Consider the following 55,073-nt stretch of genomic DNA (forward strand, 5'->3'; position numbering starts at 1 on the left):
TGCAACGAACGACACGTCGCCGTGCAGGTAGACGCCACCGCCGGCACCCGGGAAATCGTGGTCAAGAGCCTCGGCCCGCAATTCTCGGCGGTCCAGGGCTTGTCCGGGGCAACGATCCTGGGGGACGGCCGGGTGGTGTTGATTCTCGACCTGCTCGCGCCGATCCGCGCCTTGCCCAACCAGGCGGCGCGCCGTCCGGCCGTGGTGCAAGGCGAGGGCGAGCAGCAGCGGCCTTTGCTGGTGCTGGTGGTGGACGATTCGGTAACAGTGCGCAAGGTCACCAGTCGCCTGCTGGAACGCCACGGCATGCATGTGCTCACCGCCAAGGACGGCGTGGACGCCATGGCATTGCTGGCCGAGCATTCGCCGGACCTGATGCTGCTGGACATCGAGATGCCCCGCATGGATGGTTTCGAAGTGGCGACGCAGGTGCGCAACGACCCGCGCCTGGCGCATCTGCCGATCATCATGATCACCTCCCGCACCGGCCAGAAACACCGCGACCGCGCCATGGCCGTCGGCGTAAACGACTACCTGGGCAAGCCGTACCAGGAGTCGGTGCTGCTCGACAGCATCGCCCACTGGAGCAAGACCCATGCATGAGCACCGCACCAGCCATCTCACAGGTTTGTTGCTGCCGCTTGCCGACCGGCATCTGATCCTGCCGAACGTGGCCGTGGCCGAGTTGATCGACTACCAGAGCAGCGTGTTCGATCTGGACACCCCGCCCTGGTTCCTGGGCTGGGTAAGCTGGCGCGAACGGCAGATCCCGCTGCTGAGCTTCGAGTCAGCCTGCGGCCAGAAGACCGTGATCGGCGAGCGCGCCCGCATCGTCGTGCTCAACGCCCTGGGCGGCCGCCCGGAACTGCGTTTCATCGCGCTGCTGGTCCAGGGCATCCCGCGCTCCTGCAAGCTCGACACCCAGTTGAGCTACGTCGACGTGCCGCTGTGCGGATTGGAGCAGGCGGCCGTGCAAGTGGGCGAGCATGTGGCGAAAGTGCCGGATCTGCTGGCGTTGGAAGAGCTGGTGGTTGCGGCGGGGTTGGTAAGAGTTGAGTCAGCCAACTGACTAATGTAGGAGCGAGCCTGCTCGCGATAGCGGTGGGTCAGGCGACATCAATGTTGGCTTTTACACCGCCATCGCGAGCAAGCTCGCTCCCACAGGGGGACGTGGTGAGCATTGAAGTTCAGGCATGCCGCTAATCCGGCGTCGCCTCTGCCGAAGCGGATCAAATGTCGACCCTAAACCCCTGTGGGAGCGAGCTTGCTCGCGATAGCGATGGGTCAGGCGACATCAATGTTGGCTTTTACACCGCCATCGCGAGCAAGCTCGCTCCCACAAGGGCTCGTAACAATCCGGGCTAACCATTACGCCAACCGTAACGATCCGCCGCCGAGCTTGATTGATGCCCACGCCAAAACACTCCTAAGGTGAGCTCCACGACAGCGAACCCGTGGAGTGGTCATGACAACAACAATATCCCCCGACTCGCGATGGACGCGGCGGCGCAGCGAAAAGCAGCGGCGCCTGGCGTTGGTGAAGGGGCTTGCCGACGGTGTGGTGCTGCCCACCGACAAGATCGTCGCGGCGCTGGAGGCGTTGATCCTGCCCGGCGACCGTGTGGTGCTGGAGGGCAATAACCAGAAGCAGGCGGACTTCCTGTCCCGCTCTCTGGCGAAAGTCGACCCTTCGAAGCTGCATGACCTGCACATGATCATGCCCAGCGTCGGTCGTTCCGAGCACTTGGACCTGTTCGAACGCGGCATCGCCCGCAAGCTCGATTTCTCGTTCGCCGGCACGCAGAGCCTGCGCATCAGCCAGTTGCTGGAAGACGGCCTGCTGGAAATCGGCGCGATCCACACCTACATCGAGCTCTACGCCCGGCTGGTGGTCGACCTGATTCCCAACGTAGTGCTTTCGGCCGGTTTCATGGCCGACCGCGCCGGTAATATCTATACCGGTCCCAGCACCGAAGACACCCCGGCGCTGATCGAACCGGCGGCGTTCAGCGACGGTATCGTCATTGTTCAGGTCAATCAGTTGGTGGACGACGTCAGCGACCTGCCCCGCGTAGACATTCCAGCATCCTGGGTCGACTTCGTGGTGGTGGCCGACAAGCCGTTCTACATCGAGCCGCTGTTTACCCGCGACCCGCGCCACATCAAGCCCGTGCATGTCTTGATGGCAATGATGGCGATTCGCGGGATCTACGAAAAACACAACGTCCAGGCGCTCAACCACGGCATCGGTTTCAACACCGCCGCCATCGAATTGATCCTGCCGACCTACGGCGAAGCACTCGGACTGAAGGGCAAAATCTGCCGCAACTGGACGCTCAATCCGCACCCGACGCTGATCCCCGCCATCGAAAGCGGCTGGGTCGAGAGCGTGCATTGCTTCGGCACCGAACTGGGCATGGAAAACTACATCGCCGCCCGGCCTGACGTGTTTTTTACCGGGCACGACGGTTCGCTGCGTTCCAATCGAATGGTTTGCCAACTGGCCGGGCAGTACGCGGTGGACCTGTTCATTGGCGCCACATTGCAGGTGGACGGCGACGGCCATTCCTCCACCGTGACCCGTGGCCGACTGGCCGGTTTCGGCGGCGCGCCGAACATGGGCCACGACCCGCGCGGTCGCCGTCACGGGACGCCGGCCTGGCTCGACATGCGCCACGGCGACGGCGAGGCGCCGCTGCTCGAACGCGGCAAGAAACTGGTGGTGCAGATGGTCGAAACGTTCCAGGAGGGCGGCAAACCGACCTTCGTCGACACCCTCGACGCGGTGGACGTGGCGAAGAAAGCCGGCATGCCCCTGGCGCCGATCATGATCTACGGCGACGACGTTACCCATCTGCTGACCGAAGAAGGCATCGCCTACCTGTACAAGGCCCGCTCCCTGGAAGAACGCCAGGCAATGATCGCCGCCGTGGCCGGGGTCACCGCCATCGGCCTGCGCCACGACCCGAAAGACACCGCGCGCATGCGTCGCGAAGGGCTGATCGCCTTGCCCGAAGACCTCGGAATCCGCCGCACCGACGCCACCCGCGAGTTGCTCGCGGCCAAGAGCGTGGCCGATCTGGTGGAATGGTCCGGTGGCCTCTACAACCCGCCCGCCAAGTTCAGGAGCTGGTAAATGCGCGCCCTTAATCTGCAACCCAAGACCTTATCCCTGGCTGAGCGTTTGGCCGACCTCGCGGTGGACGCGTTGATCGATGAAGCCGACCTCTCGCCCAAACCGGCCTTGGTGGACCGTCGCGGCAGCGGCGCCCACACCGATCTGCACCTGGGCCTGATGCACGCTTCGGCGTTGTCGTTGTGGCCGGCGTTCAAGGAAATGGCCGAGGCCGCGCTCGACTGCGGCGAGATCGGCTTGCCACTGCGTGAAGCCCTGGGGCGCATCGGCCGGGAAGGTGAAGCCGCGATGCTCACCACCACGGGCGGTGTGAATACTCACCGGGGCGCGATCTGGGCTTTGGGCCTGTTGGTCGCTGCGGCGGCGCTGGAACCTGAATCCAGTGGCGCTGGCGCCGTCACGTTGCGTGCCGCCCGCCTGGCCTTGCTCAACGACCGTCATGCGCCTCAACCCTTGAGCCACGGCGCCCAAGTGGCCCGGCGCTACGGCGCCCGCGGTGCCCGGGAGGAAGCGCAACTGGCATTTCCGGCGGTGACAACCCTGGGCCTGCCGCAACTCAAGCGCAGCCGCGCGGCCGGCGTCGGCGAACAGAACGCCCGCCTTGATGCCTTGCTGGCAATCATGACCCGCCTGGCTGACACCTGCGTGCTCTATCGCGCCGGCGAAGCGGGTTTGCAGGCGATGCAACAGGGCGCCAGAGCGGTGCTCGAAGCCGGCGGTAGTGCGAGCCTGGGTGGTCGCCGCCAATTGCACGCGCTGGACCAACAACTGATTGCCTTGAACGCCTCGCCCGGCGGCGCCGCCGACCTGCTCGCCGCCTGCCTGTTTCTCGACCGTATCGAGCGCAGTGATGGCCTCTTTCCAGGAGTGTGCTGATGCAAACCTTATCCTTTGAATTCACCGCCGGGCAGCCGCCACGGGGCCGGGCGCTGGTCGGCTGCGTCGGCTCGGGCGATCTCGAAGTACTGATCGAACCCGGGCTGGCGGGCAAGCTGACCATCCAGGTGCAGACCTCGGTCAATGGCAGCGAGCAACGCTGGCAACACTTGTTCGCGCGCATGTTCGACGGCCAGACGCCTCCCGCGATGGCCATCGAAATTCACGATTTCGGCGCCACCCCCGGCGTGGTGCGTCTGCGCCTGGAACAAGGCTTCGAGGAGATCGGCCATGACTGACAGCGCTGCGTTGCTCAACAAGCACAGTTTCGTCGAGCTCGGTGCCCGGCAACGGGCCAGGGCCTTGCTCGATGACGGTACGTTCCGCGAACTGCTCGACCCCTTCCAGCGAATCATGTCGCCGTGGTTGCTGCGTCAGGGCGTGGTCCCGCAAAGCGACGATGGCGTAGTGATCGCCAAGGGCGAGCTCGACGGTTTGCCGGTGGTCATCGCCGCCATTGAAGGCGCGTTCCAGGGTGGCAGCCTCGGTGAAGTCGGCGGGGCAAAGATCGCCGGTGCCCTGGAGCTGGCGGCCGAGGACAATCGCAAAGGCATCCCGACCCGCGCCGTGTTGCTGCTGGAAACCGGCGGCGTGCGTTTACAGGAAGCCAACCTCGGGCTCGCGGCAATTGCCGAGATCCATTCGGCGATTATCGACCTGCGCCAATACCAGCCGGTGGTTGGCGTAGTCGCTGGCAGCGTCGGCTGTTTCGGCGGCATGTCCATCGCCGCCGGGCTGTGCAGTTATCTGCTGGTGACGCAGGAAGCGCGGCTGGGGCTGAACGGTCCGCAGGTGATCGAGCAGGAAGCCGGCATCGATGAGTACGACTCCCGCGACCGTCCGTTCATCTGGAGCCTGACCGGTGGCGAACAACGTTTCGCGACCGGGCTGGTGGACCGCTACGTCGCCGATGACGTGGCGCAGATTCGTCGTCAGGTCTGCGAACTGTTGCATCTGGGTGTGCCCACTGAACAGCGCAGTGGCCAAGCCAGACTGTTCCTCCGGCGCCTGTCGCGCCTGGACACCGAGGTGCAAATCGAACCGGCAGCGGTTCGCCAGTTGTATCGGGGAGAACGTCCATGAATACATATTCTTTGAGGGGCCTGCGCTGGTTCGAGGCCTTGAGCGGTGGCGTCAAACCGTTGGAAGGCTTGCCCGCTTCGCTGAAAGTGGCCGATGTCCAACTCGGCGAACAAACCGCGCGTCTGTTGGCTGTCGTGGCCGATCCCGCCAACCGTTTCCCTCGGGCGCGCAATGGCGAAGTCGGTTTGCTCGAAGGCTGGGGCCTGGCCAAAGCCGTGGACGACGCCATCGCGGCCGATCGCAACGCGGCCAGCAAACGTGTACTCATCGCCATCGTCGACGTACCGAGCCAGGCCTACGGTCGGCGTGAAGAAGCGCTGGGCATTCATCAGGCTTTGGCCGGCGCGGCGGACAGTTATGCGCGGGCCCGACTGGCCGGGCATCCAGTGATCGGCTTGCTGGTAGGCAAGGCGATGTCCGGTGCGTTCCTCGCCCACGGCTACCAGGCCAACCGGTTGATCGCCTTGCGCGACCCGGGCGTGATGGTCCATGCGATGGGCAAGGCTTCGGCGGCACGGGTGACCTTGCGCAGCGTCGAGGAACTCGAAGCCCTGGCCGCCAGCGTGCCGCCGATGGCCTACGACATTGACAGCTTCGCCAGCCTGGGACTGCTCTGGGAGACCTTGTCGGTAGAACAGATCGAGCAGCCGACGGCGGCGGATCTGGCGCGGGTGAGCGACTGCTTGCTCCAGGCGATCAACGACGTGGCGGGCACGTCTCGGGATCTCAGCGGTCGCCTGGGCGCTGTTCACCGGGCAGCGTCCAGCCACGTTCGGCAATTGTTGAGGGCGCAATGGTGAGCATGCTCCTGGCCCATGACCTGCTCTGGGGGATGACTGCTGTGCAGTTGCCTGCGGATGCGCCGGGCTGGGCTGTCGAGTCGCTCGACCTCGGGCAACCGGTCGTGGTGCGCCGGGCGCTGTCCTCGCCTGGACACATCGCCGTAGGCTTGCGCGGTCGCTCTCGCGGACAGCGCTACGCCGCATCAATGCCGGTGGCGACGATCCAGCGCCGGGTGCGCCCTGAAGAACTCTGCCATGTCCAATCCCCGCGCGACCTGCCGGCCTTGCAAGCGCTGGCCGAGTTGCGTCCGTTGCTCGACGCCAGTGGCTGGACCTGGGGCGTCAGCGGCAGTGCCGGGTTTGAGCTTGCCACGGGCATCGAGGCGCTGCATGAGCGCAGCGACCTGGACTTGATCCTGAGGACGCCGCATCGCCTGGATCGCCGCCAGGCCAGGAACCTGCTGGCGCAGCTGGACGCCTCGGTCTGCAGCGTGGACATGCAATTGCAGACGCCCTGCGGCGCCGTCGCCCTGCGCGAGTGGGCGGGTTCGTCGCGTCGGGTCTTGCTCAAGGATGATATCCAGGCACGATTGGTCAGCGATCCATGGCAGCCATCGTGGGAGCAGGTCGCGTGAGCAGCCTCCTGGTTTTCCCCGGCCAGGGTGCACAGCGCGTGGGCATGCTCCATGGCTTGGCGCCGCAGATTCTGGACGAGGCGAGTGACGTGCTCGGGGAGGATGTCTTGCAGCTCGACACTGCCCAGGCGCTGCGATCGACTCGCGCCGTGCAGCTGTGCCTGTTGATCGCCGGCGTGGCCGCTTCCCGTCGATTGCTGGAACAGGCCCCCGCGCCGGATTACGTGGCGGGACTGTCCATCGGCGCGTACCCGGCGGCGGTCATGGCCGAGGCGCTGGGGTTCGAGGACGCGTTGCGGCTGGTCAGCCTGCGCGGCGAACTGATGCAGCAGGCGTATCCGCAAGGCTACGGCATGACGGCAATCATCGGCCTGGACCTCGCGGCCGTGGAAACCTTGCTCGCCCAGGTGCACAGCGCAACAACGCCGGTGTACCTGGCCAACATCAACGCCGATAACCAGGTAGTCATCGCCGGCAGTGATGAAGCCATGGGCTACGTCGCCGAACGGGCTCGCAACCAAGGTGCCGGCAAGGCCTGCCGGTTGGCGGTCAGCGTGCCGTCCCACTGCCCGCTGCTGGAGGCTCCGGCGCGGACGTTGGCCCAGGCCTTTGCCGAAGTACCCTTGAAAACTCCGGCGCTGGGCTATCTCAGCGGCAGTCGCGCCCGACCGGTGATAAAGGCCGACGCGCTGCGCGACGACCTGGCCTTCAACATGTGCCGCGTCGTCGACTGGCGCGGCACGGTGCAAAGCGCCTACGAGCGTGGCGTGCGTCTGCAGATCGAGTTGCCGCCCGGCGCGGTGTTGACCGGGCTGGCGCGCCGGGTGTTCGAGCAGGGCACCGTCATGGCTTATGACGGCGCGCGGCTCGACACCCTGCAAGCGCTGTTGCAAGAGGAGGGAAGCCGCCGACCCTAGACACCGACTCAAGCTGGCGAAGCACAAAAACAACAACTTCGACGATGCACTTTGAGGACTACAACAATGATTATCTATGGTGTGGCGTTTCTGGCTTTTTGTACCCTGGTGGGCATTTTCATCGGTGAGCTGCTGGGCAAACTGATTGGCGTACCGGCCAACGTTGGCGGCGTCGGCATTGCAATGCTGTTGCTGATCGGCCTGGGCAGCTACCTGAACAAACGCGGCTTGTTCAAGGGCAAGTCCGAAGCTGGCGTGGAGTTCTGGAGCGCCATCTACATTCCGATCGTGGTGGCGATGGCGGCGCAGCAAAACGTCTATGGCGCACTGAAAGGCGGGCCGATGGCGATCCTCGCCGGGACCCTTGCGGTGGTGATTGCCTTTGCGTTGGTGCCGGTGCTGGTACGCATCGGCAACAAAGACCCTCAGGCCGATGTTTCCGTCAAGACGGTCGGGTGATTGCCATGTACGAATCCATGATGAAAGTCATCACCGGCTACGGTCTGATCAGCGGGTTTGCCATTGTCGGCATCACCATGTGGGTGTCCTACTGGATCAGCAATACCTTCACCAAAGGCCGCCTGCATGGTTCGGCCATCGCGATCCTGCTGGGGCTGGTGCTCTCGTATATCGGCGGTGCAATGACCGGGGGGCAAAAAGGTGTGGTGGACATTCCACTGCTTTCCGGGATTGGTTTGCTGGGCGGCGCCATGCTGCGGGATTTCGCCATTGTCGCCACGGCGTTCGGCGTGAGTGTCGAGGAGCTCAAGCGCGCCGGTTTCGTCGGGGTGCTGGCGTTGTTCGTTGGAGTCGGCACCTCGTTCATTGCCGGCGTCGGCGTGGCGATGGCCTTCGGTTATACCGATGTGGTGAGCCTGACCACGATCGGTGCCGGAGCGGTGACCTATATCGTCGGGCCAGTGACCGGGGCGGCCATCGGGGCCAGTTCCGAGGTGATGGCGTTGTCGATTGCCGCCGGGTTGATCAAGGCGATCCTGGTCATGGTGGCGACGCCGTTCGTGGCGCCATTCATCGGTCTCAACAACCCTCGTAGCGCGGTGATCTTTGGTGGGCTGATGGGCACCTCCAGCGGCGTTGCCGGCGGCCTGGCGGCGACGGATCCCAAGCTCGTTCCGTATGGTTGCCTGACGGCGGCGTTCTATACCGCCCTTGGCTGCTTGCTCGGGCCTTCGCTGTTGTTCCTGATCATGCGGGGACTGATGGGGTAGGACTTCGGCTTTTCGCTTACCGCGCTGGCGCCCTCGCGAGCAGGCTCGCTCCCACATTGATTGGGTTCACCCTTGTGGGAGCGAGCCTGCTCGCGAAACGCGCGACTCGGTCTCAAGCCTGGCGATTGGCGTACATCCGGCATTCCGCCAACAACGCCAGCAGGTTCGGGTCGCGCTCCTTGGCCTTGAGGAACACCACACCGATGTGCTGCTGCAACCGGTACTTTTCCTGCAACGGGATCAGTTTCACCCGGTTCTCATACACCGCCGCGATCCGGCCGGGAAGCAGGGCATAACCCACCCCGGAGCTGACCATGCTCAGCAGGGTGAAGATGTCGTTGACCTGCATCGCCACTTTCGGCTCGAACCCCGCCTGCCTGAACACCCGGATACCGTCCTGGTGCGTGGCGAAGCCCTGGGTCAGGGTGATGAAGGTCTCGTCGCGGACTTCGGCCAGGTCGACCTCGCTGCGTTGGGCGAAGGGCGAGTCGGCGGGCGTGGCGAGGAAAATGTCATCGGAAAACAGCGCGATCTGCTCGCAGTCCGGGTCGTTGACGCTGTCGTCCAGCGACACCAGGATCGCATCGACCTCCATGTTCTTGAGTTTGTACAACAGGTCGATGTTGGAGCCCATGATCAGATCGATATTGAGCTCGCTGCGCCGGATCTTCAGGCCCATGATCAGTTGCGGCACGGTCTTGACGGTCAGTGAATACAAGGATCCCAGCTTGAAACGCTCGGCGGAAAAGCCGGCCGCCTCGCGGGTCAGGCGTACGCTTTCGACCACGTCGTGAATCAGCTTCTGCGCGCGCTCCTCCAGCACATAGGCGCTTTCCAGCGGTGTGAGGTTGCGGCCTTCGTGCTTGAACAACGGACAGCGCAACGCGCTCTCCAGCGAGTGAATGGCCCGATGCACGCTGACATTGCTGGTCTGCAACTCGACCGCCGCCCGCGCCAGGTTGCCGGTGCGCATGAACGCCAGGAACACCTCGAGTTTCTTCAGGGTCAATTCTTCGTCGATGAGCATGGGGCGGACTCTTGTTCGTATGGGCTGATTGTGCCCGAACCTGCCTTTGTGGCGAGGGGATTTATCCCCGTTGGGCTGCGCAGCAGCCCCAAATCCTGTCACCTCGACGTGTCAGGCTGATCGCATTCAGGCCTATTGGGGCCGCTTCGCGGCCCAGCGGGGATAAATCCCCTCGCCACGGGTTTTGTGTTTTGCGTGGGTACAAACCATTGCACTTTGACGCGCCAGGCCTGAGCCTTGGCGCCAAATTCGTAATAGGGGGGTGGGTCTGGATGTATCACGGGGAACGGCTCAACGCCTGGACGCACCTGGTGGGCGCGGTCGCCGCGTTTATCGGTGCGGTGTGGCTGCTGGTGATTGCCGGGATGGCCGGCGATCCGTGGAAGATCGTCAGCGTGGCGATCTACGGGTTCACCTTGCTGGTGCTCTACAGCGCATCGACGGTTTATCACAGCGTGCGCGGGCGCAAGAAAGAGATCATGCAGAAGGTCGATCACTTTTCGATCTATCTGCTGATTGCCGGCAGCTACACGCCGTTCTGCCTGGTAACGCTGCGCGGGCCGTGGGGCTGGACGTTGTTCGGGATCGTCTGGGGGCTGGCGGTGATCGGTATCCTGCAGGAAATCAAGCCGCGTTCCGAAGCGCGGATCCTCTCGATCGTCATCTATGCGGTGATGGGCTGGATCGTTCTGGTGGCGGTCAAACCGCTACTGGCGGCGCTGGGCAGCGCCGGGTTTGCCTGGCTGGCCTCGGGAGGCGTGCTGTATACCGTCGGCATCATCTTCTTCGCGCTCGACCATCGCCTGCGCCACGCCCATGGCATCTGGCACCTTTTTGTCATCGCCGGCAGCCTTTTGCATTTCGTGGCGATTCTGTTCTACGTGCTTTGAGCGGTCGCAAACAGGCGATCAAGTTGCGCCTGGGCCTGGCTGGCGACAATTTCCAGCAAGGCCCCCACGGTGTGGGGCGGGGCTTCATTGGCGCGGGTTACGGCGTACAAGGCAATGGGCAACGGCGGCGACAATGGCCGGATAGCCGTACGGGCGCGTGAAGCCCCCAAGGCGGTAAACGGGTCGATGACCGCCAGCCCGGCGCCGGATTCGACCATGGCCCGGGCCAGTGAATACGTCTGTACGGCAATGCTCACTCGGGGCGGCGGCTCTACTGACTTGAGGTAGCCGTCCAGCCTGGCGGACAGCGGGTCGGTGCTGGACAAGCCGATCAACGGCGCGCCGGCCAGCTCCTGCAACGGCATAGGCGTGCCGATTACCGCTTCGGGCCAGTGACCGCTCGGTGCCAGGGCTACCAATACGCCGCTGGCGAGGGGTTCGGCCTTGAGGCCTGGGTGATCGGGCAATTGCAAGCTCAGGGCTACATCGATCTCGCGCATCAGCAAGTTTTGCGTCAGTTCGCGGCTGTGGGCGCTCGACAACTCGCAGACGATGTCCGGGTAGCGTCGGGTCCATTGGTGGATAGCCGTGGGCAGCAGCGACAGGGCCAAGGCCGGTGTGGCGCCAATTCGCAAGCTGTGCCCCGGCTCGCGGCGCAGGCTTTGGGCCAGGCGCCGCACGCCTTGCAGGCTTTCGCTGACCTTGTCGACCTCGCGTTCCAGCTCCAGCGCTTCGGGCGTGGCCTGCAACTTGCCGCGCACCCGCAGGAACAACGCAAACCCCAATTGCTGCTCGGCATGCTGCAGCACCTTGGTCACCGCCGGCTGGGAAACGTGCAGCAACTGGGCGGCGCCGCTGATGGAGCCGGTCTGGCGAATCGCCTGGAAAATCTCGATATGACGAAGGCGCATGGCGTGCCCATAACCTTTGTTTATAGGAAGCTCATCTTTATTCATTGTTCGAACGCTGTCACCTGGCCCTAACCTCGGGTCATTCGAAACGGATGTGAGGCGGACATGGCTCAGCGGGTATGCATCATTGGCGGCGGCGTGGTCGGCCTGGCGACGGCTTACGCGCTGGTCCGCGATGGGATCGACGTCACGCTGGTGGAGGCGCGCGATGCATTGGGCAGCGAGACCAGCTTCGCCAACGGCGGCCAATTATCCTATCGCTACGTCACGCCCCTGGCCGACGCCGGGGTGCCGTGGCAGGCCTTGGGCTGGATGTTGCGCGGCGATTCGCCGCTCAAGCTGCGTCCGCGCCTGGACCCGGCCCAGTGGCGCTGGATGGCAGCGTTCATCGCCGCATGCCGGACTTCGGTCAACCGGCGCAACGGCGCCCATCTGTTGCGCCTGGCGCTGTTGAGCCAGACGACGCTGCGGACCTGGCGCGAAGAGGATCATCTCGATGGCTTCGAGTGGCGGCGCAACGGCAAGCTGGTGACGTTTCGCAGTGCCAGCCATTTTGCGCATGCCCGGCAACGTGTGGCCGACGCTGTTCATCAGCAGGTACTGGGCCCGAACGAATGCACGACGCTGGAACCTGCGCTGGCCGGCGTGCCGTTCGTGGGCGGCATCTACACACCTGATGAGGAAGTCGCCGATTGCCATGGCTTCTGCCTGCAACTCGCGGCGCGGCTGCGCGCTTCGGGGCGCTGCGAATTCCTCTTGGGGGGCGCGGTGACCGCTATCGAGCATGCCGACGGCGCGGTGCACGCCATCAACCTGGGCGAGCAGCGTGTGGAGGTCGAGCACCTGGTAATCGCCGCCGGCCACCGCAGCGTTGCGCTGGCATTGCCAGGCGTGCGGATGCCGCTGTATCCGCTCAAGGGCTACAGCCTGACGGTGCCGATCGACGCCCGGCATCGGGCGCCGGAACTGAGCATCACCGACTACGACCGCAAGGTCGTCTACGCGCGCATCGGTGAGCAGCTGCGGGTGGCGGCCATGGTCGACATCGTCGGCTTCGACCCGGCGCCGGACCCCAGACGCCTGGCCCTGATTCGGCGCCAGGCCATGGAAACATTTCCCATGGCCGGTGATTACGATCGCGCTGTGGAATGGGCGGGCATGCGCCCGGCGACGCCTAGCGGCGTGCCACTGATCGGCGCCAGCGCTTACCGCAACCTGTGGCTCAACCTCGGCCATGGTGCCTTGGGTTTTACCCTGGCCTGCGGCAGCGGTCGCTTGCTCAGTGAAATGATCCGCCAACGTACACCTTCCATCGACCTGCAGGGCCTCACGCCCCGCGCCGCCTGACCCACCCGCAACGGAGAACAACAATGCAAAAAATCACGTTGATCGGCTGCACCCTGAGCCTGCTGCTCGGCGCCCAGGCTTTTGCCAATGAAGCGCCTCCGGCCGGCGCGCTGGAAAAGATCGCCAGCAACAAAAGCATCACGCTGGGCTATCGTGACGCCTCGGTGCCGTTTTCCTATGTCGGGGACAACAGCGGCAAACCGATGGGGTATTCGGTGGAGCTGGCGGGCAAGATCGTCGAGCGCATCAAGCAGCAACTGGCGCTGCCGCAACTGAGCGTGAAGTACAACCTGGTGACTTCCCAGACACGAATCCCGCTGGTGCAGAACGGCACCGTGGATCTGGAATGCGGCTCCACCGGCGTGACCGCCGAGCGGCAGAAGCAGGTGGCGTTTTCCTACGGTTTCATTTACGTGAAGGGCCAGTTGCTGACAGCCAGGGACAGCGGCATCAACAGCTTTGCCGACCTGCGCGGCAAGAACGTGGTGACCACCGCCGGCACGACCAACGAGCGGTTCCTGAAGAGCTACAACCAGGACAACAAAATCGACATGTTCGTCATCAGTGCCAAGGACCACGGTGAAGCCTTCCAGATGCTCGAGACCGGCCGGGCGGCGGCGTTCTACATGGATGACGCGCTGCTCTACGGCGAACGGGCCAAGGCGCGCGATCCGCATAAATGGGTGGTGGTCGGAGAACAGCAGTCGCGGGAAATCTACAGCTGCATGGTGCGCAAGGACGATCTGCAATTCCTCGCACTGGTCAACACGACCCTGGCGGACTTGTACAAGTCAGGGGAAATCAATGCCATCTACGATCGCTGGTTCCAGAAGCCGATCCCGCCCAAGGGCCTGAATCTGGAATTTCCGATGACCAGCGAGTTGAAGGCGATCATCGCCAGGCCGACCAGCGAGCCGGTGCAGTAGCCTTTGGGAGACCTGTGGGAGCGAGCCTGCTCGCGAATGCGGTGGATCAGCTTGCATTGATGCTGAATGTTGAATCGCCTTCGCGAGCAGGCTCGCTCCCACAGGTGATCTTCAGTGGTCGCGGAGCCTTAGAAATCCCCCCACAACTGCTGCGCCACCGCCAGCGCCACCACCGGCGCGGTTTCGGTACGCAGCACGCGGGGACCGAGGCGGGCGGCATGGTAGTCGGCGGTCCTGGCCTGTTCGACTTCCGCATCCGACAACCCGCCCTCGGGGCCGATCAGGAACGCCAGGGTCGACGGCCTGGCATGACTGAGCAGCGGTTCGGCGACCGGGTGCAGGACCAGTTTCAGCTCGGCGTCGGTCTGTTTCAACCAGTCGGCCAGCAACAGCGGAGGGTGGATCACCGGCACGCTGGAACGCCCGCATTGCTCGCAAGCGCTGATCGCCACCTGGCGCCAGTGCAGCAGACGCTTGTCGGCGCGTTCGTCCTTGAGGCGCACTTCACAGCGCTCGGTGAATATCGGGGTGATCTCGCTGACGCCCAGTTCCGTGGCCTTCTGGATCGCCCAGTCCATGCGCTCGCCCCGGGACAGGCCCTGACCGAGATGAATGCGCAAGGGCGACTCGGCCTGTCCGGCAAATTGCTCGTCGAGCTGCACGCGCACGCGCTTCTTGCCGACCTCGGCCAGGGTGCCGCGAAACTCCTGTCCGGAGCCGTCGAATACTTGCACCGCGTCGCCCTCGGCCATGCGCAGCACCCGGCCGATGTAGTGGGCCTGGGCTTCGGGCAGCTCGTGATCGCCGAGGCTCAGGGGCGTGTCGATGAAAAAGCGGGAGAGTCTCATGTTTGGTCTCTACACAATCGGATTGCGCATTGCTGCGTGGTCGGGGGCTTTGCGGTGAGCAAGCTTTTGTGGCGAGGGAGCTTGCTCCCGCTGGGCTGCGAAGCGGCCCCATTCTTGCGATTGCTGCGCAATCGAGCGGGAGCAAGCTCCCTCGCCACGGAGAAATTCGTTCACAGACGTATCAGCCCGGATCGCGATACCCCGGGTGGAAATCCTTCGGCACCGCCACGCTGACCTTGTCCCGGGTGGCGATATCGATCCCTTCGCTGGCGACTTCCGCGAGGAAATCGATCTGCTCCGGCGTAATGACATACGGCGGCAAGAAATACACCACGCTGCCCAGCGGCCGCAGCAGGGCGCCGCGCTCCAAGGCATGCTGGAAGACCGTCAGGCCGCGCCGCTCCTGCCATGGGTACGCGGTTTTGCTCGCCTTGTCCTTGACCATCTCGATGGCCAGGACCATGCCGGTCTGGCGCACTTCGGCCACGTTCGGGTGGTCGACCAGGTGGGCGGTGGCGCTGGCCATGCGCTGGGCCAGGGCCTTGTTGGTTTCGATGACGTTGTCGTCTTCGAAAATATCCAGGGTCGCCAGCGCCGCCGCGCAAGCCAGCGGATTGCCCGTGTAGCTGTGGGAATGCAGGAAGGCGCGCAGGGTCGGGTAGTCGTCGTAGAACGCGCTGTAGACCTCATCGGTGGTCACGCACGCCGCCAGCGGCAGGTAGCCGCCGGTCAGGGCCTTGGACAGGCAAAGGAAGTCTGGCGTGATACCGGCCTGTTCGCAGGCAAACATCGTCCCGGTGCGGCCGAAGCCGACCGCGATTTCGTCGTGGATCAGGTGCACGCCATAGCGGTCGCAGGCTTCACGCAACAGCTTCAGGTACACCGGGTGGTACATGCGCATGCCGCCGGCGCCCTGGATCAGCGGTTCGACGATCACCGCCGCCACCGTGTCGTGGTGCTCGGCCAGGGTTTGCTCCATGGCCGCGAACATGTTTCGCGAATGTTCTTCCCAGCCCATGCCTTCGGGGCGGTGGTAGCAGTCGGGGCTCGGCACCTTGAGCGTGTCCAGCAACAACGCCTTGTAGGTTTCGGTGAACAGCGGTACATCGCCCACCGACATCGCCGCGATGGTTTCGCCGTGGTAGCTGTTGCTCAGGGTAACGAAGCGTTTCTTGTCGGGCCGGCCGCGATTGATCCAGTAATGAAAGCTCATCTTCATCGCCACTTCGATGCAGGACGAGCCGTTATCGGCATAGAAGCAACGGGTCAGGCCTTCGGGCGTCATCTTCACCAGGCGTTCGGACAGCTCGATCACCGGCTGGTGGCTGAAACCGGCGAGGATCACATGCTCGAGCTGATCGACCTGATCCTTGATGCGCTGGTTGATGCGCGGGTTGGCGTGGCCGAACACATTGACCCACCAGGAACTCACCGCATCGAGGTAGCGCTTGCCTTCGAAGTCCTCAAGCCACACGCCTTCGCCGCGCCGGATAGGAATCAGCGGCAGCTGTTCGTGATCTTTCATCTGGGTGCAGGGGTGCCACAGCACGGCAAGATCGCGCTGCATCCACTGGTTATTCAGGCCCATGTACAGTCTCCTCGAGGCGGCTCGCGGCGGGCGCGGGCAAAACAATCGCGCAAGCCTATGCAATGGCGGGCCGGGGAACAACCCATTGTGTCGTCCCCACCCGTTTCAGTGAGGTGATAGACGTCGCTGGCGGCGTTTTGATGGCTGACGTATTCTTCGCCGTTCCCGGAGCCGACTGGCTCGAAAAACCGAAAATTCTTACGTAATTCCGGAGTTCGCTGAATGTCTGCTGGTTGGCTGCGCGCCTGTGCGCTGGTGATGATAGGGCTGTTCAGCGTTTCGGCGCTGGCCAAGGACAAACAACCGACGGCCATCGTCATCGGCGGCGGGCTGGCCGGGCTCACGGCGGCCTACGAGTTACAGAACAAGGGTTGGGCCGTGACCCTGCTGGAAGCCAAACCGAGCCTGGGCGGCCGTTCGGGCATGGCCACCAGCGAGTGGATCGGCAACGATAAGGTCCAGCCGGTACTCAACAAGTACGTTTCGACCTTCAAGCTGAGCACCACGCCGGCGCCGGAATTCGTGCGCACCCCTAGCTACCTGATCGACGGCACCTATTTTACTGCCGCCGACCTGGCGACCAAGCAGCCAGCCACGGCCGAAGCGCTCAAGCGCTACGAAACCACCCTGGATGATCTGGCCCGCTCCATCGACGACCCACTGAACCCGACGGCTACCAGTACGTTGCACGCGCTCGACCAGATCACCGTGTCCAACTGGCTGGACCGTTTGCAATTGCCGGCGACCGCCCGACAGTTGGTCAATCAGGAAATCCGCACGCGCTATGACGAGCCGTCGCGCCTGTCATTGCTGTATTTCGCCCAGCAGAACCGCGTCTATCGCGGCGTGTCCGACCGTGACCTGCGCGCCTCGCGCCTGCTCGGTGGCAGCCCGGTATTGGCCCAGGCGTTCGTCAAGCAACTGAAAACCATCAAGACGAGCTCGCCGGTGTCGGCCATTTCCCAGGACAAGGACGGCGTCACCGTCAAGGTCGGCAGCGTCGGTTACCAGGCCGACTATGTTGTACTGGCCGTGCCCTTGCGAGCATTGAACAAGATCCAACTGACCCCGGCCCTGGATGCCCAGCACCTGGGTGCGATCAAAGGCACCAACTACGGCTGGCGTGACCAGATCATGCTCAAGTTCAAGAACCCGGTCTGGGACAGCAAGGCACGCATGTCGGGCGAGATCTACAGCAACGCCGGGCTGGGCATGATGTGGATCGAGCCAGCCATGAAGGGTGGCGCCAACGTCGTCATCAACCTGTCCGGCGACAACGCACGGGTGATGCAGGCCTTCGGCGACAAACAGATGGTCGACCAGGTGTTGATCCGTCTCCACGCGTTTTATCCTCAGGCGCGCGGTGCCTTCACCGGTTATGAAATCCGCCGCTACAGCACCGACCCTTCCATGGGCGGCGCGTACCTGGCGTTTGGTCCGGGCCAGATCAGCAAGTACTGGCGCCTGTGGGAAAAACCATTGCAGCGCGTCGCCTTTGCCGGCGAACACACCGACGCGCTGTACCCAGGCACCCTGGAAGGCGCACTGCGCAGCGGCCAGCGCGCCGCCAGCCAGGTTGAAGACCTGGCGGCGGGCAAGTCGTTCGAACCACCGAAGGTCGCCCCGGCCGCAGCAGCTGCCGCCGGAGCGGTGGCGGCGAAGAAAGGCAACTTCTTCAGCAACCTGTTCGGCGGCTCGGATGACGACAAGAAGCCGGAGCCGGCCAAGGCTCCCGAGCCGGTAGCACCGCCTCCAGCGCCGGCACCGGCCCCCGTCCCAGCCCCTGCGCCGGTGGAACCACCCGCGCCGGCGCCAGCGAAGACCGAGCCAGCCAAGAAAGCCACGGCCAAGCCAGCGGCGAAGAAGCCGGCGGCCAAGGCCCCGGCTAAAAAGGCCCCGGCCAAGGCACCAGTGAAAAAGGCTGAGCCAGTGAAGAAACCCGCCGCCAAACCGGCGGCAACTACTGAGACGAAGGCTCAGTAACGTCAAGTGGAAAGAACGCTGCCGTTCACTTAAGGCAATCAATAACTCGTGGCGAGGGAGCAAACTCCCTCGCCACGGGTCGATCATTACGCCGACGTCCTGCATGTCTCGACGATATATCGGAAACTTCCCACCCTTTAACCGGAAGCGGCCGATAGAGCTCGCCGGGCCATGCGTTCAGGCTCCTTGAAAAACAGGAGTGCGTATGAAAATACTGATGGCAATGCTCGTATCGGTTTCGCTGTACGGGTGTGTGTATGGTGAATGTCGGGATCCCCTGATGATCCCGATGGTTCCGGAACGGGACCCTCAGTTGGCGTACAAATGCACCTTCGACCCATACCACCCCAAATGCTCAGTGAATTGATAATCAAAGGCTTTGGCTTATAAAAACCGGGGTTCTGTTGGGAGCGAGCCTGCTCGCGATGAGGCCTTCCCGGCCAAGCTGATGTCCTGGCTCCCCCGCCATCGCGCAGCGCATCCGCTTTAATCTTTCCTTAACGCACTCGTTCCAGACTGATGATCGTATTTCTCGATATTTCAAAGCGAAATTTTCCGCTTTAATTCGATAGATAACTCGCTAGTCTTGGTCACAGTTTTTACAGGATATGAGCAATGCAGCTACGCAACTCTTCTTCTCGCTATGGCTGGGTCAGCATCGTTTCGCACTGGGCCGTTGCCTTGGCGGTGTATGGGCTGTTCGCGCTGGGCCTGTGGATGGTCGGGCTGGATTATTACAGCACCTGGCGCAAAGACGCGCCGGACATCCATAAGAGCATCGGCCTGGTGCTGTTGGCGGTGATGGTGCTGCGAGTGATCTGGCGTTTCGTCAGCCCGCCGCCACCGACCCTGGAGACCTATGGCCGCCTTACACGCGTCGGCGCCAGGATTGGCCATAGTGCGCTGTATCTCGGGCTGTTCGCCGTGATGATCGCCGGTTACCTGATTTCCACCGCAGACGGTGTCGGGATCTCGGTGTTTGGTTTGTTTGAAGTACCCGCGCTGGTGTCCGGACTGCCCGATCAGGCAGACGTCGCCGGCCAGATCCACTTCTACCTGGCATGGGCGCTGGTAATTTTTTCCGGCCTCCATGCGTTGGCAGCATTGAAGCACCACTTTATCGACCGTGACGCGACCCTCAAGCGCATGCTGGGGCGCCAAGCCTGATGTTCAACCTCGACTCCAAAGGAATAGAAAGCATGTTGAAAAAGACGCTCGCCGCCCTGGCAATCGGTTCCGCCCTGCTGTCCGCCGGCCAGGCCATGGCCGCAGACTACGTGGTCGACAAGGAAGGCCAGCATGCCTTCGTCGACTTCAAGATCAGCCACCTGGGCTACAGCTACATCACCGGTACCTTCAAGGACATCGACGGCAAGTTCAGCTTCGACGCCGCCAAGCCTGAAGCCAGCAAGATCGAATTCAACGTCAACACCGCCAGCGTGTTCACCAACCACGCCGAACGTGACAAGCACATCGCCAGCGCTGACTTCCTGAACGCCAGCAAATTTGCCGAGGCCAAGTTTGTGTCCACCAGTGTCAAGTCCACCGGCGCAAACACCGCCGATGTGACCGGTGACCTGACCCTGCTGGGCGTGACCAAGCCGGTCGTGGTCAAGGCAACCTTCCTGGGCGAAGGCAAGGACCCATGGGGTGGCTACCGTGCCGGCTTCGAAGGCACTACCACGCTCAAGCGTTCCGACTTCGGCAAGCAGAAAGACCTGGGTCCGAAATCCGACGTGGTCGAGCTGTACGTGACGTTTGAAGGTGTTCAGGCGAAATAACTTTCGCGCCTGACAAAAAAACGCCCCTGGTCTCGCGGCCAGGGGCGTTTTTTTTGTGCGGATTTTGGTATTACAGAGCATTCTTTAAGAGCTTGTCTCCACAAGATTTGTGAACACCACCAAGCCACTGTGGGAGCGAGCCTGCTCGCGAAGAGGCCGTGACATTCAGCATCCTTGTCAGTTGTGACACCGCTTTCGCGAGCAGGCTCGCTCCCACAGGGGTCCAGCTCTTAATAAAAAATGCCCCGGCTCGCAAGAACCGGGGCATTTTTCATGGCTTGGAAAACTCAGCGATTGCGTGTCAGCAAGGCCGGTTTTTCGCCGCGTGGACGGCTTGGCAATTGGTCCAGCTGTTCAGGCGTCGGGAAACGATCGACTTTCGATTCCTTGTGCATGATTTTCGGCTGGTTGCCACGCGGGTTCTGCACGGCAGGTTCCTGACGAGGCTGGTCATCATCACGTGCCGGGCGGCGTGGACGGGACTCTTCGCGGCGGGCCTGGCCGTCACGTGGGGCGCCATTACGCGGACCGCTGCGCTTGCCTGGCGGAGTGCCGGTGGACGAGCCGTTGCTGTTGCGCGGTCCGTTCTGGCGACCCTGTGGCTGGCCACCGCGGGGGGCGCCGGCACCAGCGCCTGTTGCCGGGGCGCCCGGACGGCGACCGCGACCCTGGGCCGGTTTCTGCTGCGGCACGTAGTCCACGCGGTTACCGAAGTTATCGACATCGTCGTCGAGGAATTCGTCCGGGGCGCGGTCGGCGGCCGCGGCGCGCGGGGCAGGGCGTTGCTGCTCACGGGCCGGAGTGCCTTCGCGGGGCTTCTGCTCGCGGGCTGGGCGTTCGCCGCGACCGTTGTTGTTGCTGGCCGATTTTTCCTTGCCCTTGTCCTTGCCTTTGTCCTTACGACCGCCGCCACCACCGCCGCCATTCGGGCCGTCGCCACGCGGGCCACGAGGATTACGCGGATTGCGCACATCCGGACGCTCACGCACTTCAGGCTTCTCGGCCTCGATGGTGCTGGCATCAAAGCCCATCAGGTCGCCGTCAGGGATTTTCTGCTTGGTCATGCGCTCGATGCTTTTGAGCAACTTCTCTTCATCCGGCGCGACCAGGGAAATCGCCTCGCCCGAACGACCGGCCCGGCCGGTACGGCCGATACGGTGGACGTAATCTTCATCGACGTTCGGCAGCTCGAAGTTGACCACGTGAGGCAACTGGTCGATATCGAGGCCACGGGCGGCGATGTCGGTGGCTACGAGGATGCGCACTTCGCCGGCCTTGAAGTCGGCCAGGGCCTTGGTGCGGGCGTTCTGGCTCTTGTTGCCGTGGATCGCCACAGCTGGCAGGCCGTGCTTGTCCAGGTATTCGGCCAGGCGATTGGCGCCGTGCTTGGTGCGGGTGAAGACCAGGACCTGTTCCCAGGCGCCCGTGGTGATCAGGTGGGCCAGCAGGGCACGCTTGTGGCTGGCCGGCAGGCGGAACACGCGCTGCTCGATGCGCTCGACCGTGGTGTTCGGCGGCGTGACTTCGATGCGTTCCGGGTTGTGCAGCAGCTTGCCGGCAAGGTCAGTGATGTCCTTGGAGAACGTCGCCGAGAACAGCAGGTTCTGGCGCTTGGCCGGCAGGCGGGCCAGCACTTTTTTCACGTCATGGACAAAACCCATGTCGAGCATGCGGTCGGCTTCGTCCAGCACGAGGATTTCCACGTGGGACAAGTCGACGCTGCCCTGGCCGGCCAGGTCCAGCAGGCGGCCGGGGCAGGCCACCAGGACATCGACGCCACGGGCCATGGCCTGGACTTGCGGGTTCATGCCGACGCCGCCGAAGATACAGGCGCTGACGAACTTCAGGTCACGCGCATAGACCTTGAAGCTCTCGTGGACCTGGGCCGCCAGTTCGCGGGTTGGGGTCAGGACCAGCACGCGGGGTTGGCGCGGGCCGTGACGCTGGGATTTGTCCGGGTGACCGTTGGGGAACAGCCGCTCGAGGATCGGAAGGGCGAAACCGCCGGTTTTACCAGTACCTGTCTGTGCGGCGACCATCAGGTCGCGACCTTGCAACACGGCGGGGATGGCCCGCTGTTGCACCGGGGTAGGCTGGGTGTAGCCGGCGGCTTCGATGGCGCCGACTAAAGCCTCGGAGAGACCGAGGGAAGCAAAGGACATGAGTAATCCTGTTTTTAGTGAGGGCCTGGCCCAATGGGATAGTCTTGCCTGGCGCAAATGACGGTCATTGGAAGACGTCATCCCGTCCGGTCCTGCCGGGTCTGGAAGACGGGTCCGGACAGGGCTCGCGCGGGCTGGAAGCTGCGCTGTAGCGGTGTCGGGATGCCTTTTGCAAGACCGGGCGTCCGGGCGTGAGCCTGGCGGGAAGGCCCGAGTATAACAGAGCAATCGCCGCGCGCCGCTTTCCTGCTGCTCAACGGTGTATTTCAGTGGAATACCGGGTCTTGCGGTGCCGCCTTGCCGGCCGGGTCGGCACCATAGCGGGCGCTCAGCTCGGCATAGGCCGGTTCGCGCTTGAAACGCTTGAGTTCAGCACCGAAGCGCTGCACCAGCAAATCCATGCCGGCGCTGCGCCGTACCGCCAGGTATTGGCTTTGACGGCTCACGACCGTGGGATTTTCGCTGATCTGGTCATCCATTTGCAGCGCCTTGAGCACATGCCGGCCCACTCGGCGGTCGGTGATGAGCAGGTCGATCCGGCCCAACTGCAACTTGCCGAAATTGGCTTCATGGGTGGGCGCGGTTTCCCGCTTGAACCGGGTCGATTCCCTGAACGCCTGGCTGTACAGATAACCCGGAGACGTGCCGACGGTCAGTCCTTCGAGCTCATCGAGCGTGCGAAACGGATGGGGCCGGGCGTTGGCGTAGAACATCACGAACTCGACGTCCGACAGCGGTTCGCTCGGGTAGAGCAGCAGGGAGTCGCGCTCCTCGCTGCGAAAGATATCCAGTGCACCGTCTGCCAGCCCCTGTTCCAGCATCGCCAGGCAACGCTTCCAAGGCAGGAACTGCCATTCGACATCAACGCCCAGGCGCTTGAACACGATGGCGGTGGTTTCATAGTCCAGGCCCAGGGCCCTGCCGTTCTCCTCATAGACGTAGGGCGCCCAGGGTTCGGTGACGATGCGCAGCTTCTCGGCCCGGGCGCAAACGCTCAGGCACAGGAGTAACAGGACGGTCAGGAGTTGGGTAAAGACGGGCATTGTCTGAGGTTACGATGAGAGCTCATCAAATAGCTAGAGCGCTCTGGCTCGCGGGTTGGTTGCCCTTTGCCTGCAAGGCGCATGAAAAAGGCCCGGGTTTTCACCAGGGCCTTTGCGTACCGGCACTTCAGTGCCTAGCGCGGCAGCTTGAGGTTGTTCCACACAGCGAGGCTCGGCTCGGCCTGGTTCAACGTGTAGAAGTGCAGGCCCGGCGCGCCACCTTGCAACAGTCGTTCACACATCTGCGTGATGACCTCCTCGCCGAAGCGTTGGATGCTGGCCGTGTCATCGCCGTAGGCTTCCAGTTGCTTGCGGATCCAGCGCGGGATTTCCGCGCCGCAGGCGTCGGAAAAACGCGCCAGTTTGCTGTAGTTGGTGATCGGCATGATGCCCGGTACCACCGGAATGTCGACACCCAACTTGCGCACACGCTCGACGAAGTAGAAGTAGCTGTCGGCGTTGAAGAAATACTGGGTAATCGCGCTGTTGGCGCCGGCGTTGGCCTTGCGCACGAAATTGCTCAGGTCGTCTTCGAAATTGCGTGCTTGCGGATGCATCTCCGGATACGCGGCGATTTCAATATGAAAGTGCTCACCGGTCTCCTGGCGGATGAACTCGACGAGCTCGTTGGCGTGGCGCAGTTCACCGCTGGCCATGCCCATGCCCGAGGGCAGGTCACCGCGCAGGGCGACGATACGCTTGATGCCGGCGGCCTTGTACTGGGTCAGCAGGCTGCGCAGGTCATCCTTGCTATCGCCCACGCAGGACAGGTGCGGAGCGGCCGGGACTTTGACTTCGCTTTCAAGCTGCAGCACGGTATTCATCGTGCGGTCACGGGTCGAACCGCCGGCGCCGTAGGTGCAGGAGAAAAAATCGGGGTTGTAGCCTGCCAGCTGTCGGGCAGTGGCAATCAGTTTTTCATGCCCAGCATCGGTCTTCGTCGGGAAGAACTCGAAGCTGTAGCGACGTTCTTGGGACATGGTCATATCCTTGGAAACTTGTAGGCCGGTGAGGCGCTCGGGCTCTTTGTGGGAGCGAGCTTGCTCGCGATTGGCATCGCCTCGGTCTGGCAGCTGGACCGGGGTGTCTGCATCGCGAGCAGGCTCGCTCCCACAAAGGAGCCGGCTCCCGCAGGGGGAGCCGCGCCGATCAGTAGCGGTAGGCGTGCGGCTTGAACGGGCCTTCGACGGTCACGCCGATGTAGTCAGCCTGTTGCTTGGTCAGCTTGGTGACCACGCCGCCGAAACCGCGGACCATTTCCAGGGCCACTTCTTCGTCGAGTTTCTTCGGCAATACTTCCACGGTCAGGCGCTCGGCTTTCTGCGCCGGTGGCAGGTCGGCGTATTTCTGGCCGAACAGGAAGATCTGCGCCAGGACCTGGTTGGCGAACGAACCGTCCATGATGCGGCTTGGGTGACCGGTGGCGTTGCCCAGGTTCACCAGGCGGCCTTCAGCCAGCAGGATCAGGTAGTCATCGTTCTGCGGGTCGAAGCTGCCGGTACCGGTGCGGTGAACCTTGTGCACCTGTGGCTTCACTTCTTCCCATGCCCAGTTCTTGCGCATGAAAGCGGTGTCGATTTCATTGTCGAAGTGACCGATGTTGCAGACCACGGCGCGCTTTTTCAGGGCCTTGAGCATGTTGGCGTCGCAGACGTTGACGTTGCCGGTGGTGGTCACGATCAGGTCGATCTTGCCCAGCAGTGCCTTGTCGACGCTGGCTTCGGTGCCGTCGTTGTTGCCGTCGATGAACGGCGAAACCAGTTCGAAACCGTCCATGCAGGCTTGCATTGCGCAGATCGGGTCGACTTCGGACACCTTGACGATCATGCCTTCCTGACGCAGGGACTGGGCCGAACCCTTGCCCACGTCACCGTAGCCGATCACCAGGGCCTGCTTGCCGGACAGCAAGTGGTCGGTGCCGCGCTTGATGGCGTCGTTGAGGCTGTGCCGGCAACCGTACTTGTTGTCGTTCTTGCTCTTGGTCACCGAGTCGTTGACGTTGATGGCCGGGATCTTCAACTCGCCCTTGGCCAGCATGTCCAGCAGGCGGTGGACGCCGGTGGTGGTTTCTTCGGTCACGCCGTGGACCTTGTCCAGCACGGCCGGGTATTTCTTGTGCAGCAGCTCGGTCAGGTCGCCGCCGTCGTCTAGAATCATGTTGGTGTTCCATGGCTGGCCATCCTTGAGGATGGTCTGCTCCAGGCACCATTCGTACTCTTGCTCGGTCTCGCCTTTCCAGGCAAAAACCGGGATGCCGGCAGCGGCGATCGCGGCAGCGGCCTGGTCCTGGGTCGAGAAAATGTTGCAGGACGACCAGCGCACTTCGGCACCCAGGGCAACCAGGGTTTCGATCAGCACGGCGGTCTGGATGGTCATGTGGATGCAGCCGAGGATTTTTGCGCCCTTCAATGGCTGTTCGCCAGAGTATTTGCGGCGCAGGCCCATCAGGGCTGGCATTTCGGATTCGGCGATGATGATTTCGCGACGGCCCCAGGCAGCCAGGGACATGTCAGCGACTTTGTAGTCGGTAAAAGCTGCAGGCGTGATAACAGCGCTCATGAAGAGCCTCCATTCGTAATGTATGCGAATGGGCGCCGTTGTGCGTTTAGTGCCAGTGCGGGGAACCCCGTACCAGCAACGCCCCATCCGAGCCTGACAGGTCGAGCCTGCTGCAGCGCCCCTCGGACAGGTGGCGGGAACGACCCAAAGCGTGGGCCGACGAAACGGGGGCGATTATAACGGGCTAAGCGGATCTTCCAAAGGGTTTCTGTCGGCAAATCAAAAATGCCGATGATCGTCATAGGGGCGGCGACGTAGAGCCCGCCCGCCGGGTCTGCCATGATGCTGGCATTCATCGGCCAGACGCTCAGGAGTGAACATGAATTTCCACACCCGCAAATGGGTCAAGCCCGAAGACCTCAACCCCAACGGCACGCTGTTCGGTGGCAGCCTGCTGCGCTGGATCGACGAAGAAGCGGCGATCTATGCCATCGTCCAGCTCGGTAACCAGCGTGTGGTCACCAAATACATCTCCGAAATCAACTTTGTCAGCGCCTCGCGCCAGGGCGACATCATCGAACTGGGTATCACCGCCACCGAGTTCGGCCGCACGTCCATCACCCTGACGTGCGAGGTGCGCAACAAGATCACTCGCAAGAGCATCCTGACGGTGGAAAAGATGGTTTTCGTCAACCTCGGTGAAGACGGCTTGCCCGCGCCCCATGGCCGGACCGAGATCAAGTACGTCAAGGATCAGTTCAAGGACGATACCGTCGAATAGGGTCGGCGTAGTGTTCTTCGCGAGCAGGCTCGCTCCCACATTGGATTAGTCGCCACCGCCGGATCCTCTGTGGGAGCGAGCCTGCTCACGAAGGCGGGATTACCGGCGCCGGTCATTTCCTGGCACCACTGAACAGCTCCGAGCGCCGCGTGTCGTAGGTACATCACGCCACCGGTTCAGGAGCTGTATGGACACTCATAAAGACGGCAAGACCCCTGACCTCTCGGCAGAGGAGCAGCACGAGGTCGACCGCAACCAGCCGCCACGGGCGGCGGTATTGCATGAAATCATTCGCACCCAGGGTGATCAGGAGCTGGAGCGCAGTGTCGCCGCCCTGTGGTGGTCGGCCCTGGCGGCCGGTTTGACGATGGGCTTGTCGCTGATGGCGATGGGGCTGCTCAACTCCCGGTTGCCGGACCATGAAGGCTTCAAGGTCATCGCCAGTTTTGGCTACTGCGCCGGCTTCCTGGCCGTGATCCTCGCGCGGCAGCAGTTGTTCACCGAAAACACCCTGACGGCGGTGCTGCCGATCATGAGCAAACCCACGCTGGGCAATTTCGGCCGGTTGTTCCGGTTATGGGGCGTGGTGCTGGTGGGCAACCTGTGCGGCACCTTGCTGGTGGCCTATGTGATGCTGCACCTGCCGATCTTTGACCGGCGCACCGACCTGGCCTTTCTGGACATTGGCCGCAAGGTGATGGAGAACGACGCCGGCCAGATGTTCGCCAAAGGCATCATTTCCGGCTGGATGATCGCAACCATGGTGTGGATGATCCCCTCCATGGAGAACGCCAAGATGTGGATCATTGTCCTCATCACCTACCTCATGGCGCTCGGGGATTTCACCCACATCGTCGTGGGATCGGCCGAGGTGTCTTACCTGGTGTTTGCCGGGCAGCTGTCGTGGGAGGACTTCTGGACGGTGTTCGCCGCGCCGACCCTGGCGGGAAACATCATCGGCGGCAGCTTCATCTTTGCGCTGATCAGCCACGCCCAGGTGCGCAGCGAAACCAATACGCCCCTCAGTCGGCAAGGTCTGCCGCCGCGCCGACGTGACGTTGCCGATAAATGAAGTAAAGCGCGGTCAGTACGGTGAGCCCGCCGACCAGGGCGCCGGTCCACGGCAAATCGGCGAGGTCGGCGCCGCTGGCGACCACCAGGCCGCCGATCCAGGCGCCGGCCGCGTTGCCCAGGTTGAAGGCGCTCTGGTTCAGGGTCGAGCCCAGGTTGGGGGCTTCGTGGGCCTGGTCGATGATCAGCAATTGCAGGATCGGGCACAGGGCGAACGCAAAGACGCCCCACAACACCAGGGTGATCGCCGCCGGAATCACCGATTGGCTGGTCTGGCTGAACGCGGCGAGCACCAGCACCACGGCCAGTGCCATGCCCACAAGGGACGGCAGCAAGCGCCGGTCAGCCAGGCGTCCGCCCAGGAAACTCCCCGCGGTCAGGCCCACGCCGAATAACAACAGCATGACGGTGATGCCGTGGGGACTCACGCCAGTGATGTCCTGCAGGATCGGTGCGATGTAAGTGAACACGCTGAACAGGCTGGTCGAAGCCAGCACGCTCATGCCCAGCGCCAGCAGCACATTAGCCTTGCCCAGCACCTTGAACTCACTGGCGAGGTTGGCCTTGTCCATGGGAATTTCCTTGGGCAGCCACACCCATTGGGCGATGGCTGCAATCACGCCGATGACCGCTACCGCCCAGAACGTCGATCGCCAGCCGGCGTATTGACCCAGGGCCGTACCCAGCGGCACGCCCAGCACATTCGCCAGGGTCAGGCCGGTGAACATCATTGCAATCGCCTGGGCCCGTTTGTTCGGTGCTACCAGCCCGGCGGCCACCACCGACCCGATGCCAAAAAATGCCCCGTGACAGAGCGCGGTGATGACTCGGGCAGCCATCAGCGTGACGTAGTTCGGCGCGAGGGCGCAGAGCACGTTGCCGAGAATGAACATCAGCGTCATGCCCAGCAGCGTGGCCTTGCGCGGCATGTTCGCGGTGCCGATCGCCAGGATCGGTGCGCCGAATACCACCCCCAGCGCATAGCCGGTAATCAGCAGCCCGGCGTGGGGAATGCTCACGGCCAGGTCACGGGCCACATCGGGCAACAGCCCCATGATGACGAATTCAGTCGTGCCGATGCCGAAAGCGGCGACGGCCAAAGCAAGCAAGGCGAGTGGCATGCGCAAGGTCTCTGTCTGTAGTCTTGACGCTCTGATCAGGCATACGCATGCCGATGCCTTGGTCCGAATGAACGGGCAGCAGCAGAATTATTGGAATTGATCTATGCGCAACTGAGTGCGGCGTGGTCGGGTGCAGTATAACGGTGGTGGTGCTTTTCGGCATGCGCTAGCTGAAAGAACCTTTCGGCCGGCCGCGACTCTTAGCCTGCGGGCTGGCATGCTGTGATGAAGCTCTAGCGGTGCTTGACGCTCGATTCTCGATAAAACTCAACAAGGAAATGCGGTATGACGGTAGCCCTGTGGTGCGTTTTGATTGCTTTTATCCTGCCTTACCTGTGTATCGGCATCGCCAAGGCCGGCGGCAGATACAGATTGCAAGATAACCACGACCCCCGGGATTTTCTCGACTCGCTCGAAGGCGCTCCCCGCCGTGCCTACGCCGCGCAACTGAACAGCTTTGAAATCGCCCCGTTTTTTGCCGCCGCCGTGATCGTCGCGCATCTGGCCGGCAATGCCGAGCTGGTCACCATCAATGTGCTGGCGGTGCTGTTCATCACCAGCCGCCTGCTCTACATCATTTGCTACCTGGCGGACTGGGCGATCCTGCGTTCGCTGGTGTGGTTCGTGGGGGTAGGGTTGGTACTGAGTTTCTTCTTTGTTTCGGTCTGAGGCTGTTTGTTGAATATTTGATATTTATGCGGGCCTCTTCGCGAGCAGGCTCGCTCCCACAGTGGATCCCAGTGAATCCGGATCCCATGTGGGAGCGAGCCTGCTCGCGAAGGGATTGCACTGTCAGCTCATCCTCAAGGATTGGCGCTGACCGCATTCGCAACCTGTGGCACTTGCGGCAGCGCCATACCCTTGGGCCACAACATCCAGATCTGACCTTGCTGTTTCATGTCCCCGGCCAGTTGCCCGGCCGCGTCCCCGGTGCCCCAGAACAGATCCGCTCGCACTTCACCAGAGATCGCGCCCCCCGTGTCCTGGGCGGCGACGGGACGGTTCAGGGCGCTGCCATCGGGGCGAGTCGTCGACAGCCACAGCAGGCTGCCCAACGGAATCACCTTGCGATCCACCGCCACGCTGTAGCCGGCGGTAAGCGGTACATTCAACGAGCCTCGCGGGCCTTCGTTGCTGTCGGGGTTGCGGTTGAAAAACACATAGCTGGGGTTGCTGCCCAGCAACTCGGGGATCCGCTCCGGATGGGCCTTGGCCCAGGCACTGATGGTGCCCATGGTCACGTCTTCTTTTTTCAGCTCGCCCTGTTCCACCAGCCAGCGGCCGATGGGCCGGTAGGGGTGGCCATTCTGGTCGGCATAACCGATGCGCAACTGGCGGCCGTCATCGAGCCGGATGCGTCCCGAACCCTGGATCTGCAGGAATTGCAGGTTCATCGGGTCGGTGAGCCAGGCGATGACCGGCGCCTTCACGCCGTTGGTCTCGATGGTGCTGGCGTCGTCGTAGGGTTTCAGCACGCGGCCTTCGAGACGCCCGCGCAGGCGCTTGCCCTTGAGCTCCGGGTAGAGGCTGTCCAGCGCCACGACGATCATGTCTTCAGGCACACCGTAGACCGGGATATTCGCCGTGGCGGTCTGCGTGAGGCTGCCAGGATAGACCGGCTCGTAGTAGCCGGTAATCAGGCCGTTGGGGCTGTTGTCGCCCGAGCGCAGGCCATAGACGTCGAGGTTCTGTTTCAGGAAATTGCGTACCGCCGCGGCGGTTTGCGGCACATTGGCCGCCGCCGCGCAGGTCGGCCCCCAGGCCGCATCGGCCTTGAGGCGGGTGCAGGCGCTGCGCCAGGCGCCGAAGCCGGCCAGCAGGTCTTCATCGGCTACCGACGGCAGTGCCTCCCAGGGCGCGCTGACGTAGGTGGCGAGGGCATGAGTCTGAGGCTCCTCGACCTTTTCGCCGCGGTTGCAGCCGGCTAGCAGTGCAATCAGCGGTAAGGTCAACGCCAGGCCCGTGCGCCAGGACTTGAAGCGGCTGTTCATGATATTTCCTTTGCGGTCGCCCAGGCGCTGTCATGCGCCTGGCACCCGTATTGTTGATAGGGCCATTGGTGTTTTCCGACGACCCGGGGATACTAGCGGTCGTTTTCTGTCCAGAGGCCAAAATGTTTGTAAGACGATTTTCCATGGCAGTGCTGGCCTGCCTGATGCTGTCCGCCTGTGGTGGTGTCGATCCCAACTCACCATTGGGCCAGCGCAAGACGATTTTCAAGCAGATGCTCAAGACCAACGAAGAGTTGGGTGGCATGTTGCGTGGTCGTGTTCCGTTCGATGGCGCGCGTTTCGCCGAAGGCGCGGTGCAACTGGATCAACTTTCCCATGAGCCGTGGAAACATTTTCCGCAGGTGCGTGAGCAGGATCACACCAGCGCCCGGGACGAAGTCTGGCAGAAGCAGGCGCGTTTCCAGGAACTGGCCCGCAGTCTCGAAGCGGCCACCGCCGAATTGGTGATCGCCAGTCGGGTCCAGCCCTACCGGGCCAGTAACCTGGGGCCGGCGGTGCAGAAGGTCGAGGATGCGTGCAGTGCCTGTCATAAGGAATTCCGGGACTATTGAAATCCAGTCCGGTGCTTATTTATCCAACTCGTCTACCGCTTCCTGCAGCTCCTTGCGGGAAGCCGCCAGCTTGTCCTTGCGCTTGTTGATTTTTTCCGCATCGCCTTTTTTCATGGCCTTTTCCAAATCGGCCTGACGGCGACTGACTTCATGCTTGGCCTCCAGCACCTTGTTTTCACGCTCCTTGCGCAGGGAAGCATCGGTGCAGTGGGTGGTGACTTCGGCCAGGGCTGTTTCCAGTCCGGCCTGCTGGTCCTGATTGCCTCGGGACTTGGCCAGTTCGATCTGGTTGACGATGCCTTGGCGCTTGGCTGCACAACCGGTCAGTTCCGGGCTCTGTTCATCCGCCATCAAGGGGGCGGCCATGGCACCGCATAAGGCCAGCAGGGCAACGGGGTACAGGAAATTCATAGCAACTCCGTATAAAAACTCACGAGCGGTCGGGACAGATGCGCAGTTGGAGCGCCTCCCGTCTCTTGGGTTCAACCGCACGGGCCGGACTAGAAGCCATCGACCCCTGCGGTGCGTAATGTTTCACTCAAGGCCAGTACCTGCGGGTCGCGAAAAAAAGCGCTCAGTTGCGCGGCGCGTCCCGGCCCGATACCCGTTTCGGCTTGCCATTGTTCAGTGTCGCGTTCGGCCAAGGCTTCCCAGCGCTCCTCCAGCCTCGCCCCACCGGTGGGCGGCACGCCAAGCGCCTTGAGCCATTGACGGAAGGGGCGCTGCCGGGCGCTGTCCAGGCTGGCGAGCAGACGGGCGCTGTTGCGTTCGCCGAAACCGGCAATGTTAGCAAGCTCGGCGGCATCAAGGGTCAACCAATCCAGCAATCCGTCGAGCTGGCCGGCGGCCAGCAGTTGCTCCCAGGTGCCCGGGCCAACATGGGGCAGGGCGAGCCCGTGCTTGCCGCTGAGCCAGTTCAGGCGCGCGAGGAACTGGCTTTCACAGCCAGGCGTCGGTTGCCAGCAGCTCAAAAAGTGATGATCGGCAGCGGCGGGGATGTCGAGGCTCCGGCGCTCGACACTGCGCAGCACGACACTGTCGAGCCGCGGAATGGTCAACCCGGCCAGGCTGATGGCGACCTGGTCGCCGGGGCGGATATCCATGCCTTCCCAGCGCTTGAGTGAGCTGACGCTTACCCGGCGAATCTGGCGGTCGTCGAGCATCACCGGCGCAAGCTCCAGCACCGGCGTGATGCGCCCGGTGCGGCCGATTTTGAAACGCACGTCACGCACCTCGGCCAGCGCCTGGGCGTATGGGTATTTCCAGGCCACGCTCCAAGAGGGCGCCCGGGCTTGCCAGCGGTCGGCGGGCGGGCGTCGACTCTGGCGCAAGACGACCCCGTCGCTGGCGAACGGCAGCGGCGTGCGGTACCAGTGGTTGCGCCAGTGTTGCGCATCGGCCAATGCCTGGAAGGGCTGGCTATAAGCGGTCGGATTGGCGAAACCCAGTTCGTTCAGCGCGGCAATCCGTTCAGGCAGGGTCGCCGGCCCTTCCGGCCACTCCCACACGAACAGGCCGATGCCAGACGCCTGTTCCGCGCTCAGGTCCTTGCGGGCCATCAGTCCCGCCACGATTGATCGAGCGTTAAGGCTGCCGCTGACGGCCTGTACGTGATCGTCGAGCCGCCAGTAGAGCTCCCCCTGGACGAGCAGGTCCGCAGGTTCGCGCAACCGTTGAGGGATGTCGCGGATCTTTCGTGCAGTGTTGGTCCAGTCATGTCCCTGGAGGCCATCGCCGCGGCTGATCGCCTGGTGTAGGCGCCCACTGCGATAAACCAGGGTAACCGCTACGCCATCGACTTTCGGCTGGGCCCAGACGTCGTCGCGACCGTCCAACCAGCTGCGCACGGCATCGGCGTCCTTGAGTTTATCCAGACCGGTATGAGCGATCGGGTGGGGGACTTTCCCTCCAGCGGAGCGCAAGGGCATGCCCGGCGACCCGAGGCCAAGGCAGTTGCGCCAATGTTCCAGTTGCGCCCGGGACTGATCGTAAAGCTCATCGGCCACCAGGGAGTGGCCGAGGCGGTGATAGGCGTCATCCCATGCGTCAATCTGTTGCTGGAGGACGTCGACCTGTGCCTGGGCGCGTTCGGGTGGCCCGCTCGGGCAGGGGGCCGCGATGACGGGCATGGCCAGTAAAAAGCATACAAGTGCGCGCAATAACGACAGCATCGAAGCATCCTTGCCAGGTGAAGTACTGGAAGGCTAGTCAGTGTTGCAAAAGGCGCGAGGTCCAGTGCGTTACCGGGTTTTGCCAAGCGCGATGGCGCAGCTGTGGCGGTACAGTCGGCAGTGATTTGCTCGGGCAACTGTGCCTTGAACACGTCGGTGAGCGGTGCAGAATGGACACTCGATCCGCTCTGCCAGGAGTGCAACCGATGGACCTGACCACGCTCGCGGTCTTTATCCCGGCCTGCTTTGCGCTGAACATGGCGCCGGGCCCGAACAACCTGCTGTCGATCAGCAACGCCTCGCGTTATGGTTTCGTTCGCGCCTGCAGCGGTGGCATCGGCCGCCTGCTGGCGTTTGCGATCATGATCGCCCTGGCGGCGGTGGGGCTGACGGCGGTGTTGCACACCTCGGAGCTGTTGTTCCTCGGCATCAAGCTCGTCGGTGCCGGTTATCTTTTTTATCTCGCTGTGCAGTTGTGGCGTGCGCAACCTGAGACCGCCGGCGAGGCGGAGGCCAGTTCGATGAGCATGGCCAGCCTGGCGCGCCAGGAATTCCTCGTGGCGATCGGCAATCCGAAGGCAATCCTGCTTTTTACCGCTTTCCTGCCACAGTTCGTTGACCGCGCGGGCACCGTCACCCAGCAGTTCGCGGTGCTGGGCGGGCTGTTCCTGGCATTGGAATGCGTTGCCATTTGCTTGTATTGCTACATGGGTATTTATGCCCGGCGGCTGTTCGCCCGGCCGAGTGGCAAGCGGTTGTTCAACCGGATGTGCGCGGGGTTACTGGCGAGCGCGGCTTCGTTTTTGTTGGTGGCGCGGCGGACTTGAAAAGCTTGATACACCCTGAGGTTTGAAGGGGGGCGCTGCGCACCCCAGCGGGAGCAAGCTCCCTCGCCACGAAGGCGTAAAAAAGCCCCTGGCGACCGAGTCGCCAGGGGCTTTTCACAGCCGCGGGGTATTACAGGCCGGCAGCGGCGCGCAGGGCGTCGGCGCGGTCGGTTTTTTCCCAGGTGAAGGTGGTGAAGGTGTCGTCACCCACCGTCTTGGTCTGCGGCGTGCGGCCGAAGTGGCCGTAGGCTGCGGTGTCCTGGTACATCGGGTGCAGCAGATCAAGCATGGTGGTGATCGCGTACGGACGCAGGTCGAACACTTCACGGACCAATTGGATGATCTTGTCATCGCCAATCTTGCCGGTGCCGAAGGTGTTCAGCGAAATCGACGTAGGCTGGGCGACGCCGATGGCGTAGGACACCTGGATCTCGCAGCGCTCGGCCAGGCCGGCGGCAACGATGTTCTTGGCCACATAACGACCGGCGTAGGCGGCCGAGCGGTCAACCTTGGACGGGTCCTTGCCAGAGAACGCGCCGCCGCCATGACGGGCCATGCCGCCGTAGCTGTCGACGATGATCTTGCGACCGGTCAGGCCACAGTCACCCACCGGGCCACCGATGATGAACTGGCCGGTCGGGTTGATGTGGAACTGGGTGTCCTTGGACAGCAGTTCGGCAGGCAGCACGTGCTTGACGATCAGCTCCATCACGCCTTCGCGCAGGTCTTTGTAGGACACTTCGGGGTTGTGCTGGGTCGACAGCACGACCGCGTCGATGCCAACCACCTTGCCACCTTCGTAACGGCAGGTCACTTGGGACTTGGCGTCCGGGCGCAGCCAAGGCAGCAGGCCGGATTTGCGCGCTTCAGCCTGGCGCTGAACCAGCTGGTGCGAAAAGGTGATCGGTGCCGGCATCAGCACGTCGGTTTCGTTGCTGGCGTAGCCGAACATCAGGCCCTGGTCGCCGGCGCCCTGATCTTCCGGCTTGGCGCGGTCAACGCCCTGGTTGATGTCCGGGGACTGCTTGCCGATGATGTTCATCACGCCGCAGGTCGCGCCGTCGAAGCCGACGTCGGAGCTGTTGTAGCCGATGCCCAGGATCACGTCGCGAACGATCTGCTCCAGGTCGACCCAGGCCGAGGTGGTGACTTCGCCGGCGATGATCGCCACGCCCGTTTTCACCAGAGTCTCGCACGCCACGCGGGCGAACTTGTCTTCAGCAATGATGGCGTCCAGCACCGCATCAGAAATCTGGTCGGCGATTTTGTCCGGATGCCCTTCAGACACGGACTCGGAGGTGAAAAGGGAGTATTCGCTCATCTCGATGTTTTCCTACAAGTTACCGATGGTGAGTGTCGCCAGCCGGTCGCTGAAAATGGCGAACCTGGATCTGGAAACCATTACGTAAGCCTACATAGAGGCTTTCCCCGGGCACGAGGCCCGCAGCGGTGGCCCAACGGGCCAGATCGTCCTGTTCAAACCCCAGCCAGAGATCACCGCAGGCCTCCTTGGCCCAACTCTGGTTGTGGCTGCATAACTCTGTCACCAACAGACTACCGCCCGGTTGCAGCAGGTTGGCCATGTGCTTGAGTGCATCGGCCGGCGCGGCAAAATGGTGAAGCACCATGTTCAATACAACACAGTCGACCTGCAGGCTCACACCGTTGAGGGCATCGGCCAGTTGCAGGCGGACATTAACCAGGGACTCACGTTCGCACACCTGGCGGGCCAGTTCGAGCATCGCCGGGCTGTTGTCCAGCGCGGTCACCTGGCTGAAGCGCCGCGCCAGTTCCGGCAGGAATGCACCGTCGCCGGGGCCGACTTCCATCGCTGTGGCGGTGGGCTCGAAGCTCAGCTTGTCGAGCAGCGCCACAACGCTGTCACGGTATTGCGGCAGTCCTGCGATCAGGTCCTGCTGGGCGCGAAATTTCTCCGCCACCCGGGCGAAAAAGTCCTGGCTGGCGGCGGCTCGTTGCCCGTGTACCTGGGCGATGCGGGCTTGCACGTCCAGCGGCAAGTCCAGTTCGTCCACCTCTTCAAGCAGCGCTGCGTGCAGCTTGCCGCCCAGCAGTTCGGTGTGGGGCAGGGCGCGGCGGTAGAAAATCGCGTTGCCTTCACGGCGCGTCGCCACCAGGTCGGCCTGGGCCAGCACCTTCAAATGGTGGCTCATGCCGGACTGGCCGATGCCGAAGATCTGCGCCAGTTCCAGAACGCCGAACGAGTCGTTGGCCAGGGCGCGCAATACATTGAGCCGCAGCGGATCGCCGCCGGCCTTGCAAAGGGCCGCCAGCTCATCGCAATCGTCATGGCGAATGGAAGGCACGCGTAAATTCATGGGCGGCAGTCTAGTGACGGGTCTGGCGCATCGCAAGGTCAATATCAAAAAGTTTTGATATTGCTCGATAAATGGCACTTCCCAGCAGCAGCTTGACTCTACCCAGCAACAGCGGAAAGGTTTCACCTGACCGATGCGGCTTTATCCGGCGCAAATATCGCCTTTGGACGAGTATCTGATTGCCCCGAGGCGGGTGGGTGAGGGAAAATGCTCGCCTTTTTCAGTTTCGTTATTCAAAACCCAGGAGATCAGCGATGCCCAGCCGTCGTGAGCGTGCCAATGCCATTCGTGCCCTCAGCATGGATGCCGTGCAGAAAGCCAACAGCGGCCATCCCGGTGCCCCCATGGGTATGGCGGATATCGCCGAGGTGCTTTGGCGCGACTACCTCAAGCACAACCCGAGCAACCCATCGTTTGCCGACCGCGACCGCTTCGTGCTGTCCAACGGCCACGGCTCGATGTTGATCTACTCGCTGCTGCACCTGACCGGCTATGACCTGTCGATCGATGACCTGAAGAACTTCCGCCAGCTGCACAGCCGCACCCCGGGCCACCCGGAATACGGCTACACCCCAGGCGTTGAAACCACCACCGGTCCGTTGGGCCAGGGCCTGGCCAACGCCGTGGGCTTCGCTTTGGCGGAAAAAGTCCTGGCGGCGCAGTTCAACCGTCCGGGCCACGACATCGTCGATCACCACACCTACGTGTTCCTGGGTGATGGCTGCATGATGGAAGGCATTTCCCACGAAGTCGCTTCCCTGGCCGGTACCTTGGGCCTGGACAAGCTGATCGCCTTCTACGATGACAACGGCATTTCCATCGACGGTGAAGTCGAAGGCTGGTTCACCGACGACACCCCCAAGCGCTTCGAAGCCTACAACTGGCTGGTGATCCGCAACGTCGACGGTCACGACCCGGAAGAAATCAAGATCGCCATCGAGACTGCGCGCAAGAGCGCCCAGCCGACACTGATCTGCTGCAAGACCACCATCGGTTTCGGTTCGCCGAACAAGCAGGGCAAGGAAGACTGCCACGGCGCGCCACTGGGTGCCGAGGAAATCGCCCTGACCCGCGCCGCGCTGAAGTGGGAACACGGCCCGTTCGAAATCCCGGCCGACATTTATGCCGAGTGGGACGCCAAGGAAAAAGGCCGCGCGGCCGAAGCCGAGTGGGACCAGCGTTTTGCAGCCTACTCCGCCGAATTCCCTGAGCTGGCCAACGAACTGGTACGTCGCCTCAGCGGCGAGTTGCCGGCCGATTTCGCCGAGAAAGCTTCTGCCTACATCGCCGAAGTCGCGGCCAAGGGCGAAACCATCGCCAGCCGCAAGGCCAGCCAGAACACCCTGAACGCCTTCGGCCCATTGCTGCCGGAACTGCTGGGCGGTTCGGCCGACCTGGCCGGCTCCAACCTGACCCTGTGGAAAGGCTGCAAGGGTGTAACCGCCGAAGACGCCAGCGGCAACTACATGTACTACGGCGTTCGTGAGTTCGGCATGAGCGCGATCATGAACGGCGTTGCCCTGCACGGCGGCCTGGTGCCTTACGGCGCGACCTTCCTGATGTTCATGGAATACGCCCGCAACGCTGTGCGCATGTCGGCGCTGATGAAAAAACGCATCCTGTACGTGTTCACCCACGACTCCATCGGCCTGGGCGAAGACGGCCCGACTCATCAGCCGATCGAGCAACTGGCGAGCCTGCGCTGCACGCCGAACCTGGACACCTGGCGCCCATGCGACGCCGTGGAGTCCGCTGTGGCCTGGAAACACGCCATCGAGCGCAACGACGGCCCATCGGCGTTGATCTTCTCGCGCCAGAACCTGCAGCACCAGGAGCGCGATGCCGGCCAGATCGGCGACATCAGCCGTGGCGGCTACGTGCTCAAGGACTGCATCGGCGAGCCTGAGCTGATCCTGATCGCCACCGGTTCGGAAGTCGGCCTGGCCGTCCAGGCCTTCGACAAGCTGACCGGGCAGGGCCGCAACGTGCGCGTGGTCTCCATGCCTTGCACCAGCGTGTTCGACGCCCAGGATGCCGGCTACAAGCAAGCGGTATTGCCGTTGCAAGTCAGCGCGCGCATTGCCATCGAAGCCGCTCACGCCGATTACTGGTACAAGTACGTGGGCCTGGAAGGCCGCGTGATCGGCATGACCACCTACGGCGAGTCGGCGCCTGCGTCGGCGCTGTTCGAGGAGTTCGGCTTCACCCTGGAAAACATTCTGGGGCAGGCTGAAGAGCTGCTGGAAGACTGATCTGTAATAGGTTGTCTGTGCTGACGCCATCGCGAGCAAGCTCGCTCCCACAAGGATCTCCACCGACCCTGTGGGAGCGAGCTTGCTCGCGATAGCGGTGGTGCAGGCAATGCTGGTCTTAACGGATTCACCCCGATCAGAGAGCCCCCATGCCCCAACCGCGTCCCTACAAAGTTGCACTCAACGGCTACGGCCGTATTGGTCGTTGCGTCTTGCGTGCGTTGTTCGAGCGAGGGGCGGAGGCCGGGTTCGAGATTGTGGCCATCAACGATCTGGCCGACATGGCCAGCATCGAATACCTGACACGCTTTGACTCCACCCACGGCCGGTTTCCCGGCGAAGTGCGGGTCGAGGGCGATTGTCTGCACATTAATGGCGACTGCGTGCAGGTCCTGCGCAGCGCCACGCCCGAAGGCATCGATTGGGCGTCCCTGAACGTCGATCTGGTGCTTGAGTGCTCCGGCGCCTATAACACCCGTGACGATGGCCAGCGGTTCATCGCTGCCGGCGCGCCACGGGTGCTGTTCTCCCAGCCGATGGCCAGCGAGGCCGACGTTGACGCCACCATCGTCTACGGTGTGAACCAGGACTGCCTGACCGGCGAGGAGCTGCTGGTGTCCAACGCGTCCTGCACCACCAACTGCGGCGTGCCGCTGTTGCGCCTGCTGGACCAGGCTATCGGCCTGGAATACGTGTCGATCACCACCATCCACTCGGCGATGAATGATCAGCCGGTGATCGACGCCTATCACCACGAGGATTTGCGCCGTACCCGTTCGGCCTTCCAGTCGGTGATTCCGGTGTCCACTGGTCTGGCGCGCGGCATTGAACGGCTGTTGCCGGAACTTGCCGGGCGAATTCAGGCCAAAGCCGTGCGGGTGCCGACGGTCAACGTGTCTTGCCTCGACATCACGATGCAGACCGTGAGCGATACCGACGCCATCGAGGTCAACCGGATCCTGCGCGAAGCCGCCACCAGCGGCCCGCTCAAAGGCCTCCTGGCCTACACCGAGTTGCCTCACGCCAGTTGTGATTTCAACCACGACCCACATTCGGCCATCGTCGATGCCAGCCAGACCCGCGTTTCCGGGCCCAGGCTTGTAAACATCCTGGCCTGGTTCGACAACGAATGGGGTTTTGCCAATCGTATGCTGGACGTTGCCGAGCATTACCTGCAAACCGCTTCCAATAAACCTGCTCTCTAAACAGTTACCCAGGAATTGCGACCCATGACCGTGTTGAAGATGTCCGACCTCGATCTGCAAGGTAAACGCGTACTGATTCGCGAAGACCTCAACGTCCCCGTCAAGGACGGTGTTGTCACCAGCGACGCGCGCATCCTGGCCTCGCTGCCGACCATCAAGCTGGCCTTGGAAAAAGGTGCGGCCGTGATGGTCTGCTCGCACCTGGGCCGTCCGACCGAAGGTGAATTCTCGGCCGAGAACAGCCTCAAGCCGGTGGCGGATTACCTGAGCAAGGCCCTGGGCCGCGACGTGCCGTTGGTGGCCGATTACCTGGGCGGCGTCGACGTCAAGGCTGGCGATGTCGTGCTGTTCGAAAACGTGCGCTTCAACAAGGGCGAGAAAAAGAACGCCGATGAGCTGGCCCAGCAATACGCCGCCCTGTGCGACGTGTTCGTGATGGACGCCTTCGGCACCGCGCACCGCGCCGAGGGCTCGACCCACGGCGTGGCCAAGTTCGCCAAAGTCGCCGCCGCTGGTCCGTTGCTGGCGGCCGAGCTGGACGCGCTGGGCAAGGCCCTGGGCTCGCCAGCCCAGCCGATGGCCGCCATCGTTGCCGGCTCCAAGGTTTCGACCAAACTCGACGTGCTCAACAGCCTGAGCCAGGTCTGCAACCAGTTGATCGTCGGTGGCGGCATCGCCAACACCTTCCTCGCCGCCGCCGGTCACCCGGTAGGCAAATCCTTGTACGAGCCGGATCTGCTGGACACGGCCCGTGAAATCGCCGCCAAGGTCAGCGTACCGTTGCCCGTGGACGTGGTGGTTGCCAAGGAATTCGCCGAAAGCGCCACCGCCACCGTCAAGCTGATCGACGATGTGGCCGAGGACGACATGATCCTCGATATCGGCCCGCAAACCGCGGCGAACTTCGCCGAACTGCTGAAATCCTCCCAGACCATCCTGTGGAACGGTCCGGTCGGTGTGTTCGAGTTCGACCAGTTCGGCAACGGCACCAAGGTGCTGGCCCAGGCGATCGCCGAGAGCACTGCGTTTTCCATCGCGGGCGGTGGCGACACCCTGGCTGCCATCGATAAATATGGCGTAGCCGAGCAGATCTCCTACATTTCTACCGGTGGTGGCGCGTTCCTCGAATTCGTCGAGGGCAAAGTGCTGCCTGCCGTGGAAGTCCTGGAAAGCCGGGCCAAGGCCTGAGGCAACGTTGACCAGGCAAAGGAGTGTTCCGATGGTCAAGACGTTCATGTCGCTGATGGCCGCGACGCTGTTGGTGGCTTGCTCGAGCAGCCCGCAAGCCACCGCGCCCGATACGGCGGCGCCAGTGCCTGAGCAAGGCTGTTATCAGGCTGACTGGCAGGCCGAGACCAACCCGGTACTGAACAAGCGTTCCGGGCCGGACGGCCTGGATAAATACGAGACGCAGGCGCCGGTCAAGGAACATGGTTGCCCTTGACGGGTCAGACTCTTAACTCATGGCGAGCGGCACGGGCCGCCCGTCGAGGAACACGGATGAAAGGCTTTATCGCCGTCGTGGCGTTGGCATTGTTGGCCGGTTGCTCGCAACTGGGTTTTTTGCAGTCGTCCGAGCCTGCTGCAGAGGGCTGGACGAGTTGGACATGTGACAGCGAGGCCAAGGTGCTCTGGCGTTATGCCGATGCAGCGCGCAAGGAAGTCGATGTCCGGCTGGGCGGCGCTGACAAGGTTTATCGCCTCAAGCTCGAGCCCGGCGCCGAAGGTTCGCTGTACAGCGATGACATGCTGGCGTTGCACATCAAGGGCGAGGAAGGCCTGGCGTATTGGGTCGCCACCAATGATCTGATTGGGCGGGGCTGCAAGGCCGATTGACAGGATTCATCTGATTCACACGGATCTGAACAGGGAAGCAGATCCCATGTGGGAGCGAGCTTGCTCGCGATAGCGGTCTATCAGGCAACAGAGATGTTGAATGTGCCACCCTCATCGCGAGCAAGCTCGCTCCCACAGGGATCGCGCCAATGTTTGGGTTTGGCGATACGGAACACGCAGGCTCGGGCCAGCCCCGACCCGCAATGACTTGAATAGCCGCCGCCGCTCCGGCAGGCTGGCACGATTAACGACCCTCGACCGGGAGAGACACACTAATGGCACTTATCAGCATGCGTCAGATGCTGGACCACGCAGCCGAGTTCGGCTATGGCGTCCCAGCCTTTAACGTCAACAACCTTGAGCAGATGCGCGCCATCATGGAAGCCGCTGACAAGACTGACTCCCCGGTGATCGTCCAGGCTTCGGCCGGCGCTCGCAAATACGCCGGCGCGCCGTTCCTGCGTCACCTGATCCTGGCGGCAATCGAAGAATTCCCGCACATCCCGGTGTGCATGCACCAGGACCACGGCACCAGCCCTGACGTCTGCCAGCGCTCCATCCAACTGGGCTTCAGCTCGGTCATGATGGACGGCTCCCTGGGCGAAGACGGCAAGACCCCGACCGACTACGAATACAACGTCCGTGTCACCCAGCAAACCGTCGCCATGGCCCACGCCTGCGGCGTCTCGGTGGAAGGTGAGCTGGGTTGCCTGGGCTCGCTGGAAACCGGCATGGCCGGTGAGGAAGATGGCATCGGCGCCGAAGGCGTGCTGGATCACAGCCAGATGCTGACCGACCCGGAAGAAGCCGCCGACTTCGTCAAGAAAACCCAGGTCGACGCCCTGGCGATCGCCATTGGCACCAGCCACGGCGCCTACAAGTTCACCAAGCCGCCTACCGGCGACGTGCTGGCGATCGACCGCATCAAGGAAATCCACAAGCGTATCCCCAACACTCACCTGGTGATGCACGGTTCTTCCTCGGTACCGCAGGAGTGGCTGGCGATCATCAACCAGTACGGTGGCGACATCAAGGAAACCTACGGCGTGCCGGTCGAGGAAATCGTCGAAGGCATCAAGTACGGCGTGCGCAAGGTCAACATCGACACTGACCTGCGCCTGGCTTCCACCGGTGCCATGCGTCGTCTGATGGCGACCAATCCTAGCGAGTTTGATCCGCGTAAGTTCTTCGGTGCGACCGTGACGGCGATGCGTGATGTGTGTATTGCGCGTTATGAGGCGTTTGGCACGGCGGGTAATGCGTCGAAGATCAAGCCGATCTCGCTGGAAGCCATGTATCAGCGGTATTTGAAGGGTGAGTTGAACGCTAAGGTCAACTAAGCTTTTCGCGTTATTCGTCATTAAGAACCCGCAGTGATGCGGGTTTTTTAATGCTTGGGATTTGGGTGTATATCCGTTTTTTTGGGTGGTGGCTGCTTATGGTTACGCTCTTACAGCGTCTCACTTTTGAAAAGCCCGGAAGCCGGCCCAGTCAAAAGTAAGCAAAACGCTTTTGCCCCACCACTCGGTGCCTCGCCTAGGCTCGGCATGCCCTCACTCCGGCATTGCTCCGTGGGCCCGCCGCGAAGGGCCGTCCCTGGCCCAGCGCGGCTAACCCGGCATCCATGCCGGGTTGCCCACTGCGCAACGCCTGCGTTCGGCCAGCGTGGTTAACGGGGCGCCGAAATCAACGTCAACCGCGAGGCGGCCTGAAGCCGACCTGGTTCTGGATGGGGTCCGCGTTCCTCCTGTGGGAGCGAGCCTGCTCACGAAGAGGCCAGCCATTCAAATATCTCCTCACACATGCTCATCCGCTGTCCGCTTGCCAAGCCATAGATGATGACAGGAGGTCATGTGCATATTCTTCTGAGCAGAGTAGGATTAAATCCTATCGTCTAGGGGGTCCGTCATGCGTAGCACTCAACAATTCAGCATCACCCTGCCCAACCAAATGGCCGACCTAGTGAAAGCCAAGGTGGCCGCTGGCGAGTACGCCACTGAAAGTGAAGTCATTCGCGATGGTCTGCGCGCGCTACTGGCTCGTGATCGTGCTTTGGAAAACTGGCTTATAGGCCAGGTAGCTCCTGCTTACGATGCCTTAAAAGCTGATCCGTCGCGAGCACTAAGCGCTGATGATGTGCGCTCCCGATTGGCTGCAGAGCACCAGAACCTCACTGCAGAATCCTGATGGTCTATACCCTCAAGTTTGCACCGGAAGCCCTTGAGCAATTAGCTGCGCTCTATCGCTACATTGCCGCAGCGGCTTCGACGGAAATTGCCCATAGGTATACCGACGCTATCGTGACCTACTGTGAAGACCTTCGGACATTCCCGCACAGAGGGAACCAGAGGGACGATATACGCCCGGGGTTGCGTATAACAAACTACCGCAAACGAACTGTGATCGCCTTTACCGTTGAACCCGAACAGGTTTTCATTTTGGGCGTTTTTTACGGCGGACAGGACTTCAAGGTCGCTTTGCAGATCGAACAGGAAGATTGACGCAAGCAGCTCACCAGGAAGCCTGCTTATCCAATATCCTCATCGACTGACACCTCGCCTTCGCGAGCAGGCTCGCTCCCACAGGAGGAACGCGAACCCATCCAGAACCAGGTCGGCTATCAGGCCGCCTCGCCTTAGACGTTGATGTTGATTTCGGCGCCCCGTTAACCACGCTGGCCGAACGCAGGCATTGCGCAGTGGGCATCCCGGCATGGATGCCGGGATAGCCGCGCTGGGCCAGGGACGGCCCTTCGCGGCGGGCCCACGGAGCAATGCCGGAGTGAGGGGATGCCGAGCCTAGGCGAGGCACCGAGTGGTGGGGCAGAGCGTTTTTGGTTACTTTTGGCGCTCTTTCCAAAAGTGACCCGCTGTAAGAGCGTAACCATAACCAGCCGTTACAAAAAAACGGATATACACATCGACCCTGACAGCGCTGAGTCAGCCAAAAATTTCTACTCCTGACCCAACGCCATCGCGAGCGAGCTCGCTCCCACAGGGGATCTCCTGCAGGCAGGTTTCAGTGCTCTTCGAGCCCACGCTGTTCGATGACATCGAACACATCGGCCACATCCTGAACCAGAATCCGGGCGACATTAGTGAGGGTATTGAGATCCCCGGCAGCCGAATCGCGCAGGGTGGTGCAGGCCATGAGCGTCAGGTAATCAAGAGTGGCATGCAAGCGTTCGCTGGCGCAGGCGTGAAGCTCGGTCAGTGGCGCGGTGCTGTCGATGAACAGGATAGGTTGGGTGGTGGCGATTGGGGTGAGTGGGGTAAAGCGGCCAAGCAATTGTTCGGTTTTCATGACAAACCTCTAACTCAAGAAAAGTAATTGCCACCGTTCGCTGCGAAACAAATTGGGTGGCAGCCATGTGCGGGTTCGCAGACCGAGGAGTTAGAGAAACCCGGCAGACCCGAAGATCTCCCACACACAGCCGCCATAAAAAGCCGAACGCAGGCGGGATGCGCCTATGTTGACTTCTGACGGTCGTGATTCTAACTCACCAGGGCTGCGAAACCCCTGCCACTGACCAAAGCCAGCAGACCAACCAAACTATAGAGTAGATTTTCCAGGCCAAAATCGACCTGTAGGACGCACCGGCCCCCGTGGTGAGGGAGCTTGCTCCCGCTCGGGGGCGCAGCCGCCGCAAAACCGCTGCATACGGTGCGTCTGACAAAAGAGGGGGCTACTTCACAGCCCGGCGGGAACAAATCCCCTCACCAAAAGGGGATGTTTCCTACGAGTTTTTAGGACGTGAAATTTCAGGTGTTGTGATCGATGTCCAATTTGCTGAACGTCACCTTGCCACCTTCGCTGGTATAGCCACTGTTGTCCTGCACATACACCCCGGCCTTGAAATACAACGGCTTGACCCGCCAGGCGGCGCCGACCGTGGTGTACCAGCTATTACCGGCGGCGGTGATGCCCAGGTCGCCGGTGCGATCCAGGTGGATCCGATAAGAAAAGGCCCGGTCAAGCTTCACGCCTGTCGCTACCGTGATGACCCGGCTTTTGCTGTCATCGGGGCGCATGCGCACCTTGGCGACGATGTTGCCGGTGTTGGTGGCGTCCTTGAATTGGTATTCCAGCTTCACCATCGGTTTGTTGCTGTCCTTGGCATGGATCTGACCAATCACGATTTTGCCGCTGCTGGGAACCTGATTGACCACCAGCGTTGCGCGCAATTGATTATCGGCCTCTGGGTAAAGCCAGTTGCGCAGGGTGCCGTCTCGGTAGGTCTCACGTAGTTCGCTGCGTGGGTAGATCGCGTTTTCGGTCTTGGTGCCGGTCACCGGCGACCAGAAATACACCGTGCTGCCTTCGGAGTTGAAGTACTTGTCCCTGAATCCATCCACCAGTCGAGGGGTTTCGATGGTTTTCGGCGGGCTGCCTTCGGGGATGCTCAGGTTCCAGGTTGCTAGATCGACCATGTTCGGATCCTTTCTGAGAAGAAGAAATGATTTACGCCACAGCCGGAGGCTCTAAGACGCGCTTTCTGCGGACGCCGGCAGGAATGCGGACAAACATTTGGCACGTTCGTACGGCGGAGGTTTGGCGTCAGCAGTCCGTCAGAGTAGGGATTGGCGATTTTGTGCCGCAGATAATTGACCGTTGGTCGGTAGCGTCAAAATTTTATTGAACGATGGCTTTTTGGCGGTGCCATCGCCACGTTGATCGAAGGGGAGCGAGTCGGCGGCGGGCAGGCAGCGATCCATGCTGCTGCTCGGGGGGAAACCTTAGAGGTTGTGATCGATATCCAGCAGGCTGAACGTGGCTTTTGCGCCTTCGGTGGCGTAACCAGCGTTGTCCTGCACGTAGACGCCTGCCTTGAAGTACAACGGTTTGGTGCTCCAGGTGTTGCTGACGGTGGCACTCCACTGATAGCCGGCGCCGTTGATGGTCAAGAGGCCTGCACGGTTGAGGTGGATCAGGTACGAGAACGGCTGGTTGAGCTTGATGCCGGTGGCGATGGTGATGACCTGGCCCGTGGCGTCGTCGGGACGCATGCGCACCTTGGCGACGATGTTGCCGGTGGAGCTGTAGGTTTTGTACTGGTATTCCAGCTTCACCATGGGGCTGGTGCTGTCCTTGGTATGGATCTGGCCAATCACCAGCTTGCCGGTGCTGGGCACCTGGCCGACGGTCAACGTGGCGGCCAGCTTGTTATCCGCAGCCGGGTACAACCAATTGCGCAACGTGCCGTCGCTGTTGGTTTCGCGCAGCTCGCTGCGAGGGTAAATGGCGTTGGCCGTCGTGGCGCCCGTGACGGGGACCCAGAAAAACACGGTGCCGGTTTCCGAGTTGAAATACTGGTTCTTGAAGCCTTGTACCAGTTGCGAAGTCTGGATGGTCGCCGGTGGTGCGCCTTCAGGAATGCTCAGGTTCCAGGTTGCGAGATCGATCATGTCGTGTGTCCTGCGTATCGGGATGTAAAAGGGTGTACGCCGTGTCGGGAGGCTTTGAACCGCCCTTTTGAGCGTCTCGAAACGCTGGGTGGGGCTTTTGTTGTTGACCGCTCGGCGAATGTTTGACGTCAATTGTTCGTCGTGGGGGTCATTGCAGTTTCTGTGCCTGAGCAGGGTGACCGTTAGTCGGCTATTTCGGGCTTTGTCTGGATGATGGCGTCATGACACCTACTGCTTTTCAAAATCCCGGTCTAGAGTGAGATCACTGTATGTTGTCCGTTTTCCCACGTAGGACGGACATGGCGTCCCGATAAGAGAAGCAGCATGGAATGCGCGCAACCCCCGTTTGGCGAAGACAGCTCCGTCCTTTTGATTGTTGATGACTACCCTGAAAACCTGCTCAGCATGCGAGCGTTGTTGCAGCGTCAGGATTGGCAGGTCATGACCGCGTCCTCGGGTGTCGAGGCCCTCAACCTGCTACTCGAACATGACATCGACCTGGTGCTGCTGGATGTGCAGATGCCGGACATGGATGGCTTCGAAGTAGCGCGTCTGATGCGTGGCAGCCAGCGCACGCGGCTCACGCCGATCATCTTCCTGACCGCCAACGAGCAGTCCCAGGACGCGGTGATCAAGGGTTACGCCAGCGGCGCGGTGGATTACCTGTTCAAGCCATTCGACCCGCAGATTCTCAAGCCCAAGGTCCACGCGTTGCTCGAGCACCAGCGCAATCGCCGGGCCTTGCAGCGTTTGAGCCAGGACCTGGAGGCAGCCAGGGCCTTTAATGCCTCGGTGCTGGATAACGCCGCCGAAGGCATCCTGGTGGTGGATGAAGGCGGTTTCATCCGTTTTGCCAACCCTTCGACGTGCCGCTTGCTCAACGCCACTGCGGACCGATTGCAAGGGATGCCCTTCCTGGATTTCCTGCAGAAACCCCATATTCCCGAGTGGATCGATTCGGATATCCATGCCGCCTATCGACGTGGCGAAACCTGGCGCTTGCACGACGCCGTGCTGCGCACCGCGCCCGGCCAGCAAGTGTCGGTGGCCTTGTCCTGTGCCCCCCTGCCTTCTGAACAAAAGGCCATGGTGGTGACGCTTCAGGACATGTCGGTGGTTCGTCATCTGCACCAGCAGCTGGAGTTCCAGGCCGTCACTGATCCCCTGACCGGTTTGCTCAACCGCAGGGGGTTCTATCAGACCGCCGAAAACCTGCTGATGCGCAGCGAACGGCTGGAAAGCAACTGGGTGCTGTTGTACCTGGACCTCGATGGCTTCAAACGGGTCAATGACTCGCTGGGCCACGATGCCGGCGACCGGGTGTTGCGCTGGGTGTCGGAACAGTTGAAGGCCTGCCTGCGCCCGTTCGATATCCTCGCGCGGCTCGGCGGCGATGAGTTCACGGCGCTGCTGGATCTTGAGGTGCCCGAGCAGGCGGCAAAGATTGCCGAGAAACTCATCGAGCGCGTCTCGGTCTGCCAGCAGATCGAAGGCATGGACGTGGCGCTGGGCGCCAGTATCGGCATCGCCACGTACCCGGACTGCGGCTCCAACCTCGACGGGTTGCTTCGCGCGTCCGACATCGCCATGTACGAGGCCAAGCGCGCCGGCCGCCAGCAGTATCGTTTCTACGATCACGAAATGAACGGCCGAGCCCGTTCACGGCTGATGCTTGAGGAAAGCGTACGTTCGGCCATCGAAAACCGCGACTTCAATATGGTCTATCAACCACAGGTCAGCATCCTCGACGGACGGACCCGAGGGTTCGAGGCGCTGCTGCGCTGGCAGCATCCCAGCGTCGGGGACGTACCGCCGGGCTTGTTCCTGCCGTTGCTGGAGGAAGCTCGGTTGATCAGTCGGCTGGGCAGCTGGATTTACCATCGCAGTGCGTCCCAGCGCAAAGTATGGGAGCGGATGTTTCCCGACGATCTGGTGTTGGGCGTGAGCCTGAGCAGTACCCAGTTCGGCATGCCCAACCTGGTGACCGAGTTGCGCCAGGTCCTGGATCGCCATGCGTTGAAGCCACGGCAGTTGGAGGTCGAGATCACCGAAGACGCGCTGATGCGCAACCCCGACGAAACTCATAAGCAATTGCGCCTGCTGCGCCACCTGGGCGTGCGGGTGGCGCTGGACGACTTCGGTTCGGGGCCTTGCTCGCTGGCGCATCTGCGTGATCTCGAACTCGATACGCTCAAGCTTGATCGGCACTTGATCGCCCGCTTGCCGGACTCGCCCAGGGACGCTGCGCTGGCCGCCTCGGTGATCGACCTGTGCAAGCAATTGGGCTTGCGGGTGATCGCCGAGGGGGTCGAGACGCCGCAGCAGTATCACTGGCTCAAGGCCCATGGCTGTGAATATGTGCAAGGCTTCCTCGTGGCGCGGCCCTTGATGGCCGAGGACACAGATGCCTTCGCGCGACCATTCGACTGGAGCGCGGTGCCGGCCTGAATTCGCTACACTGGCGGCCTCCAGTGACTGTGTTGCCGTCCGATGACCGTGCTCAAATACCTCCAGGCGTACCCCGCCGCGCTGCAAGCCCAGGTGCAGCAACTGATTGCCGAGGATCGACTGGGCGATTACCTGCAACAACGTTATCCCGGCCGCCATCCGATCCAGAGCGACAAGGCGTTGTACGGCTATGCGCTGGATCTCAAGCAGCGCTACCTGCGTAACGCGCCGGCCATCGACAAGGTGCTGTTCGACAACCGCCTTGACCTGACCCATCGCGCGCTTGGGCTGCATACGGCGGTGTCACGGGTACAGGGCGGCAAGCTCAAGGCCAAGAAAGAAATCCGCATTGCTTCTTTGTTCAAGGACGCAGCGCCCCAGTTTCTGGAAATGATCGTGGTGCACGAGTTGGCCCACTTCAAGGAATCGGACCACAACAAGGCTTTCTACCAGCTGTGCGAGCACATGCTGCCGGGCTATCACCAGCTGGAATTCGACCTGCGGGTGTACCTGACCTGGCGGGACCTGCAACAAGACAAGGGATGAGCGAATGGACGTCAGCAAGACCAAGAGTAGCTTCTATCGTCGACTGTACGTGGCTTACCTGATCGACAGCGGCCTGGCCAGCAACATTCCCGCGCTCACCGAAGTTACCGGCATGCCTCGGCGCACCGCCCAGGATACCGTCGTGGCGCTGGCGGACCTGGACATCCTCTGTGAATTCGAGCAGCAGGAGGGCGCGCGCAACCATGCCGGGCGGTATCGGATTCGCGATTGGGGGGCGATTGATTGCAAGTGGATCGAGCAGAATCTGCAGGGGATCAAGGCGGTGCTCGGTTATCCCTGAAGCGTCCGCGACTGGACTGATGCCTCCGCGAGCAGGCTCGCTCCCACAGGGGGCCTGGGTGGTACACAAATCTTATGTCCACAACAGGCCTCTGTGGTAGCGAGCCTGCTCGCGGAGAGGACCTCAGGGCCGATGCATCCCGATGTGCGGAATCCCATCCTCGAGATATTCCACGCCCACCACTTCAAACCCGTATCGCCCGTAATACCCCTGCAGATGCGCCTGGGCCGACAATGAGATCGACACGCCGGGCCAGTGCTTTTCGGCCTGCTTCAAGGCTTGTTCCATCAGTGTATGCCCCAGCCCTTGCCCTCGCGCCTCGGTGGCGATGACCACGCGGCCGATCACCACATCGCTGTTTCGCGAATGCGGATCGAGCAAACGAAGGTAAGCGACCAGGTGGTTGTCCTGCCAAGCCATCAGATGGCAGGTGTCGCCTTCCAGGTCCAGTCCGTCGACGTCCGGGTAGGCACAGTTCTGTTCGACGACGAAGACCTCGGCGCGCAGTTTCAGGATGGCGTATAGCTGTTCCTTGCTCAGGTCAGTGTGATGTTTGCAGACCCAGTCGATATCCATTTTTTGAATTTCCCAGAGAACCTGCTGCCGATATTAGGCGTCCTTGCGTCGGAAGTCTCTTTTCAATCGGTCGAAAAATCTGTGATAAAGACCAAAATGCCATCATCGATTTGTCGCGATACTGCCTTCTTTATGTAATCTTCAATCCAGCGCTGCGCAGCGGTTTCGATGAGCTAACGTCAGGACCCGGATGCCTTGGGGAGTCCCTTGGGTTTCGGCTAAAAACAAACCGGGCTTTGAACCCGTCAAGGAAGTCAGGCATGCCGCGATTGCATCGAGCTCTTGCTTTGGTCGGGTTGCTGTTGCTGAGCCACAACGCCTGTGCGCAGAAACTGCGTCTGGTCGCCGATGCCTGGCCACCCTTTACCGACTCGACGCTGGTCAATGGCGGCCTTGCGACCGATATTGTCACCACCGCCCTGGCGCGCGCCGGTTATGCCAGTGATTTCGAGCAGGTGCCCTGGGCCCGGGCGATGCTGGGGATCAGCGAAGGGCGGTATGACGTGCTGATCAATGCCTGGTACGCCGAGGAACGCACCCATGTGGGCCAGTTCTCGGCCGAGTACCTGCTCAACCGCGTGCGGTTTATCAAGCGCAAGGACTCGCCCATCGACTTCGACAACCTGCAGCAGTTGTATGCCTATCCCATCGCCGTGGTTCGTGGCTACGCCTATTCCAAGGCGTTCGATGAGGACGAGAAGATGCAGAAAATCCCTGTGCATAATTTTGCGATGGCCGTGCGCATGCTCGCCGCCGACCGGGTGAAGCTGACGCTGGAAGACGAATACGTCGCCCGTTATTACCTGGCCCGCGAATCTGCCAAGGTGCGCAATGCCGTGGAATTTCTACCCAAGCCGTTGAGTGAAAACAGCCTGCATATCCTGGTCAGCCTGAAGAATCCCGAGCATGAGCAGATCGTCGCCGGGTTTGATCGGGAGATTGCGGCGATGAAGGCGGATGGGAGTTATCAGAAGTTATTGAAGGCGCATGGGATGTGAATCTGCTGTGCGGCTGATGGCCCCTTCGCGAGCAGGCTCGCTCCCACACTGAAAATGCCTGCCCCTGTGGGAGCGAGCCTGCTCGCGAAGACGATGGCATAGTCACCACAGCACTCAAGCCTCACTGGTGTCCTTGATCAGGTGCGCCGCCAGCGTCCGCAACGGCCCCAACTGCCGGCAGATCAACGCCAGTTGCGTCTGCACCAGCCGCTGGCCTTCGTCGATTTCATCGGGCATCAGCTCAAGCTCGCTGGCGAGGGCTTCTTCGTCGTCGCTCTGGATCGCGATCGGCTGTTTGCTCGCCAGGCCCTGGGCGATTTCATCGATGCTGGTCGCCAGCCTTGCTCCGGCGCCGTCGATCAGCTGCTCGCGCACCTCAGTCGGCAGTTCGGTGCCCCGGTGGGCCCCGAGCCCCGACAAGTAACTGAGCAGGGTGTGGGACAGCACCAGGAAGCGGAACCCTACGTCGGCCTCCTTACGGAAATGGCCCGGCTCCATCAGCATGTTCGCCAGCGTCGTGGACAGCGCCGCGTCGGCGTTATGGGCGTTGCGCCGGGCCAGGCGATAGGCCAGGTCGTCGCTTTTGCCCGCGGCGTATTGCTGCATGATCTGGCGCAGGTAGATGCTGTTGCAGGTCAGCGTGTTGGCCAGCACCTTGTTCAGTCGCCGGCCCTGCCAGTCTGGCAGGAACAGGAACACCGCCAGCCCGGCGATCAGGCTGCCGAGCAAGGTATCGAACAGCCGTGGCAGCAGCAGCCCGTAGCCGTCGCCGACCTGATTGAAGCAGAACAGCACCATGACGGTGATCGCGGCAGTCGCCAGGGTGTAGCGGGTGGTGCGGTTGGTAAAGAACACCACCCCGGCGGCAATGGCGAAGCACGACTGCACCAGCGGATTGGGAAACAGGTCGAACAGCGCCCAGGCCACCGTCAGGCCGATGGCGGTGCCGATGATCCGTTGGCCGAGCTTGCGCCGCGTGGCGCCGTAGTTGGGCTGGCAGACGAACAGTGTGGTGAGGATGATCCAGTAGCCCTGGGAGGGGTGGATCAGGTGCACCATCGCGTAGCCCACGCTCAGCGCCAGGGGCAGGCGCAGGGCATGACGGAACAGCAGCGACGTCGGCGTGAGCTGCGTGCGCAGGCGGACCCAGACGTCCTTGAGGTTGCGTGGCGAGCGGTCCAGCAGGCTGCTGTCAGTGGCGTCGGCGAGGGCGTCGGGGTTGCTCGCGTCGCTGAGCAGGCGGTCCATGGTGCCGAGGTTGACCGACAACGCCCGCAGCGAGCGCAACAGGCCGCGCCAGGCCGGGTTGCTCTGGATGCGCAGGTGCTCCAGGGAAGCATGCAAATCGTTCAGGGCTTCGGCGAAGCTGTCGTCGTAGACGAACGGCTGGCGCAACTGGATGGACTCGGCCAGTGCCAGGCAAGCCTTGCCTTGCTGGCGCAGCAGGCGCTGGCAGCGGAACAGTACGTCGCTGTGAAAGAACGCCTCGGCCAGGGCGTTATAGGGATAGTGCGAGGAGCTGGCGCGTTCATGGATGTCCTGGGCAAGGAAGTACAGCTTCAGGTAGCGGCTGACTTTCGAGCCCGGCCGGCCATTGCCGACGCGGTGCAGGATGATTTCCTTCGCGCTGTTGAGCGCGGCCACCACCCGGCCATTCTGCTGGGCCAGCTCCAGGCGTCGGGCCTCGATATCCAGCTGACGGATCGGCTCCAGCAGCGATGACTTGAGTTTCAGGTAGCGCCCCAGTTCGCGGAACAGGCGCGCCAGGCTCTGCTGCACCGGCTGGTTGGAAAACAGCGCGTGCCACAACACCGAGAGCAGGCCATACCAGGCGGCGCCAGCTACCAGCAACACCGGCTCATGCCAGAAGTCCGTGATCGCACCGCCGCGCTGGTCCACGCCGATCATGGTGTAGACCGAAAGAATCAGGGTAGCCGAGGCAATCGCGCCATAGCGCTCGCCCAGGGCACCGAGCATGGTCAGGCCGAAGGCCGCCAGGGCCAGGGCGACGATGAACAGGACGGGATAGGGAAACAGCAACTCCACCGACAGCGCGGCGATGCTGAAGCACACCAGCGTCACGGCCAGCGCGTTGAGACGGCCTTGCCAGCTGTCGTCGGTCTCGGCCAATGCGCTGGCGATGATGCCGAGGAACAGCGGAATCAGCAGCGCCATCTTATCCAGGTACCAACACAGCACCATGCTGCCGGTCAGGGCAATAAACACCCGCACGCTATAGCTGAATTTATCCAACGCCCAAAGGCGACGCAGAGACTGGCTGAACGAGGTCGATGACATGAAGTGCACGGGCCTGACGGGCAATGACGCTAAATTGAGGCAGTAATGACGCCGATGCAATGGCGACGATCACATCCGGCAGCAAAAAGTGTTCCGGCATGCAAAGAACACCCCCTGTGGCGAGGGAGCTTGCTCCCGCTGGGCTGCGAAGCGGCCCCTTCCCCAAGCGTTGCATTAATTCAGACCGAGTGCGATGGCTGTTTTGCGACTGCTGCGCAGTCGAGCGGGAGCAAGCTCCCTCGCCACAAAAGCGGGCTCGACCCAGGGTGGTATCAGACGTACTGCGCCGCCGCATACCCCGAAGCCCACGCCCATTGGAAGTTGAAGCCGCCCAGGTGACCGGTGACGTCGAGCACTTCGCCAATGAAATACAGCCCCGGGCTCTTCAGCGACTCCATGGTCTTGGAAGAAACTTCCCGGGTGTCGACGCCGCCCAGGGTCACTTCGGCGGTGCGGTAGCCTTCGGTGCCGGCGGGGACGACGTTCCAGCTCGCCAGCTTCTCGGCGATGTCCGCGAGTTCCGCGTGAGTGTATTGCTTCATCGGCTTGGAGACGAACCAGGTGTCGGCCAGCAGGTTGGCCATTTTCTTGGTGAACAACTCGCCCAGCAGGGTC

Annotated in this window: 54 protein-coding genes, 1 pseudogene and 1 riboswitch (2 of these 56 only partly in view); of the genes and pseudogenes, 34 read left to right on the plus strand and 21 right to left on the minus strand. The window is 62.2% G+C overall.

Annotated features, from left to right (window positions below; translation table 11 throughout):
* The 11 genes from J3P84_RS02175 to madM all read left to right on the plus strand — a co-directional run.
* Positions 1–603: the 3' end of an Hpt domain-containing protein gene (locus J3P84_RS02175; RefSeq protein ID WP_434627388.1), read on the plus strand. Its footprint begins 5,319 nt before the window's first position; the window shows 603 of its 5,922 coding nt (coding positions 5,320–5,922); the start codon falls outside the window, past its left edge; its stop codon occupies positions 601–603.
* A complete protein-coding gene (locus J3P84_RS02180) occupies positions 596–1,069 on the plus strand; it encodes a chemotaxis protein CheW (RefSeq protein WP_434627390.1) in 474 nt (157 codons plus the stop codon). Before J3P84_RS02175 ends, J3P84_RS02180 begins: the two co-directional genes overlap by 8 nt.
* A gap of 396 nt (positions 1,070–1,465) precedes the next feature.
* A complete protein-coding gene (gene mdcA / locus J3P84_RS02185; RefSeq protein WP_434627392.1) occupies positions 1,466–3,136 on the plus strand; it encodes a malonate decarboxylase subunit alpha in 1,671 nt (556 codons plus the stop codon).
* Positions 3,137–4,012: a triphosphoribosyl-dephospho-CoA synthase gene (locus J3P84_RS02190; protein WP_434627395.1), complete on the plus strand. Its 876-nt coding sequence runs from the start codon at positions 3,137–3,139 to the stop codon at positions 4,010–4,012.
* On the plus strand, positions 4,012–4,311 hold the full coding sequence (locus J3P84_RS02195) for a malonate decarboxylase subunit delta (RefSeq protein ID WP_305498200.1): 300 nt from the start codon (positions 4,012–4,014) through the stop codon (positions 4,309–4,311). Before J3P84_RS02190 ends, J3P84_RS02195 begins: the two co-directional genes overlap by 1 nt.
* Positions 4,304–5,155 (plus strand): biotin-independent malonate decarboxylase subunit beta, encoded by an 852-nt coding sequence (locus J3P84_RS02200; RefSeq protein WP_434627398.1) that lies wholly within the window; start codon positions 4,304–4,306, stop codon positions 5,153–5,155. Before J3P84_RS02195 ends, J3P84_RS02200 begins: the two co-directional genes overlap by 8 nt.
* Positions 5,152–5,955, plus strand: coding sequence for a biotin-independent malonate decarboxylase subunit gamma (gene mdcE / locus J3P84_RS02205; protein WP_434627401.1), 804 nt, complete (start codon positions 5,152–5,154; stop codon positions 5,953–5,955). Before J3P84_RS02200 ends, mdcE begins: the two co-directional genes overlap by 4 nt.
* Entirely contained in the window at positions 5,949–6,572 is a 624-nt protein-coding gene (locus J3P84_RS02210; protein WP_434627404.1) for a malonate decarboxylase holo-ACP synthase, read from the plus strand. Before mdcE ends, J3P84_RS02210 begins: the two co-directional genes overlap by 7 nt.
* Complete coding sequence (gene mdcH, locus J3P84_RS02215) at positions 6,569–7,489, plus strand: malonate decarboxylase subunit epsilon (RefSeq protein WP_434627407.1); 921 nt, start codon at positions 6,569–6,571, stop codon at positions 7,487–7,489. The genes J3P84_RS02210 and mdcH overlap by 4 nt, the downstream gene beginning before the upstream one ends.
* Positions 7,490–7,555: 66 nt before the next feature.
* Complete coding sequence (madL, locus tag J3P84_RS02220) at positions 7,556–7,948, plus strand: malonate transporter subunit MadL (protein ID WP_434627410.1); 393 nt, start codon at positions 7,556–7,558, stop codon at positions 7,946–7,948.
* 5 nt (positions 7,949–7,953) lie between these two features.
* Positions 7,954–8,718, plus strand: coding sequence for a malonate transporter subunit MadM (gene madM / locus J3P84_RS02225; RefSeq protein ID WP_434627413.1), 765 nt, complete (start codon positions 7,954–7,956; stop codon positions 8,716–8,718).
* A gap of 112 nt (positions 8,719–8,830) precedes the next feature.
* Here madM and J3P84_RS02230 read toward each other — a convergent pair whose 3' ends face one another.
* Entirely contained in the window at positions 8,831–9,745 is a 915-nt protein-coding gene (locus J3P84_RS02230) for a LysR family transcriptional regulator (RefSeq protein ID WP_434627416.1), read from the minus strand.
* 272 nt (positions 9,746–10,017) lie between these two features.
* Between J3P84_RS02230 and trhA the strand changes: the two genes are divergently transcribed.
* The gene (gene trhA, locus J3P84_RS02235; RefSeq protein WP_305498208.1) at positions 10,018–10,635 is read left to right on the plus strand and encodes a PAQR family membrane homeostasis protein TrhA; all 618 of its coding nucleotides are present in this window, start codon (positions 10,018–10,020) and stop codon (positions 10,633–10,635) included.
* Here trhA and J3P84_RS02240 read toward each other — a convergent pair.
* Positions 10,623–11,546, minus strand: coding sequence for a LysR family transcriptional regulator (locus J3P84_RS02240; RefSeq protein WP_434627419.1), 924 nt, complete (start codon positions 11,544–11,546; stop codon positions 10,623–10,625). The two genes, trhA and J3P84_RS02240, sit on opposite strands and share 13 nt — an antisense overlap.
* Positions 11,547–11,651: 105 nt before the next feature.
* On the opposite strand from J3P84_RS02240, the gene J3P84_RS02245 reads away from it, so the two are divergent.
* Positions 11,652–12,893, plus strand: coding sequence for a D-amino acid dehydrogenase (locus J3P84_RS02245; RefSeq protein WP_434627422.1), 1,242 nt, complete (start codon positions 11,652–11,654; stop codon positions 12,891–12,893).
* A 23-nt stretch (positions 12,894–12,916) separates the two neighbouring features.
* A complete protein-coding gene (locus tag J3P84_RS02250) occupies positions 12,917–13,819 on the plus strand; it encodes a transporter substrate-binding domain-containing protein (RefSeq protein ID WP_434627425.1) in 903 nt (300 codons plus the stop codon).
* Positions 13,820–13,947: 128 nt separating this feature from the next.
* On the opposite strand, the gene J3P84_RS02255 is transcribed toward J3P84_RS02250, so the two are convergent.
* Positions 13,948–14,667, minus strand: coding sequence for a 16S rRNA (uracil(1498)-N(3))-methyltransferase (locus J3P84_RS02255; RefSeq protein ID WP_434627427.1), 720 nt, complete (start codon positions 14,665–14,667; stop codon positions 13,948–13,950).
* Positions 14,668–14,848: 181 nt separating this feature from the next.
* Complete coding sequence (locus J3P84_RS02260) at positions 14,849–16,255, minus strand: adenosylmethionine--8-amino-7-oxononanoate transaminase (protein WP_434627430.1); 1,407 nt, start codon at positions 16,253–16,255, stop codon at positions 14,849–14,851.
* A 222-nt stretch (positions 16,256–16,477) separates the two neighbouring features.
* Between J3P84_RS02260 and J3P84_RS02265 the strand changes: the two genes are divergently transcribed.
* The 3 genes from J3P84_RS02265 to J3P84_RS02275 all read left to right on the plus strand — a co-directional run bounded on the left by J3P84_RS02265 (position 16,478) and on the right by J3P84_RS02275 (position 20,019).
* Entirely contained in the window at positions 16,478–18,238 is a 1,761-nt protein-coding gene (locus tag J3P84_RS02265) for a flavin monoamine oxidase family protein (protein ID WP_434627433.1), read from the plus strand.
* Between the two features lie 615 nt (positions 18,239–18,853).
* Positions 18,854–19,405: a cytochrome b gene (locus tag J3P84_RS02270; RefSeq protein ID WP_305498213.1), complete on the plus strand. Its 552-nt coding sequence runs from the start codon at positions 18,854–18,856 to the stop codon at positions 19,403–19,405.
* Between the two features lie 32 nt (positions 19,406–19,437).
* Entirely contained in the window at positions 19,438–20,019 is a 582-nt protein-coding gene (locus tag J3P84_RS02275; protein ID WP_434627436.1) for a YceI family protein, read from the plus strand.
* A gap of 287 nt (positions 20,020–20,306) precedes the next feature.
* On the opposite strand, the gene J3P84_RS02280 is transcribed toward J3P84_RS02275, so the two are convergent.
* The 4 genes and pseudogenes from J3P84_RS02280 to ahcY form a co-directional block, all read right to left on the minus strand.
* The gene (locus tag J3P84_RS02280; RefSeq protein ID WP_434631134.1) at positions 20,307–22,181 is read right to left on the minus strand and encodes a DEAD/DEAH box helicase; all 1,875 of its coding nucleotides are present in this window, start codon (positions 22,179–22,181) and stop codon (positions 20,307–20,309) included.
* 231 nt (positions 22,182–22,412) lie between these two features.
* Positions 22,413–23,224, minus strand: a pseudogene (locus J3P84_RS02285) (substrate-binding periplasmic protein); the annotation flags it as partial.
* Positions 23,225–23,358: 134 nt separating this feature from the next.
* Positions 23,359–24,204: a methylenetetrahydrofolate reductase [NAD(P)H] gene (gene metF / locus J3P84_RS02290; RefSeq protein ID WP_305498220.1), complete on the minus strand. Its 846-nt coding sequence runs from the start codon at positions 24,202–24,204 to the stop codon at positions 23,359–23,361.
* Between the two features lie 169 nt (positions 24,205–24,373).
* The gene (ahcY, locus tag J3P84_RS02295; RefSeq protein WP_434627439.1) at positions 24,374–25,783 is read right to left on the minus strand and encodes an adenosylhomocysteinase; all 1,410 of its coding nucleotides are present in this window, start codon (positions 25,781–25,783) and stop codon (positions 24,374–24,376) included.
* 23 nt (positions 25,784–25,806) lie between these two features.
* Positions 25,807–25,913: riboswitch (S-adenosyl-L-homocysteine riboswitch) on the minus strand.
* Positions 25,914–26,102: 189 nt separating this feature from the next.
* Between ahcY and J3P84_RS02300 the strand changes: the two genes are divergently transcribed.
* Positions 26,103–26,504: an acyl-CoA thioesterase gene (locus tag J3P84_RS02300; RefSeq protein WP_030137870.1), complete on the plus strand. Its 402-nt coding sequence runs from the start codon at positions 26,103–26,105 to the stop codon at positions 26,502–26,504.
* Between the two features lie 187 nt (positions 26,505–26,691).
* Complete coding sequence (locus J3P84_RS02305; protein ID WP_434627442.1) at positions 26,692–27,576, plus strand: formate/nitrite transporter family protein; 885 nt, start codon at positions 26,692–26,694, stop codon at positions 27,574–27,576.
* Here J3P84_RS02305 and J3P84_RS02310 read toward each other — a convergent pair.
* Positions 27,527–28,696 carry an MFS transporter gene (locus J3P84_RS02310; protein ID WP_434602095.1) on the minus strand — a complete coding sequence of 390 codons (1,170 nt, stop codon included), beginning with the start codon at positions 28,694–28,696 and terminating at the stop codon, positions 27,527–27,529. The genes J3P84_RS02305 and J3P84_RS02310 overlap by 50 nt on opposite strands.
* 285 nt (positions 28,697–28,981) lie before the next feature.
* Here J3P84_RS02310 and J3P84_RS02315 point away from each other — a divergent pair, with 285 nt between their 5' ends.
* Entirely contained in the window at positions 28,982–29,365 is a 384-nt protein-coding gene (locus J3P84_RS02315; RefSeq protein ID WP_249877090.1) for an MAPEG family protein, read from the plus strand.
* A 134-nt stretch (positions 29,366–29,499) separates the two neighbouring features.
* Here the strand turns inward: J3P84_RS02315 and mltA are convergent, their stop codons facing one another.
* A complete protein-coding gene (mltA, locus tag J3P84_RS02320) occupies positions 29,500–30,687 on the minus strand; it encodes a murein transglycosylase A (protein WP_434627446.1) in 1,188 nt (395 codons plus the stop codon).
* Positions 30,688–30,809: 122 nt separating this feature from the next.
* Here mltA and J3P84_RS02325 point away from each other — a divergent pair, with 122 nt between their 5' ends.
* On the plus strand, positions 30,810–31,259 hold the full coding sequence (locus J3P84_RS02325) for a c-type cytochrome (protein ID WP_434627449.1): 450 nt from the start codon (positions 30,810–30,812) through the stop codon (positions 31,257–31,259).
* A 15-nt stretch (positions 31,260–31,274) separates the two neighbouring features.
* Here J3P84_RS02325 and J3P84_RS02330 read toward each other — a convergent pair whose 3' ends face one another.
* Both J3P84_RS02330 and ligB read right to left on the minus strand, forming a co-directional pair.
* The gene (locus tag J3P84_RS02330; RefSeq protein ID WP_434627452.1) at positions 31,275–31,670 is read right to left on the minus strand and encodes a DUF1090 domain-containing protein; all 396 of its coding nucleotides are present in this window, start codon (positions 31,668–31,670) and stop codon (positions 31,275–31,277) included.
* Between the two features lie 89 nt (positions 31,671–31,759).
* Positions 31,760–33,430, minus strand: coding sequence for an NAD-dependent DNA ligase LigB (gene ligB / locus J3P84_RS02335; RefSeq protein WP_434627454.1), 1,671 nt, complete (start codon positions 33,428–33,430; stop codon positions 31,760–31,762).
* 206 nt (positions 33,431–33,636) lie between these two features.
* Between ligB and J3P84_RS02340 the strand changes: the two genes are divergently transcribed.
* Positions 33,637–34,257, plus strand: coding sequence for a LysE family translocator (locus tag J3P84_RS02340; RefSeq protein ID WP_434627457.1), 621 nt, complete (start codon positions 33,637–33,639; stop codon positions 34,255–34,257).
* Positions 34,258–34,387: 130 nt separating this feature from the next.
* On the opposite strand, the gene metK is transcribed toward J3P84_RS02340, so the two are convergent.
* Positions 34,388–35,578, minus strand: coding sequence for a methionine adenosyltransferase (metK, locus tag J3P84_RS02345; protein WP_030137860.1), 1,191 nt, complete (start codon positions 35,576–35,578; stop codon positions 34,388–34,390).
* Positions 35,579–35,597: 19 nt separating this feature from the next.
* Positions 35,598–36,593 carry an ArsR/SmtB family transcription factor gene (locus J3P84_RS02350; RefSeq protein WP_434627460.1) on the minus strand — a complete coding sequence of 332 codons (996 nt, stop codon included), beginning with the start codon at positions 36,591–36,593 and terminating at the stop codon, positions 35,598–35,600.
* A 254-nt stretch (positions 36,594–36,847) separates the two neighbouring features.
* Between J3P84_RS02350 and tkt the strand changes: the two genes are divergently transcribed.
* The 8 genes from tkt to J3P84_RS02390 all read left to right on the plus strand — a co-directional run bounded on the left by tkt (position 36,848) and on the right by J3P84_RS02390 (position 44,387).
* On the plus strand, positions 36,848–38,845 hold the full coding sequence (tkt, locus tag J3P84_RS02355) for a transketolase (RefSeq protein ID WP_434571242.1): 1,998 nt from the start codon (positions 36,848–36,850) through the stop codon (positions 38,843–38,845).
* 149 nt (positions 38,846–38,994) lie between these two features.
* A complete protein-coding gene (gene epd, locus J3P84_RS02360) occupies positions 38,995–40,050 on the plus strand; it encodes an erythrose-4-phosphate dehydrogenase (protein ID WP_434627463.1) in 1,056 nt (351 codons plus the stop codon).
* Between the two features lie 24 nt (positions 40,051–40,074).
* Positions 40,075–41,238 carry a phosphoglycerate kinase gene (locus J3P84_RS02365; protein WP_434602092.1) on the plus strand — a complete coding sequence of 388 codons (1,164 nt, stop codon included), beginning with the start codon at positions 40,075–40,077 and terminating at the stop codon, positions 41,236–41,238.
* Positions 41,239–41,269: 31 nt separating this feature from the next.
* Positions 41,270–41,494 (plus strand): hypothetical protein, encoded by a 225-nt coding sequence (locus J3P84_RS02370; protein WP_434571247.1) that lies wholly within the window; start codon positions 41,270–41,272, stop codon positions 41,492–41,494.
* A gap of 56 nt (positions 41,495–41,550) precedes the next feature.
* Positions 41,551–41,886 carry an MliC family protein gene (locus tag J3P84_RS02375; RefSeq protein WP_434571249.1) on the plus strand — a complete coding sequence of 112 codons (336 nt, stop codon included), beginning with the start codon at positions 41,551–41,553 and terminating at the stop codon, positions 41,884–41,886.
* Between the two features lie 275 nt (positions 41,887–42,161).
* Positions 42,162–43,226: a class II fructose-bisphosphate aldolase gene (gene fba, locus J3P84_RS02380; protein ID WP_003177554.1), complete on the plus strand. Its 1,065-nt coding sequence runs from the start codon at positions 42,162–42,164 to the stop codon at positions 43,224–43,226.
* A gap of 568 nt (positions 43,227–43,794) precedes the next feature.
* A complete protein-coding gene (locus J3P84_RS02385) occupies positions 43,795–44,073 on the plus strand; it encodes a ribbon-helix-helix domain-containing protein (protein WP_434627468.1) in 279 nt (92 codons plus the stop codon).
* The gene (locus J3P84_RS02390; protein ID WP_434627471.1) at positions 44,073–44,387 is read left to right on the plus strand and encodes a type II toxin-antitoxin system RelE/ParE family toxin; all 315 of its coding nucleotides are present in this window, start codon (positions 44,073–44,075) and stop codon (positions 44,385–44,387) included. The genes J3P84_RS02385 and J3P84_RS02390 overlap by 1 nt, the downstream gene beginning before the upstream one ends.
* Before the next feature lie 517 nt (positions 44,388–44,904).
* On the opposite strand, the gene J3P84_RS02395 is transcribed toward J3P84_RS02390, so the two are convergent.
* From J3P84_RS02395 to J3P84_RS02410, 4 genes are all read right to left on the minus strand, one after another.
* Positions 44,905–45,189, minus strand: a complete 285-nt coding sequence (locus tag J3P84_RS02395) for a fructose-bisphosphate aldolase (RefSeq protein WP_434627474.1) — start codon at positions 45,187–45,189, stop codon at positions 44,905–44,907.
* A gap of 458 nt (positions 45,190–45,647) precedes the next feature.
* Positions 45,648–46,316 (minus strand): polysaccharide lyase family 7 protein, encoded by a 669-nt coding sequence (locus J3P84_RS02400; RefSeq protein WP_305498250.1) that lies wholly within the window; start codon positions 46,314–46,316, stop codon positions 45,648–45,650.
* 138 nt (positions 46,317–46,454) lie between these two features.
* Entirely contained in the window at positions 46,455–46,601 is a 147-nt protein-coding gene (locus J3P84_RS02405; protein WP_434627477.1) for a hypothetical protein, read from the minus strand.
* Between the two features lie 21 nt (positions 46,602–46,622).
* Entirely contained in the window at positions 46,623–47,291 is a 669-nt protein-coding gene (locus J3P84_RS02410; RefSeq protein ID WP_305498252.1) for a polysaccharide lyase family 7 protein, read from the minus strand.
* 324 nt (positions 47,292–47,615) lie between these two features.
* On the opposite strand from J3P84_RS02410, the gene J3P84_RS02415 reads away from it, so the two are divergent.
* Genes J3P84_RS02415 through J3P84_RS02425 form a run of 3 tightly spaced genes read left to right on the plus strand, consistent with a single transcriptional unit; the run spans position 47,616 to position 50,586 of the window.
* Positions 47,616–49,739 (plus strand): putative bifunctional diguanylate cyclase/phosphodiesterase, encoded by a 2,124-nt coding sequence (locus tag J3P84_RS02415; protein WP_434571255.1) that lies wholly within the window; start codon positions 47,616–47,618, stop codon positions 49,737–49,739.
* Positions 49,740–49,781: 42 nt separating this feature from the next.
* Complete coding sequence (locus J3P84_RS02420) at positions 49,782–50,285, plus strand: M48 metallopeptidase family protein (protein ID WP_434571257.1); 504 nt, start codon at positions 49,782–49,784, stop codon at positions 50,283–50,285.
* A 4-nt stretch (positions 50,286–50,289) separates the two neighbouring features.
* Positions 50,290–50,586, plus strand: coding sequence for a winged helix-turn-helix domain-containing protein (locus tag J3P84_RS02425; RefSeq protein WP_434627482.1), 297 nt, complete (start codon positions 50,290–50,292; stop codon positions 50,584–50,586).
* Positions 50,587–50,709: 123 nt separating this feature from the next.
* Here J3P84_RS02425 and J3P84_RS02430 read toward each other — a convergent pair whose 3' ends face one another.
* Positions 50,710–51,162, minus strand: a complete 453-nt coding sequence (locus J3P84_RS02430; protein ID WP_434627485.1) for a GNAT family N-acetyltransferase — start codon at positions 51,160–51,162, stop codon at positions 50,710–50,712.
* 260 nt (positions 51,163–51,422) lie between these two features.
* Here J3P84_RS02430 and J3P84_RS02435 point away from each other — a divergent pair, with 260 nt between their 5' ends.
* Positions 51,423–52,160 (plus strand): substrate-binding periplasmic protein, encoded by a 738-nt coding sequence (locus J3P84_RS02435; protein ID WP_434571263.1) that lies wholly within the window; start codon positions 51,423–51,425, stop codon positions 52,158–52,160.
* Between the two features lie 114 nt (positions 52,161–52,274).
* Here the strand turns inward: J3P84_RS02435 and yccS are convergent, their stop codons facing one another.
* Positions 52,275–54,458 (minus strand): YccS family putative transporter, encoded by a 2,184-nt coding sequence (yccS, locus tag J3P84_RS02440; RefSeq protein WP_434627488.1) that lies wholly within the window; start codon positions 54,456–54,458, stop codon positions 52,275–52,277.
* Positions 54,459–54,730: 272 nt separating this feature from the next.
* Positions 54,731–55,073: the end of an NAD(P)/FAD-dependent oxidoreductase gene (locus J3P84_RS02445; RefSeq protein ID WP_434627491.1), read on the minus strand. It continues 836 nt past the right edge of the window; only the last 343 of its 1,179 coding nucleotides appear in the window; the start codon falls outside the window, past its right edge; the stop codon is at positions 54,731–54,733.

It is taken from the genome of Pseudomonas sp. Z1-29 (genome assembly GCF_051131995.1).
Lineage (GTDB): Bacteria > Pseudomonadota > Gammaproteobacteria > Pseudomonadales > Pseudomonadaceae > Aquipseudomonas.

What these genes read in the sequence shown, in the direction of transcription:
- J3P84_RS02180 (WP_434627390.1), top strand. Translation starts at nt 596, where the DNA reads ATGCATGAGCACCGCACCAGCCATCTCACAGGTTTGTTGCTGCCGCTT.
- mdcA (WP_434627392.1), top strand. Translation starts at nt 1,466, where the DNA reads ATGACAACAACAATATCCCCCGACTCGCGATGGACGCGGCGGCGCAGC.
- J3P84_RS02190 (WP_434627395.1), top strand. Translation starts at nt 3,137, where the DNA reads ATGCGCGCCCTTAATCTGCAACCCAAGACCTTATCCCTGGCTGAGCGT.
- J3P84_RS02195 (WP_305498200.1), top strand. Translation starts at nt 4,012, where the DNA reads ATGCAAACCTTATCCTTTGAATTCACCGCCGGGCAGCCGCCACGGGGC.
- J3P84_RS02200 (WP_434627398.1), top strand. Translation starts at nt 4,304, where the DNA reads ATGACTGACAGCGCTGCGTTGCTCAACAAGCACAGTTTCGTCGAGCTC.
- mdcE (WP_434627401.1), top strand. Translation starts at nt 5,152, where the DNA reads ATGAATACATATTCTTTGAGGGGCCTGCGCTGGTTCGAGGCCTTGAGC.
- J3P84_RS02210 (WP_434627404.1), top strand. Translation starts at nt 5,949, where the DNA reads ATGGTGAGCATGCTCCTGGCCCATGACCTGCTCTGGGGGATGACTGCT.
- madL (WP_434627410.1), top strand. Translation starts at nt 7,556, where the DNA reads ATGATTATCTATGGTGTGGCGTTTCTGGCTTTTTGTACCCTGGTGGGC.
- madM (WP_434627413.1), top strand. Translation starts at nt 7,954, where the DNA reads ATGTACGAATCCATGATGAAAGTCATCACCGGCTACGGTCTGATCAGC.
- J3P84_RS02230 (WP_434627416.1), bottom strand. Translation starts at nt 9,745, where the DNA reads ATGCTCATCGACGAAGAATTGACCCTGAAGAAACTCGAGGTGTTCCTG.
- trhA (WP_305498208.1), top strand. Translation starts at nt 10,018, where the DNA reads ATGTATCACGGGGAACGGCTCAACGCCTGGACGCACCTGGTGGGCGCG.
- J3P84_RS02240 (WP_434627419.1), bottom strand. Translation starts at nt 11,546, where the DNA reads ATGCGCCTTCGTCATATCGAGATTTTCCAGGCGATTCGCCAGACCGGC.
- J3P84_RS02245 (WP_434627422.1), top strand. Translation starts at nt 11,652, where the DNA reads ATGGCTCAGCGGGTATGCATCATTGGCGGCGGCGTGGTCGGCCTGGCG.
- J3P84_RS02250 (WP_434627425.1), top strand. Translation starts at nt 12,917, where the DNA reads ATGCAAAAAATCACGTTGATCGGCTGCACCCTGAGCCTGCTGCTCGGC.
- J3P84_RS02255 (WP_434627427.1), bottom strand. Translation starts at nt 14,667, where the DNA reads ATGAGACTCTCCCGCTTTTTCATCGACACGCCCCTGAGCCTCGGCGAT.
- J3P84_RS02260 (WP_434627430.1), bottom strand. Translation starts at nt 16,255, where the DNA reads ATGGGCCTGAATAACCAGTGGATGCAGCGCGATCTTGCCGTGCTGTGG.
- J3P84_RS02265 (WP_434627433.1), top strand. Translation starts at nt 16,478, where the DNA reads ATGTCTGCTGGTTGGCTGCGCGCCTGTGCGCTGGTGATGATAGGGCTG.
- J3P84_RS02270 (WP_305498213.1), top strand. Translation starts at nt 18,854, where the DNA reads ATGCAGCTACGCAACTCTTCTTCTCGCTATGGCTGGGTCAGCATCGTT.
- J3P84_RS02275 (WP_434627436.1), top strand. Translation starts at nt 19,438, where the DNA reads ATGTTGAAAAAGACGCTCGCCGCCCTGGCAATCGGTTCCGCCCTGCTG.
- J3P84_RS02280 (WP_434631134.1), bottom strand. Translation starts at nt 22,181, where the DNA reads ATGTCCTTTGCTTCCCTCGGTCTCTCCGAGGCTTTAGTCGGCGCCATC.
- metF (WP_305498220.1), bottom strand. Translation starts at nt 24,204, where the DNA reads ATGTCCCAAGAACGTCGCTACAGCTTCGAGTTCTTCCCGACGAAGACC.
- ahcY (WP_434627439.1), bottom strand. Translation starts at nt 25,783, where the DNA reads ATGAGCGCTGTTATCACGCCTGCAGCTTTTACCGACTACAAAGTCGCT.
- J3P84_RS02300 (WP_030137870.1), top strand. Translation starts at nt 26,103, where the DNA reads ATGAATTTCCACACCCGCAAATGGGTCAAGCCCGAAGACCTCAACCCC.
- J3P84_RS02305 (WP_434627442.1), top strand. Translation starts at nt 26,692, where the DNA reads ATGGACACTCATAAAGACGGCAAGACCCCTGACCTCTCGGCAGAGGAG.
- J3P84_RS02310 (WP_434602095.1), bottom strand. Translation starts at nt 28,696, where the DNA reads ATGCCACTCGCCTTGCTTGCTTTGGCCGTCGCCGCTTTCGGCATCGGC.
- J3P84_RS02315 (WP_249877090.1), top strand. Translation starts at nt 28,982, where the DNA reads ATGACGGTAGCCCTGTGGTGCGTTTTGATTGCTTTTATCCTGCCTTAC.
- mltA (WP_434627446.1), bottom strand. Translation starts at nt 30,687, where the DNA reads ATGAACAGCCGCTTCAAGTCCTGGCGCACGGGCCTGGCGTTGACCTTA.
- J3P84_RS02325 (WP_434627449.1), top strand. Translation starts at nt 30,810, where the DNA reads ATGTTTGTAAGACGATTTTCCATGGCAGTGCTGGCCTGCCTGATGCTG.
- J3P84_RS02330 (WP_434627452.1), bottom strand. Translation starts at nt 31,670, where the DNA reads ATGAATTTCCTGTACCCCGTTGCCCTGCTGGCCTTATGCGGTGCCATG.
- ligB (WP_434627454.1), bottom strand. Translation starts at nt 33,430, where the DNA reads ATGCTGTCGTTATTGCGCGCACTTGTATGCTTTTTACTGGCCATGCCC.
- J3P84_RS02340 (WP_434627457.1), top strand. Translation starts at nt 33,637, where the DNA reads ATGGACCTGACCACGCTCGCGGTCTTTATCCCGGCCTGCTTTGCGCTG.
- metK (WP_030137860.1), bottom strand. Translation starts at nt 35,578, where the DNA reads ATGAGCGAATACTCCCTTTTCACCTCCGAGTCCGTGTCTGAAGGGCAT.
- J3P84_RS02350 (WP_434627460.1), bottom strand. Translation starts at nt 36,593, where the DNA reads ATGAATTTACGCGTGCCTTCCATTCGCCATGACGATTGCGATGAGCTG.
- tkt (WP_434571242.1), top strand. Translation starts at nt 36,848, where the DNA reads ATGCCCAGCCGTCGTGAGCGTGCCAATGCCATTCGTGCCCTCAGCATG.
- epd (WP_434627463.1), top strand. Translation starts at nt 38,995, where the DNA reads ATGCCCCAACCGCGTCCCTACAAAGTTGCACTCAACGGCTACGGCCGT.
- J3P84_RS02365 (WP_434602092.1), top strand. Translation starts at nt 40,075, where the DNA reads ATGACCGTGTTGAAGATGTCCGACCTCGATCTGCAAGGTAAACGCGTA.
- J3P84_RS02370 (WP_434571247.1), top strand. Translation starts at nt 41,270, where the DNA reads ATGGTCAAGACGTTCATGTCGCTGATGGCCGCGACGCTGTTGGTGGCT.
- J3P84_RS02375 (WP_434571249.1), top strand. Translation starts at nt 41,551, where the DNA reads ATGAAAGGCTTTATCGCCGTCGTGGCGTTGGCATTGTTGGCCGGTTGC.
- fba (WP_003177554.1), top strand. Translation starts at nt 42,162, where the DNA reads ATGGCACTTATCAGCATGCGTCAGATGCTGGACCACGCAGCCGAGTTC.
- J3P84_RS02385 (WP_434627468.1), top strand. Translation starts at nt 43,795, where the DNA reads ATGCGTAGCACTCAACAATTCAGCATCACCCTGCCCAACCAAATGGCC.
- J3P84_RS02390 (WP_434627471.1), top strand. Translation starts at nt 44,073, where the DNA reads ATGGTCTATACCCTCAAGTTTGCACCGGAAGCCCTTGAGCAATTAGCT.
- J3P84_RS02395 (WP_434627474.1), bottom strand. Translation starts at nt 45,189, where the DNA reads ATGAAAACCGAACAATTGCTTGGCCGCTTTACCCCACTCACCCCAATC.
- J3P84_RS02400 (WP_305498250.1), bottom strand. Translation starts at nt 46,316, where the DNA reads ATGGTCGATCTAGCAACCTGGAACCTGAGCATCCCCGAAGGCAGCCCG.
- J3P84_RS02405 (WP_434627477.1), bottom strand. Translation starts at nt 46,601, where the DNA reads ATGGATCGCTGCCTGCCCGCCGCCGACTCGCTCCCCTTCGATCAACGT.
- J3P84_RS02410 (WP_305498252.1), bottom strand. Translation starts at nt 47,291, where the DNA reads ATGATCGATCTCGCAACCTGGAACCTGAGCATTCCTGAAGGCGCACCA.
- J3P84_RS02415 (WP_434571255.1), top strand. Translation starts at nt 47,616, where the DNA reads ATGGAATGCGCGCAACCCCCGTTTGGCGAAGACAGCTCCGTCCTTTTG.
- J3P84_RS02420 (WP_434571257.1), top strand. Translation starts at nt 49,782, where the DNA reads ATGACCGTGCTCAAATACCTCCAGGCGTACCCCGCCGCGCTGCAAGCC.
- J3P84_RS02425 (WP_434627482.1), top strand. Translation starts at nt 50,290, where the DNA reads ATGGACGTCAGCAAGACCAAGAGTAGCTTCTATCGTCGACTGTACGTG.
- J3P84_RS02430 (WP_434627485.1), bottom strand. Translation starts at nt 51,162, where the DNA reads ATGGATATCGACTGGGTCTGCAAACATCACACTGACCTGAGCAAGGAA.
- J3P84_RS02435 (WP_434571263.1), top strand. Translation starts at nt 51,423, where the DNA reads ATGCCGCGATTGCATCGAGCTCTTGCTTTGGTCGGGTTGCTGTTGCTG.
- yccS (WP_434627488.1), bottom strand. Translation starts at nt 54,458, where the DNA reads ATGTCATCGACCTCGTTCAGCCAGTCTCTGCGTCGCCTTTGGGCGTTG.